Origin of the sequence: Alloalcanivorax marinus, assembly GCF_016785095.1 — a bacterium.
Classification (GTDB): Bacteria; Pseudomonadota; Gammaproteobacteria; order Pseudomonadales; family Alcanivoracaceae; genus Alloalcanivorax; species Alloalcanivorax marinus_A.
The window spans coordinates 284,604-341,298 of record NZ_JAEKJB010000009.1 but is presented as its reverse complement, the minus strand read 5'-3'; the positions used below and the strand labels follow the sequence as shown (position 1 = coordinate 341,298).

The 56,695-nt window shown below is 61.3% G+C and carries 53 protein-coding genes (2 of these 53 only partly in view); 33 read left to right on the top strand and 20 right to left on the bottom strand.

Annotated features, from left to right (window positions below; genetic code table 11):
* The 7 genes from JF515_RS13265 to JF515_RS13235 all read left to right on the top strand — a co-directional run.
* Positions 1-1,392 carry the 3' portion of a UvrD-helicase domain-containing protein gene (locus JF515_RS13265; protein WP_203104911.1) on the top strand. It extends 396 nt beyond the left edge of the window, so the window shows 1,392 of its 1,788 coding nt (coding positions 397-1,788); its start codon lies beyond the left edge, outside the window; the stop codon is at positions 1,390-1,392.
* Between the two features lie 1,065 nt (positions 1,393-2,457).
* Positions 2,458-5,235, top strand: a complete 2,778-nt coding sequence (locus tag JF515_RS13260; protein WP_203104910.1) for an AAA domain-containing protein — start codon at positions 2,458-2,460, stop codon at positions 5,233-5,235.
* A 28-nt stretch (positions 5,236-5,263) separates the two neighbouring features.
* Positions 5,264-5,905 (top strand): HNH endonuclease, encoded by a 642-nt coding sequence (locus JF515_RS13255; protein ID WP_203104909.1) that lies wholly within the window; start codon positions 5,264-5,266, stop codon positions 5,903-5,905.
* A 221-nt stretch (positions 5,906-6,126) separates the two neighbouring features.
* Complete coding sequence (gene rhuM / locus JF515_RS13250) at positions 6,127-7,119, top strand: RhuM family protein (protein WP_203104908.1); 993 nt, start codon at positions 6,127-6,129, stop codon at positions 7,117-7,119.
* A 43-nt stretch (positions 7,120-7,162) separates the two neighbouring features.
* A complete protein-coding gene (locus JF515_RS13245) occupies positions 7,163-7,678 on the top strand; it encodes a TetR/AcrR family transcriptional regulator (protein ID WP_203104907.1) in 516 nt (171 codons plus the stop codon).
* A gap of 874 nt (positions 7,679-8,552) precedes the next feature.
* Positions 8,553-9,305, top strand: coding sequence for a hypothetical protein (locus tag JF515_RS13240; protein ID WP_203104906.1), 753 nt, complete (start codon positions 8,553-8,555; stop codon positions 9,303-9,305).
* An 87-nt stretch (positions 9,306-9,392) separates the two neighbouring features.
* On the top strand, positions 9,393-10,313 hold the full coding sequence (locus JF515_RS13235; protein WP_203104905.1) for an RES family NAD+ phosphorylase: 921 nt from the start codon (positions 9,393-9,395) through the stop codon (positions 10,311-10,313).
* A gap of 392 nt (positions 10,314-10,705) precedes the next feature.
* Here the strand turns inward: JF515_RS13235 and JF515_RS13230 are convergent, their stop codons facing one another.
* Positions 10,706-12,094 carry a Fic family protein gene (locus tag JF515_RS13230; RefSeq protein WP_203104904.1) on the bottom strand — a complete coding sequence of 463 codons (1,389 nt, stop codon included), beginning with the start codon at positions 12,092-12,094 and terminating at the stop codon, positions 10,706-10,708.
* Between JF515_RS13230 and JF515_RS13225 the strand changes: the two genes are divergently transcribed.
* From JF515_RS13225 to JF515_RS13205, 5 genes are all read left to right on the top strand, one after another.
* A complete protein-coding gene (locus tag JF515_RS13225) occupies positions 12,093-12,398 on the top strand; it encodes a hypothetical protein (protein WP_203104903.1) in 306 nt (101 codons plus the stop codon). The two genes, JF515_RS13230 and JF515_RS13225, sit on opposite strands and share 2 nt — an antisense overlap.
* Positions 12,399-12,605: 207 nt before the next feature.
* Positions 12,606-13,157, top strand: coding sequence for a hypothetical protein (locus tag JF515_RS13220; RefSeq protein WP_203104902.1), 552 nt, complete (start codon positions 12,606-12,608; stop codon positions 13,155-13,157).
* Positions 13,158-13,304: 147 nt separating this feature from the next.
* Positions 13,305-17,138, top strand: coding sequence for an anti-phage defense-associated sirtuin Dsr1 (dsr1, locus tag JF515_RS13215; RefSeq protein ID WP_203104901.1), 3,834 nt, complete (start codon positions 13,305-13,307; stop codon positions 17,136-17,138).
* A 122-nt stretch (positions 17,139-17,260) separates the two neighbouring features.
* Complete coding sequence (locus JF515_RS13210) at positions 17,261-18,079, top strand: hypothetical protein (protein ID WP_203104900.1); 819 nt, start codon at positions 17,261-17,263, stop codon at positions 18,077-18,079.
* Positions 18,080-18,155: 76 nt separating this feature from the next.
* On the top strand, positions 18,156-18,785 hold the full coding sequence (locus JF515_RS13205) for a hypothetical protein (protein ID WP_203104899.1): 630 nt from the start codon (positions 18,156-18,158) through the stop codon (positions 18,783-18,785).
* A gap of 308 nt (positions 18,786-19,093) precedes the next feature.
* Here the strand turns inward: JF515_RS13205 and JF515_RS13200 are convergent, their stop codons facing one another.
* Positions 19,094-19,318 (bottom strand): hypothetical protein, encoded by a 225-nt coding sequence (locus tag JF515_RS13200; RefSeq protein WP_203104898.1) that lies wholly within the window; start codon positions 19,316-19,318, stop codon positions 19,094-19,096.
* Positions 19,319-19,428: 110 nt separating this feature from the next.
* Between JF515_RS13200 and JF515_RS13195 the strand changes: the two genes are divergently transcribed.
* On the top strand, positions 19,429-19,680 hold the full coding sequence (locus JF515_RS13195; protein ID WP_203104897.1) for an alpha-hydroxy-acid oxidizing protein: 252 nt from the start codon (positions 19,429-19,431) through the stop codon (positions 19,678-19,680).
* 189 nt (positions 19,681-19,869) lie between these two features.
* Here JF515_RS13195 and JF515_RS13190 read toward each other — a convergent pair whose 3' ends face one another.
* The gene (locus JF515_RS13190) at positions 19,870-20,613 is read right to left on the bottom strand and encodes a LexA family transcriptional regulator (RefSeq protein WP_203104896.1); all 744 of its coding nucleotides are present in this window, start codon (positions 20,611-20,613) and stop codon (positions 19,870-19,872) included.
* A gap of 128 nt (positions 20,614-20,741) precedes the next feature.
* Here JF515_RS13190 and JF515_RS19625 point away from each other — a divergent pair, with 128 nt between their 5' ends.
* The gene (locus JF515_RS19625) at positions 20,742-20,873 is read left to right on the top strand and encodes a helix-turn-helix domain-containing protein (RefSeq protein WP_203105001.1); all 132 of its coding nucleotides are present in this window, start codon (positions 20,742-20,744) and stop codon (positions 20,871-20,873) included.
* Between the two features lie 65 nt (positions 20,874-20,938).
* Complete coding sequence (lldD, locus tag JF515_RS13180; RefSeq protein ID WP_203104895.1) at positions 20,939-22,081, top strand: FMN-dependent L-lactate dehydrogenase LldD; 1,143 nt, start codon at positions 20,939-20,941, stop codon at positions 22,079-22,081.
* An 18-nt stretch (positions 22,082-22,099) separates the two neighbouring features.
* Here lldD and JF515_RS13175 read toward each other — a convergent pair whose 3' ends face one another.
* The 4 genes from JF515_RS13175 to JF515_RS13160 all read right to left on the bottom strand — a co-directional run bounded on the left by JF515_RS13175 (position 22,100) and on the right by JF515_RS13160 (position 26,125).
* Positions 22,100-23,362: a type II toxin-antitoxin system HipA family toxin gene (locus tag JF515_RS13175; protein ID WP_203104894.1), complete on the bottom strand. Its 1,263-nt coding sequence runs from the start codon at positions 23,360-23,362 to the stop codon at positions 22,100-22,102.
* Positions 23,352-23,717, bottom strand: a complete 366-nt coding sequence (locus JF515_RS13170; protein WP_203104893.1) for a helix-turn-helix domain-containing protein — start codon at positions 23,715-23,717, stop codon at positions 23,352-23,354. The genes JF515_RS13175 and JF515_RS13170 overlap by 11 nt, the downstream gene beginning before the upstream one ends.
* Positions 23,718-23,870: 153 nt before the next feature.
* Positions 23,871-25,502: a sel1 repeat family protein gene (locus JF515_RS13165; protein ID WP_203104892.1), complete on the bottom strand. Its 1,632-nt coding sequence runs from the start codon at positions 25,500-25,502 to the stop codon at positions 23,871-23,873.
* 200 nt (positions 25,503-25,702) lie between these two features.
* Positions 25,703-26,125 (bottom strand): putative quinol monooxygenase, encoded by a 423-nt coding sequence (locus tag JF515_RS13160; protein WP_203104891.1) that lies wholly within the window; start codon positions 26,123-26,125, stop codon positions 25,703-25,705.
* 131 nt (positions 26,126-26,256) lie between these two features.
* Between JF515_RS13160 and JF515_RS13155 the strand changes: the two genes are divergently transcribed.
* On the top strand, positions 26,257-27,153 hold the full coding sequence (locus JF515_RS13155; protein WP_203104890.1) for an AraC family transcriptional regulator: 897 nt from the start codon (positions 26,257-26,259) through the stop codon (positions 27,151-27,153).
* A 7-nt stretch (positions 27,154-27,160) separates the two neighbouring features.
* Here the strand turns inward: JF515_RS13155 and JF515_RS13150 are convergent, their stop codons facing one another.
* Positions 27,161-28,342, bottom strand: a complete 1,182-nt coding sequence (locus JF515_RS13150; RefSeq protein ID WP_203104889.1) for an MFS transporter — start codon at positions 28,340-28,342, stop codon at positions 27,161-27,163.
* Between the two features lie 149 nt (positions 28,343-28,491).
* On the opposite strand from JF515_RS13150, the gene JF515_RS13145 reads away from it, so the two are divergent.
* The 4 genes from JF515_RS13145 (at position 28,492) to JF515_RS13130 (ending at position 31,447) form a co-directional block, all read left to right on the top strand.
* A complete protein-coding gene (locus JF515_RS13145) occupies positions 28,492-28,938 on the top strand; it encodes an Lrp/AsnC family transcriptional regulator (RefSeq protein ID WP_238401054.1) in 447 nt (148 codons plus the stop codon).
* A 387-nt stretch (positions 28,939-29,325) separates the two neighbouring features.
* On the top strand, positions 29,326-30,168 hold the full coding sequence (locus JF515_RS13140; protein ID WP_203104887.1) for a type IV toxin-antitoxin system AbiEi family antitoxin domain-containing protein: 843 nt from the start codon (positions 29,326-29,328) through the stop codon (positions 30,166-30,168).
* Positions 30,152-30,703 carry a nucleotidyl transferase AbiEii/AbiGii toxin family protein gene (locus tag JF515_RS13135; RefSeq protein ID WP_203104886.1) on the top strand — a complete coding sequence of 184 codons (552 nt, stop codon included), beginning with the start codon at positions 30,152-30,154 and terminating at the stop codon, positions 30,701-30,703. Before JF515_RS13140 ends, JF515_RS13135 begins: the two co-directional genes overlap by 17 nt.
* An 81-nt stretch (positions 30,704-30,784) precedes the next feature.
* Complete coding sequence (locus JF515_RS13130; protein ID WP_203104885.1) at positions 30,785-31,447, top strand: hypothetical protein; 663 nt, start codon at positions 30,785-30,787, stop codon at positions 31,445-31,447.
* Here the strand turns inward: JF515_RS13130 and JF515_RS13125 are convergent.
* Positions 31,444-32,397, bottom strand: coding sequence for an AraC family transcriptional regulator (locus tag JF515_RS13125; protein WP_338015221.1), 954 nt, complete (start codon positions 32,395-32,397; stop codon positions 31,444-31,446). The genes JF515_RS13130 and JF515_RS13125 overlap by 4 nt on opposite strands.
* A gap of 124 nt (positions 32,398-32,521) precedes the next feature.
* On the opposite strand from JF515_RS13125, the gene JF515_RS13120 reads away from it, so the two are divergent.
* Complete coding sequence (locus tag JF515_RS13120) at positions 32,522-33,355, top strand: oxidoreductase (protein WP_203104884.1); 834 nt, start codon at positions 32,522-32,524, stop codon at positions 33,353-33,355.
* A 23-nt stretch (positions 33,356-33,378) separates the two neighbouring features.
* Here the strand turns inward: JF515_RS13120 and JF515_RS13115 are convergent, their stop codons facing one another.
* The 5 genes from JF515_RS13115 to JF515_RS13095 form a co-directional block, all read right to left on the bottom strand.
* Positions 33,379-34,245 carry a PA4780 family RIO1-like protein kinase gene (locus JF515_RS13115; RefSeq protein ID WP_203104883.1) on the bottom strand — a complete coding sequence of 289 codons (867 nt, stop codon included), beginning with the start codon at positions 34,243-34,245 and terminating at the stop codon, positions 33,379-33,381.
* Positions 34,246-34,295: 50 nt separating this feature from the next.
* Positions 34,296-36,479, bottom strand: coding sequence for a TRAP transporter permease (locus JF515_RS13110; RefSeq protein WP_203104882.1), 2,184 nt, complete (start codon positions 36,477-36,479; stop codon positions 34,296-34,298).
* Between the two features lie 52 nt (positions 36,480-36,531).
* Positions 36,532-37,044, bottom strand: a complete 513-nt coding sequence (locus tag JF515_RS13105) for a DUF1850 domain-containing protein (RefSeq protein WP_203104881.1) — start codon at positions 37,042-37,044, stop codon at positions 36,532-36,534.
* 9 nt (positions 37,045-37,053) lie between these two features.
* On the bottom strand, positions 37,054-38,115 hold the full coding sequence (locus JF515_RS13100; RefSeq protein WP_203104880.1) for a TAXI family TRAP transporter solute-binding subunit: 1,062 nt from the start codon (positions 38,113-38,115) through the stop codon (positions 37,054-37,056).
* Between the two features lie 160 nt (positions 38,116-38,275).
* Positions 38,276-38,905: a TetR family transcriptional regulator gene (locus JF515_RS13095; RefSeq protein WP_203104879.1), complete on the bottom strand. Its 630-nt coding sequence runs from the start codon at positions 38,903-38,905 to the stop codon at positions 38,276-38,278.
* Positions 38,906-38,995: 90 nt separating this feature from the next.
* Between JF515_RS13095 and JF515_RS13090 the strand changes: the two genes are divergently transcribed.
* From JF515_RS13090 to JF515_RS13065, 6 genes are all read left to right on the top strand, one after another.
* Positions 38,996-39,649, top strand: a complete 654-nt coding sequence (locus JF515_RS13090) for an O-methyltransferase (RefSeq protein ID WP_203104878.1) — start codon at positions 38,996-38,998, stop codon at positions 39,647-39,649.
* Between the two features lie 27 nt (positions 39,650-39,676).
* Complete coding sequence (locus JF515_RS13085) at positions 39,677-40,540, top strand: SDR family oxidoreductase (protein ID WP_203104877.1); 864 nt, start codon at positions 39,677-39,679, stop codon at positions 40,538-40,540.
* A 243-nt stretch (positions 40,541-40,783) separates the two neighbouring features.
* The gene (locus JF515_RS13080; protein WP_203104876.1) at positions 40,784-41,176 is read left to right on the top strand and encodes a VOC family protein; all 393 of its coding nucleotides are present in this window, start codon (positions 40,784-40,786) and stop codon (positions 41,174-41,176) included.
* 136 nt (positions 41,177-41,312) lie between these two features.
* Positions 41,313-43,013 (top strand): molecular chaperone HscC, encoded by a 1,701-nt coding sequence (locus JF515_RS13075; RefSeq protein ID WP_238401052.1) that lies wholly within the window; start codon positions 41,313-41,315, stop codon positions 43,011-43,013.
* On the top strand, positions 43,013-44,218 hold the full coding sequence (locus JF515_RS13070) for an RDD family protein (protein ID WP_203104875.1): 1,206 nt from the start codon (positions 43,013-43,015) through the stop codon (positions 44,216-44,218). Before JF515_RS13075 ends, JF515_RS13070 begins: the two co-directional genes overlap by 1 nt.
* A gap of 56 nt (positions 44,219-44,274) precedes the next feature.
* Positions 44,275-46,098 carry a hypothetical protein gene (locus tag JF515_RS13065; RefSeq protein ID WP_203104874.1) on the top strand — a complete coding sequence of 608 codons (1,824 nt, stop codon included), beginning with the start codon at positions 44,275-44,277 and terminating at the stop codon, positions 46,096-46,098.
* Positions 46,099-46,129: 31 nt separating this feature from the next.
* Here JF515_RS13065 and JF515_RS13060 read toward each other — a convergent pair whose 3' ends face one another.
* A complete protein-coding gene (locus tag JF515_RS13060; RefSeq protein ID WP_238401051.1) occupies positions 46,130-47,197 on the bottom strand; it encodes an MBL fold metallo-hydrolase in 1,068 nt (355 codons plus the stop codon).
* 122 nt (positions 47,198-47,319) lie between these two features.
* Between JF515_RS13060 and JF515_RS13055 the strand changes: the two genes are divergently transcribed.
* Both JF515_RS13055 and JF515_RS13050 read left to right on the top strand, forming a co-directional pair.
* Entirely contained in the window at positions 47,320-47,937 is a 618-nt protein-coding gene (locus JF515_RS13055; RefSeq protein WP_203104873.1) for a TetR/AcrR family transcriptional regulator, read from the top strand.
* An 83-nt stretch (positions 47,938-48,020) separates the two neighbouring features.
* Positions 48,021-48,716 (top strand): class I SAM-dependent methyltransferase, encoded by a 696-nt coding sequence (locus JF515_RS13050; protein WP_203104872.1) that lies wholly within the window; start codon positions 48,021-48,023, stop codon positions 48,714-48,716.
* A gap of 16 nt (positions 48,717-48,732) precedes the next feature.
* On the opposite strand, the gene JF515_RS13045 is transcribed toward JF515_RS13050, so the two are convergent.
* On the bottom strand, positions 48,733-49,344 hold the full coding sequence (locus JF515_RS13045; RefSeq protein WP_203104871.1) for an NAD(P)-dependent oxidoreductase: 612 nt from the start codon (positions 49,342-49,344) through the stop codon (positions 48,733-48,735).
* A gap of 156 nt (positions 49,345-49,500) precedes the next feature.
* Between JF515_RS13045 and JF515_RS13040 the strand changes: the two genes are divergently transcribed.
* On the top strand, positions 49,501-49,899 hold the full coding sequence (locus JF515_RS13040) for a winged helix-turn-helix transcriptional regulator (protein WP_203104870.1): 399 nt from the start codon (positions 49,501-49,503) through the stop codon (positions 49,897-49,899).
* Between the two features lie 15 nt (positions 49,900-49,914).
* Here the strand turns inward: JF515_RS13040 and JF515_RS13035 are convergent, their stop codons facing one another.
* The gene (locus JF515_RS13035) at positions 49,915-51,201 is read right to left on the bottom strand and encodes an FAD-dependent oxidoreductase (protein WP_338015220.1); all 1,287 of its coding nucleotides are present in this window, start codon (positions 51,199-51,201) and stop codon (positions 49,915-49,917) included.
* 131 nt (positions 51,202-51,332) lie between these two features.
* Here JF515_RS13035 and JF515_RS13030 point away from each other — a divergent pair, with 131 nt between their 5' ends.
* The gene (locus JF515_RS13030) at positions 51,333-51,800 is read left to right on the top strand and encodes a MarR family winged helix-turn-helix transcriptional regulator (RefSeq protein WP_203104868.1); all 468 of its coding nucleotides are present in this window, start codon (positions 51,333-51,335) and stop codon (positions 51,798-51,800) included.
* Here JF515_RS13030 and JF515_RS13025 read toward each other — a convergent pair whose 3' ends face one another.
* Positions 51,801-52,241 carry a PaaI family thioesterase gene (locus JF515_RS13025; protein ID WP_203104867.1) on the bottom strand — a complete coding sequence of 147 codons (441 nt, stop codon included), beginning with the start codon at positions 52,239-52,241 and terminating at the stop codon, positions 51,801-51,803.
* Positions 52,242-52,400: 159 nt separating this feature from the next.
* On the opposite strand from JF515_RS13025, the gene JF515_RS19420 reads away from it, so the two are divergent.
* Positions 52,401-53,060: a hypothetical protein gene (locus JF515_RS19420; protein ID WP_238401050.1), complete on the top strand. Its 660-nt coding sequence runs from the start codon at positions 52,401-52,403 to the stop codon at positions 53,058-53,060.
* Positions 53,015-53,170, top strand: a complete 156-nt coding sequence (locus JF515_RS13020; protein ID WP_338015219.1) for a DUF1413 domain-containing protein — start codon at positions 53,015-53,017, stop codon at positions 53,168-53,170. Before JF515_RS19420 ends, JF515_RS13020 begins: the two co-directional genes overlap by 46 nt.
* Positions 53,171-53,381: 211 nt before the next feature.
* Here JF515_RS13020 and JF515_RS13015 read toward each other — a convergent pair whose 3' ends face one another.
* Entirely contained in the window at positions 53,382-55,787 is a 2,406-nt protein-coding gene (locus tag JF515_RS13015; RefSeq protein ID WP_238401049.1) for a TonB-dependent receptor domain-containing protein, read from the bottom strand.
* Positions 55,788-55,833: 46 nt separating this feature from the next.
* Positions 55,834-56,695 carry the 3' portion of a FecR domain-containing protein gene (locus tag JF515_RS13010; RefSeq protein WP_203104865.1) on the bottom strand. The gene runs 77 nt beyond the window's last position, so 862 of the gene's 939 nt are visible here — the last part of the coding sequence; its start codon lies beyond the right edge, outside the window; its stop codon occupies positions 55,834-55,836.

Below are 56,695 nucleotides of genomic sequence, written 5' to 3'. Positions count from 1 at the left end.
CGCGCCTACAGAAGAGTCATCGGGGGCCCTGATAACCCGCAGAGATGGGACTTCAGGATGGGTAATTATCGCAGAGCATTCCTAAACCGAAGTAGTGCCCAGTGGCGTGAGCGTGACCCCGAATTGGCGTTGCTCGTTGAAGCCTTTGAGGACGAGTTGAGGGCTATGGGGCTCATCGACTTTGACGACATGCCCCTTCTGGCAGTACAAGCGCTGCGCGCCAATGAATGGCTTCAGCGCGCCCTTCTTGCAAAGTACCCGGTCCTGGTCGTCGACGAGTATCAAGATTTGGGCCGCGCGTTGCACCGCATGGTCTTGGGGCTCTGCTTTGGTGCCGGGATGCGTCTGTTCGCTGTTGGTGACCCGGATCAGTCTATCTACGGATTCACTGGGGCACGTCCGGATCTGCTTCAGCAGCTTTCACAACGCGACGATGTTGAGACTGTCCACCTGCGTCTGAACTATCGTTGCGGATCTCGGATCGTGACTGCCTCGCACTATGCTCTCGGTGAAGACCGCAACTATGCAGCTGCCGAGGGAGCGGATGAAGGGGCGATACATTTCCATCCCCGAACAGGCAGCCGCCACCACCAGGCAGATAATCTCTTTTCTTCGCTGCTTCCCGAAATCAGGGAACGCATGCCCGATTTGCGGCTCGCCGATATCGCCATTTTGTACCCGACGGCAGCTATAGGCGATGCGCTGGCGAGCGCCGCGCAGAACCACGACCTAGCGGTGATAAGGACAGATGGGAATTCTCTTTACCCTCGATCGAGCCGCCTGATGCGCTGGTTGGAACAATGCGCCGAGTGGTGCTGCGAAGGTTGGCGCACTGGTGCGCCGCAGCTCAGCACTCTCATGAATGACGGGCTGCGCATTTTTTCAGAAGCCTTGACCACGGATGATAAGGTTCTTTCATTTCAGCGGCGGTTGCTAAAGGTACTGTGGGAACGACGGGATAGTGCCGTTCTGCTCCATCGGTGGCTTGTTGAAGTGCGACGGGAGTCAATTGCGGACTATCTTGAGAGATGCCGAACAATGAAGGACGAGCGCGAAACCCTTGGTGCCTTTATCGGACGTACCGAGCCCGATGGCGATTGCGCAGAGATGACCTTGGGGCAGTTTGCAGGAAGGGGCGAGGGAGAGAACTATATTCGCCTTTCAACGCTTCATAGTGCGAAGGGGCGTGAGTTCGAGGTTGTTATCATGTTCGGTATGAACGATGGGGTTATCCCGTGGCATAACCAAAGTGAAAAGCGGCTCTTGGAGTGGCGGAGGCTATTCTATGTGGGTTTTACGCGTGCGAAAAAGGAACTGCATATGATGTACACAGCCAATATTCCATCGCTGTTTGTGAAGGAAGTCGAGGAGCGGCTGAACGCTTATGAATAGTCCAAAGGCAAAGGCGCCCAAGAATGTCTGACCTTGTACCTGAGTATGGTGCCTAAGCTGTGAACAAAGGAATTTTGCCGAGAGCGGAGAGCATGAGGAAAGGTGATGTGCTATCCAAAAAGAGCGATGAAGTGGGCGTTATTCCTCCCGAGGAGGCGTGGTGGAGGTTAACTATTGGCAGTATTACCTCTCGTTCGAGGAAGATATTGATCGAATTTTCCGGTATATAGAGCCCTCTGAACACAATTTTTCAGTTTATTCTGTAGAGCTTACACGCTTATACTTGGCTATATGCTCCGAGATTGATGTACTTCTAAAAGCTTACTGCAAGCTGCTCGACGCAAGCTCTAATCCATCAAAGATCAATGAGTACGCTGAAGTAGCTGTTTCCTCAAATAAGAGGCTTTGTTCCGAAACTGTCAAGCTTCAGAGGTCTGGGATCTCGATGACGCCATTTTCGGGTTGGGAGCCAAGGTCCGCGCCAGTTTGGTGGAAAAAGCATAATGGTGTAAAGCACAACCGGGGCGCAAATTTCAAAGACGCCAATTTGGTAAATGTCCTGAACGCTCTGTCGGCATTGTATTTGTTAAACCTATACTATTATAACGAACGAAACTCAGTCGGTTTGAATGATCTAGGGTTTTCCGAGTCTCTGGAGAAAACGGCAGTATCTTTAGAATCACGTTTAGATGTTCTTAGGCTTGACAGTGTGTTTCTCGATATTTTTCAGAATTAATAAAATAAGCTGCGGCGATGGTCTTCCCGTCGCGGCGGAGCCTTCATTACAAAGATGGCGTGCTTTTAGCCCAGACGTTGTGTGCCATTGGTTTATAGGAGTTGCCGTGAACTGACTACGAACAGCGTTTCGGGCGCTGCGCCTGTTCGATCCTCAAGGTGAGACCTATCGGCATATCGGCGGCAATCACGACTATACTGGCCGGTGGTGGAATTGGACAAGGTGCTGCCGAAACTGGCTTGGTCGCCGGTCTTTTGTTGAACTTTAGGAACGATGGCTATCAGCCGATAAGTGTTTATCGGAGACGGCGGGGTACGGAATAAGAATCCATGGTTTCAATCTACGTCGGTGAACAAGACAAAACCAAGCAAATCAGTGACTGGCGTATACGCTGGAGCGAGAAATATAACTCGCTCCAACTGACGTGTTACTTCCCTTCAAAAAAGACTTTCACTCGCCCTCTTAGCGAGTGCCGGGTGGTGCCCACCCGTGAGCTAGGCTGTGCGCTTCTGAGAAAATCCGGCAGCTCGGTGGTCCGCCCCATTGAAAAGGCCACCATTTACGGTGATCGATATGCGGTCGTGTACTATCCGGGTACCGAAAGGCCCTACGTCCACAATGCCGATGAGGTGGCCTTCGTCCCGCCGACCGAGATGAAGGAATCGCCGGTCTTCGAGTATCTCACCGAGGTGGCGAGCGCCAGGCAGGATCGAGCGAGTTCTCAGACGCAGCGCGACATGGCGGCCAATATCGTCCGTCAGCTGGAGAAGCTTCCCGCCTGTGCGGACACCGCCTTGCACGCCTACTGCACCGGACATAATGCCGCCCAGGAGCCGGGTGAGGGGCTCATCTTTCCCTTCGGCCTTAACGAAAGCCAGCTGACGGCGGTGGAGCGGGCGTTTAGCGCGCAGATCAGCATGGTTGAAGGGCCGCCCGGCACGGGCAAGACGCAAACCATCCTGAACATTCTTGCCAATATCCTGCTTCGTGGTAAGACGGTGGCGGTGCTATCGAATAACAACTCGGCGGTCAGTAACGTCTATGAGAAGCTGGAAAAATGTGGCTTGGACCACCTGGTCGCCAAGGTGGGCAGCAAAGAGAATCGAGAAGCTTTCTTCAGCGAGCTCCCTCCCTGGCCAATCGCTGAACCTCAGCCCGAGCCAGCGCCGACTCTGGATAACATTCAGACGGTGCTCTCTACCCTGAAGCAACATCTCCACGACCAGAACCGAGCGGCGCAGCTTCAGGCGGAGATTGACGAGATAAAGATTGAGCGCGGCCACTTACAGCAATGCATGCAAGAGAACGGGATTGAGCCGGCCACCTCACTGGGGAAGTACGGTTTGTCGCCACGCCAGACCACGGATCTTATGGCTTACCTCTCTTACCTGGGAGACGCACCGGTCCGGCTAAAAGACCGTATGGTACTGCTGTTCAAGTTCAGGATTTTCCGTGTCCGACCCTTCGCCGAGGACGTTCGCCTGTCGGCTTTTCATGCCCTCCAGATGCACTACTACGATCAATCGCTACGGGAGAGGCAGGCCGAATGGGAGGCCTGCCGGAAGTCACTGGCGCGCGCTCGGTTCACAGATTTGCTGGACGCTTTGACGACCCAGTCGATGCGCTACCTCAAACATCACCTGAGCGAGAGAGCGCCGAAGCAGCAGGCCTTCGACGCGCGAACCTACCGAAAGCAGTTCGACGCCTTCGTCCGCCGTTTCCCGATCCTCGGCAGCAGCACACACTCCATTATCAATTCCATCGCGGAAGGCGCCATCCTCGACTACGTGATCATTGACGAGGCCTCCCAGCAGGACATCATCCCCGGCATACTGGCACTGGGCTGCGCGAAGAACCTGATCGTCGTCGGCGACAGTCGCCAACTGGCCCACATCCCCACGGAATCGGGCATTCAAGCTCCGGCGGATGAATACGACTGCGAGCGCCACAGCCTGCTGGATTCGTGCATAGACGTGTTCAAGGACTCACTGCCCAGAACCTTGCTGAAGGAGCATTACCGCTGCCACCCGCGCATCATCCAGTTCTGCAACCAGCAGTTCTACGACAACGCCCTGGTGCCGATGACGGAGGATAGAGGGGAAATGCCTCTGCGCCTGGTGATCACCGCCAAGGGCAACCACGCTCGACGCAATACCAATCACAGAGAGGTGGAATCCCTACGGAAGGTGCTGGACGACGAGGCACCGTCCGGCGGTGCTTGGGTGGATAAAGAGGGGCGGGGCTTCATCGCGCCGTTCCGCGCCCAGGTCAGGCTCTCGGAAAATCACCTGCCCGCTGACTTTGTCAGGGACACCGTCCATAAGTTTCAGGGACGTGAATGCGACGAGATCGTCTTTTCCACCGTGCTGGACAAGAAGCAATCCAGCCAGCGGCGGCTGGAGTTCGTCGATGACCCCCGCATGGTCAACGTGGCGGTGTCCAGGGCCAAGAACCGGTTCACTCTGGTGACCGGAGAGGACGTCTTCACCGCGAACAACGCCCACATCGCCGCCTTGGTGCGCTACATCGAATACTACGGCCAGGACGAGCATGTGAGTAGAGCGCCGGTGGTATCGGCATTCGATCTCCTGTACCAAGAGTACGACGAATCCCTGGCGCGCCTTAACGACAAGTTGCGGCCAGAGGATTCTCAACATAAGTCCGAGCAGATCGTGGCGCATCTGCTCCGCGAAGCACTATCCGATACTCGGTACCATGGGCTCATGTACCACGACCAGGTCTTGCTGAGTCAGGTGGCGTCATCGGCTAACCTCGAGTTGACGGCGCGTGAGAAAGAGTTCATGGCCAACGGCGCCAGCTGCGATTTCGTGCTGTACTTCAAGGTAGGGAAGCGCCCTTTCGGCGTGATCGAAGTCGACGGCGGCTCGCACGACGAACCGGATCAGGCCGAGCGGGACGCGGTTAAGGACAGCATTCTACAAAAGAGCAAACTCCCCATCCTCCGCCTGCGTACCGTTGAAAGTGGCATCGAAGGGAAGATCAAGCGCTTTTTAGCAACATCACTAGGGGTAAGCACCAAGGATGAAGCGTCTCTACCGGCTGGCTGGCAGGTGTCCGATTTCGATCGCGTTATAGATAGGCCGTAATGTAAAGACATGACGTGGACCTCAGCCCATGAAACGACGATGCTTTTTGCCTCCTATCCCCGAGTTCTCCATCGCTGCGGACCTCCTGTCGCTAGCGGCGGACCACTTGCTCTCCGGGGATCTGGAATCGTGCCAGAAATGTCTGATCCAGGCTGATCTGCGACCACTAAGGGAGTTTGCATACCTCCTTGCCGGCCCCATTAACCCGGTAATACACCGCCAAAAGAGTAACCCGTCATTTACTCCCGTACCCAAGAAAGATCGGCCGCGCATGCCAAATGCGGCTCAGAGTAAAGCCATTTTCTCAAGAGATGGTTACCGCTGCAGGTTTTGTGGATCGCGTGTGATTGTAAAGGGCGCACACCGAATATTCGCCAAGTTTTGTCCGCAAGAGGCCCGCGATGGCACCACGAACGAGGACAAGCATTTCGGACTTACAACATTGGCGGCCTCAATCGACCATCTATTGCCCTATAGTCGGGGCGGCACGAATGACGATCGCAACTTGGTAACGGCATGTGGGCCTTGTCAGTTTGGCCGAAATCAATGGACGCTTGAAGAAGTAGAGATAGAAGATCCCTGGAAGTATCCAGCTGTCATTGATGAATGGGACGGACTGACGCGATTAATGGTGATGAAGGGCAAGGCGCCTGTTGACCCCAACGTGTAAGCAATGAGGGTCGAGTCTTGCCTTTTCATACCCCGCTGGCGCGAGAAGGCTCGGCGCAAAGCCGGGCCACACGCTCACTGAAGGCGCTCCCGAACAATCGATAGCCACCCGTCCTCCACCGATACGGACACCGGGGCATCAATGGCGAACCCGGCCTGTTGTACCTTCGTGTAGCGTACTGTCAATATGGTCAGTGCCGATGATTGAGGCAAGGAGGTTGTGTGAGCGACATCGTTATTTTTGAGGAGGGCGCCGGGCCGGTGGAGGTTCGGCTGGAGGGCGAGACCGTCTGGCTCAGCCAGAAGCAGATGGCGGAGCTGTTTGATAAGAACGTTCGGACCATTAACGAACACGTGAAGAACATCTTCAAAGAGGGTGAGCTGGTCGAGGATTCAGTTATCCGGAAATTCCGGATAACTGCCGCCGACGGGAAATCCTACAACACGGCTCACTACAACCTCGATGTCATCATTTCCGTGGGCTACCGCGTCAAATCCCAGCGTGGCGTGCGCTTTCGCCAATGGGCCACCCGCGTTCTCCGCGAACATCTGACCCAGGGCTACAGCCTCAACGAGCACCGTCTGGCCCGGCAGGGCCTCGCCGAGCTGGAGCAGGCCGTGGAGCTGCTCGGCCAGACCCTGACCCGACAAGAGCTGGTCTCCGACATCGGTCAGGAGGTGGTCGGTCTGATTCTCGGCTATGCGCGCACCTGGCGCTTGCTCCAGGACTACGACGAAGGCGCGCTGGGCGTGCCGCCCGGGGCCCGCCCGGCCCGCGGTGTGCTGGGCGTGGATGAAGCCCGCCGTGCCCTGGATGCGCTGGCCGGCGAACTGCGCGAAAGGGGCGAGGCCAGCGACCTTTTCGCCCGGGACCGGGAAGATGGCCTGGCCTCTATCCTCGGGAATCTGGAACAAAGCATGTTCGGCGAGCCCCTCTACGGCACCCGCGAGGAACGCGCCGCGCACCTGTTGTATTTCGTGATCAAGAACCACCCCTTCTCGGACGGCAACAAGCGTTCCGGCGCTTTCCTGTTCCTGCTCTACCTGCGCCAGGAAGGCATGCGCCTGACCTTGAACGAGCAGGGCCTGACTGCCCTGACGCTGTTGATCGCCGAAAGCGACCCGAAGGCCAAGGATCTGATGGCTCGGCTCGTCATGAACCTGATTGCGGATGACAGCAATGTGGCCAGCAAGGATGAGACGAGTACCGAATGAAGGAAGTCCCGCTCAGGGCCAAGCTCACGCTTGGAGCGGTCTCATGGCAAAAAAAGCGACGCCCGGCACCGGTAAAGCCCCGGCCAACACCCTCACCCGGGGCCACAAAAAGAAAGCCCGCACCCAGCGGCAACTGCTCGACGCCGCCCTGCGCATCTACGCCCACGCCGGCGTCGGCGGCCTGGCCCTCAACACCCCCGCCGAAGAAGCCGGCGTCTCCAACGGCACCGTCTACAACGACTTCCGCTCCCGCGAACAAGTGCTCGAAGCCGTCGGCCTGGAACTCGCTGTCCAGCTCTCCGAACAGATCCTCACCGTCAGCGAAGCCGTCGACAGCGGCGCCGAACGCCTCATCACCGTGGTCCACTACGCCCACGAAGAAATGGCCATGAGCATGGTCATCTCCGCCTCCCTGGGCGCCATGAATCTGCTCGTGGAAGACGGCGAGGTGGAGCACGCCGACCGTATTGCGGCGGAGATGGTGCTGCAGGCGTTGGGGGTGTCGCCGGAGAAGGCTAAGGGGATTGCTGGGTTGGCGTTGCCGGGGGAGGGGGGGTAGCCCGCTTTGCCGGAGCGAAGGTGTTTGAGCTTCGATTTATCTCGTTTGGCTAATTAGTAAGGGCTTACTTAAAAGGCTGTTGGCGCTTGGGCGTTGACGGCCTTTTTGTTTTGGGCGCAGAGGATTGGCCGAGATGCCGAGAAGGGGTTGTTTGAAGCGTTTGTCAGTGGGTGGCTTTTCTGCTTTTATTTTGTGTCAGGGGAAATCAAGAAAAGAGATATGACGCTGGCGCGTTCATTGGATATGCGAGTTGGCGTACTAATACCTGTTAGCTTTGGGGTGATGTAATGCCGCTAGTTTGGTCAAAACCATATAAAATCAGTCAGCTTCTCCAGAACTGCCATAGCGAGGATCAGGACTGGCCACCACATGACAAAGGTGTATATCTCATTACCTTGCGTGACTGGAGGTCAGAGCCGTCACTCCGGAGTGGTCCTCTTTATATTGGCGGCAATACCGGGATGTCAGAAAGGTTTTGTACTCGGGTTGGCGATCTCATCGCAGATATTTATGGTTTCTTTGATGGAAATACAGGACACCATAGTGGCGGCCAGTCACTCTATTGGTGGTGTCAGGAAAATAAGGTTCACCCTGGTGATCTCCGTCTTGCTTGGGCTACTCGCGAATCTTGGTGCTCTCGATGCGCTGAAATCGAACTGGCATCTTTATTCGTCAATGAGTGGGCGAATCGTGCATCGGTCGGCTTGCTGAATAAGAATCGCCCCCCAGCTTGTGTCGAGCATGGATTAAGATGCCCATGAATTGAGCGCAACCTTAAGCTAAGCAATGCAGGCACGGCGACACCCTTTCCATTGCGCCTTCGGCTCTATGCCAAGGGCGCGTATGCTGCAACAGTTATGCATAAGGGGGAAGTTTGAGCACGTTTGGAGATTGGGAATTTCTGCTGGATGGTAACGCTCATGAACTAAGGCAGAGGGCCTCAGAAAAGGGCACCTTCTACTTCAATATCTATGGTGGCGTTGACGATTGGCTAGATTGTCCAAATGATGACTTCAGAATGACCACGCTCTATTGCGAGGGCGAAGATGACCCCAAAGTCATTTGGAAAATAGGGCACGAGCTAGTTAGCTTGTTCAACGGCGCATCTGTCCTCTTTAAGAAAGACTACCGGAAGGTTTCTATCCATAAACTCGCGCACAAGGGTGTGTCGGTTGCCTATGAACCGCCTTCCAGTATCTCTGCCTTACTAGGCGTGCCGCCTGGCGTTACTAGGCAGCAAATTGTGGATGAGTTCAATAACGGGAAAGTGTCCAGCGTAAAATTTCCCCTTATCCACTTGGCCACCGAGAACAAAGATATTTACTTTATCTTGAAGTACCTTGACATGCCCCCGGGCTGGGTTACCTATTACAAGCTGATGGAAGCCGTAGAGACTTTCGCAAAGGGGAAGAGCGTTGATCTTGAAACGGTCACGAATCAAAGGAAGGCATTCACTAATACATCAAACAATTTTTCGTTGTCTGGGCTTGATTCGCGGCATGGTTTCAAGGAATTAACGAAAAAGAACAACACTGCAGCTATGTCACTTGATGAGGGGCACGAGTTTGTTACCAAGATGGCAAAAACTTACATCAAGAAGGCCCATCTCAGTGCGCCATATGCATAGCAAATCCTTGCCCCCGAAATTTGAACAGCTGCCCATTTTGCTGTCGCAAGAACAGCCGCGCGTGCTGCGGTCGCTAGGCATGGCTTTATGACTTTAGACGACTGTGAAGAGATATTCCAGCAGGCTCTATCAAGCGAGTCTGAAGCAGCGTTTTGCTATGCAGTTGATCCGTTGTTCAACGAGTATGAAGTCCTTTCCCTCCAGTTAGGTCGTGGCAGCATGTTCTGGCGCGCGAGAATTGTAGAGAGTGAAATATACCCGAACATTTCTGATCTTCACTACCCGCCAGCTCGGTTCGCTAGGCAGGGAAGACTGAATGATCTTGGCTCGCCGTGTTTGTACGTCGCCACAAAAGAGGAGACGGCGCTCGTTGAAGTGGGTGCAAGGGGAGGCCAGTTGGTTCAGCTAGCAGGGTTTCGAATTAAGCGCGACTCTCCAATTCGGATGGCCGTCATAGGCGAATACGCGAATACGCAGAAGAATGGATACATGCATTTTGTCGGTAGTGACCCCGATATGACTATCGCAAAGATTCTCAACTCTATGCCTCGCCAAGAGGCCTTGAAGAAGATCTACATTGACAAGTTTTTCGCAAACGTCCTCGCCGATCCGGACGCCACCAATAACGGATACCTGTTCAGCCGAGCGCTGGGGAAAGCGATCTATTCGAGGATCAGTGCTGAGGCTATTGTCTTTCCGAGCGTAAAGGACCGCGGGGGATTCAATATCGCTGTCCAAGCAGAACCATCCGAAAAAAGTTTCCACAACGTCAGCTGTCTCGTAGTCCGAATAGGAAAGCCACGTAAGTATGGTTTAATTGAATTTGCGATAGTAAAATCCGCCGAGCGACTGGACGACGACTGGAACTTTGTGTGGCGGGAGGAGGGCAATCCAGCAGTGATTGGCATGTACAATATGAGTAAAGAGGAATTTGATATGGTGTCTTGCGATCCAGACGAGAAGAATAATCTTCTGAATATGCTGAACGCGCACACCAAGCGACGGTAGCCCGTGCCTAACAAATCAAAGCCTACACTGTGGCCCCCCCCTTTAGGGGGCAAGGGCTCATGCTTTGCGATTTCTGGGCCATGTAAAAGGGTGGCTGGGAGGCTAAAAACGACAACGGTACCGCCTCGAATATTTCCTGCAAGCAGGCGCTATACTTTGTGGGTTTCCCGGTCATTACGTCCCGAATTTCGAATGCAAAAATAGTATTCCCCCAGCGGTGTCGTGGGTGAATTCTGTTCGGGCTCGGGCGTCGCCAAGGCGATCCTTGTGCTCCGAGCCAAGACGGAGGGTAGTTACCCCGAAATCTTGAAAGGTGCGTTGCGACCAGTGGATTACGGCGTCATGCCTCGCCGTTCGCAAAATGCGGGTATAGATAATGCTCATGGATTCAGCTACCAGACAGCCTGCCAGGCTGAAAATTGCGAGGGCTTTATCCGGTAGCGCGCAAAGTTGCCGGCGTGCAGGCTCAGGACCTCATTTTCGACCACTTCCCGGAACCGCTGCCGGTCCTCTTGCGGAATATTCTGTTCCGCCCATTGGACAATACGGTTGAACGCCGCTCTCTTGCTCAGGCGCTCAAGCACAATATTCTGGACGACGTCTTGCAATGCCGAGCGATACTTTAACCGGAACGGGTCGGGTTCGCCGAGCGATTGTCTGACGGCGGTATAATGCGCCGCCGACCGCTCATAGGCCCATATGAAGACGTCCTTGAGCAGGTCGATCCGGTTCAGTTCATACACGCCGAGCATGGCTTCGGTATAGATATCAGCGGGTACCTCCGTGAAGGAGAGCGGGATCAGATTGGCTTTGATGAACGGTATATTCGCCGCCAGCCGGGAAACGCGCTTGTTTACGTCATCGAACGGCTGCAAATACGGCAACTGAACCATGATAAAGAACGCTTGCTCGAAGGGATCGTCGATGGCGCTGGCCGTCGCCAGGATCTTATCAAAATAGTCTTCAATCAGGGCCGGTACTTCGAGGGGGTGAAACACGGACTTCTCAATGCCGACCGCGATTCGGCGCAAGCGGCCTGTTGCTTCCGGGTCGGCCAGCAGGTTGTTGGCCAGCAGCGCATGAAGGTTCAGGATCGTATAGCGATTGAAGCCGATCTCCTCCGCCGAACCCACAAGAAATTCGATGGCGTCCTTGTGGTTCAGGATCATTTGCGACTCGACGTGCGCCTTACCCGCCGCCTCTTCCCCGAAGGTGATCAATCGCTTCGTATCAAGCAGAGAGTAGGTGTTCCCCTCCAGGCGGCTGGAGTTCCACGAAAGGTCGATCAGCAGGCGGTTCAGAATCTGCTTCGCATAGGTGCCCGCCGGCCGGGGCCCCGAGGGCGGCGTGCCGATTTCCCTAAGATGCGCGCGCTCGGCGGATGAAAGATAGCCCGTATGGTTGGGCCGGTACTGGTCAAGGAAGCTGTGTTGATATCCCGCCGGCTTGCGTGACCGAAGCGGTTTGCGCAAGGCGTTCTGGATCTCAGCGGCCTGGCGGGAGACGGGTATATCGCCCGCCGTTTCTTCGTGTGAGGGTTCCCGAACGCTGTGGCCGTTCCTCTGCCCGGTATCCGCGGGCAGGTATCGGACCCACCGCTTTTCCCCGGTCTTGATGAGCCGGCCCGCATCCACCAGGTGTTTTAAACGGTACTGGAGCGTGCGCCGGGGCAATGATTGCTCAAGGGCGTCCAGGACGGCTTGAAGGCCGACACCCTCAGGGTGGGCGGAGACCACCGCCTCAATGTCCTGTAGCTCTTTTTCAGGTATAGGTTTCGCCATGGTTGGTATGTTGCGCATTGGGGTTTATGCGCAATTAAAGCACGCATATGCGCAGCCATCAATGCTATGCGCAGCTAATGTTGCGCATAGGCGATTGGCGAAAGGCCGCGAGTCTGCCGCAGGTGACGACGAACTTGAAGGCTTCTTTATGGAAACAACCACCGTTGGGATGAAGCCCAAAGGCTTATCTATGCAGTCCGGCATGCTGAGTGTCAGCGCCCGTGTCAACTCCTGGCGTGCGATGCACTTGCGCCAATGGGCCGTTCTCGTCCTCTGTGAACACTTCCCCAAAGTTGCCGCCTGAAAGGCAGCCGGCAGGCAAGCGGCGGTAGGCTTTTGGGTTTGGGGAAGAGAGTTGGTCAAGATATCGGGAGGAAGCCTGCTAGTTAAGTTTGTAAGTGGCTGACTTTTCTGTTTTTATTTTACGTCAGGGGAATTCAAAAAAATGATATGACACAGGCGCGTTCACTGGATATTCGCGCCGTCGTCCTAATGCCTGTTAGACACCTAAATGAAAGATATCGACGGTATTCACGAAGTTCTGGAGGCTCTGCAGCCACACTGGGCGGACATTGAGGCTGACTTTGAGAGGCATAACCAAAGGTTTCTTCAGCTCGCTTCGGTCGATCACGACGCGATTGGTCGTGTGCTCAGAGCCCACCTAATCATCGAATCGTTTCTCAATACGTTCCTAGAAGTACAGCTCCACATCGAAAACATTCACACGGTAAAGCTGTCGTTTTTTCAGAAGGCGAAGCTGCTTCCAATACAAGGGTCAAGTGCTGCCGCCGTTCGCCCTGGGATACTTCAAGTTAACGCTGTTCGGAACAAATTTGGCCATCGCCTAGATCATCAAATTGAGCAGCATGAAATTAGCGCCGTATTCGAAATCCTTCATGCCGCACGCCCTGGTGTTAAGTTTTCCGGGCCAGTAGAGGCAATCGAAGCATTCTCGCCTGTCGCATGTGCATTTCTGGCTGTGCCGCCTCCAAATTTGCAAAAGCTTTTCATTGAAGCATTCTCAAATTTACGTTCACATGATCCTTATGAAGACGGTGCCTAACAACACGTTGCAGGTGACATTTGACCCGCTGCCCAATTTTGCTGCTGCAAAAGCAGGAGTCGCCTCAAATGCACCTGAACGTGGGCGTTAGATCCATTGAGCCCCATTTTCTCGAATGAACATACGCATTGGGTAGGAAATATAGGAATGCAATTCATCACGGACGGCCCTGACATTCCGGATGCGCTCTTGCAGGCCCACGAGGAAGGCCGCGTGGTGTTCTTCTGCGGTGCAGGAATTTCCTATCCGGCCGGCTTACCGAGTTTCAAAGGACTTGTAGAGAAAATCTACCGGCTGAGCGGGACGGCACTTTCGGATATTGAACGAGAGGCCTTCGAGCGAGGGCAGTTCGATGCCACACTTGATCTGCTCGAACGGCGCCTGCCGGGCCAGCGTCTGGCTGTCCGTCGCGCTCTGGCAAATGCCTTGAAGCCGAAACTCCGCCGCAAGAGGGCTACCGATACACAAGCGGCATTGTTGCATCTGGCGCGCAGCCGAGAGGGTGCGATACGTCTGGTTACCACTAACTTTGATCGTATCTTTCATGTGGCGGCCAAGCGCACGGGGCAAGCGTTCCAAGAGTACGCCGCTCCGATGCTACCAATCCCCAAAAACAGCCGTTGGAACGGGCTGGTTTATCTGCACGGCCTGTTATCCGAAAAGATGGAAGACACAGCCCTGAACCGTCTAGTTGTCACCAGCGGTGATTTTGGCTTGGCCTACCTCACAGAGCGCTGGGCGGCACGCTTTGTAAGTGAGTTGTTCCGCAATTACGTGGTCTGTTTCGTGGGTTACAGCATCAACGATCCGGTACTTCGCTACATGATGGATGCGCTGGCAGCCGACCGGATGCTTGGCGAAGTTACACCGCAGGCCTGGGCGCTGGGCGATTGCGAATCGGGGCAGGAGCAACGCAAGACCATCGAGTGGGAAGCCAAGGGCGTCACGCCCATCCTTTATAACGTACCCGCTGACAGTTACGACCACTCAGCGCTGCACCAGACTTTGCACGTATGGGCAGACACCTACCGCGACGGTGTGCAAGGAAAAGAGGCTATCATCGTCAAGCACGCCTTGGCCCGGCCACAGGACAGCACGCGGCAGGACGATTTTGTCGGGCGGATGCTGTGGGCCTTATCGGATAAATCGGGCTTGCCGGCTAAACGTTTCGCCGAATTCAATCCCACCCCTTCACTTGACTGGCTGTTGGAACCCTTCTCAGATGAGCGTTTCGGGCACGGCGATCTGGTCCGCTTTGGCGTGCCGCCTCGCGATGAAGGGGACGCTAAGCTGCGCTTCAGCCTGATTCGTCGTCCGGCCTCCTATGACCGCGCCCCATCCATGCTACTGGCCTCCGGTGGAATCACTGGTAGCCAATTGGATGACGTGATGTTCCATCTGGCCCGATGGCTGGTGCGTCACCTGGATGACCCGAGACTGGTCATCTGGATTGCGGACCGTGGTGGGTGGTTGCATGAACGTTGGTCCTGGTTAATCGAACATGAGCTGGATCGTTTTGCTTCATTAGAGCGTGATGGCAAGACCTCCGAGCTGAATGAGATCCGCTTGCATGCATCCAAGGCCATCCCTGGCCCCCTGATGCACACCTTGTGGCGCCTACTGCTTAGTGGCCGGGTGAAATCCCCATGGCACGACCCCGATCTGTATCGCTGGAATGGTCGGCTGAAGCGGGATGGGCTGACCACCACGCTGCGTCTGGAGTTGCGGGAGTTGCTTGCACCCAAGGTGGTCTTGAAGAAGCCGTTTCGCTGGGGTGACGACGACTCGAATAGCACCGACGAGCCTGCGCGGATCAAACAATTGGTGGATTGGGAACTCGTGCTGGCCGCTGATCACGTGCATTCTGCTTTGCGCGACTTAGCCGACGAGCACTGGACATCGGCCCTACCGCTCCTGCTGGAGGATTTTCAGCAGCTATTGCGTGATGCACTGGATCTGTTACGCGAGTTGGGTGAGGCCGACGACCACAGCGACCGGTCGCACTGGGATCTCCCCTCCATTACGCCACATTGGCAGAACCGGGGCTTCCGAGACTGGGTGAGCCTGATCGAATTGCTGCGCGATGCTTGGTTGGCGGTTCGCGCGAACGACAGCGTGCGCGCGACACGAATCGCACAGAGCTGGTTCGAATTGCCGTACCCCACCTTCAAACGCCTGGCCCTGTTTGCCGCCAGTCAGGATGGTTGCATCCCGCCCGAGCAGTGGGTCGATTGGCTGTTAACCGATGGGGCGTGGTGGCTGTGGTCCACAGATACGGGGCGGGAGGTGTTCAGACTGTTCGTTCTACAGGCGCGGCAGTTGGCAGAGGGCGCTCAAGAGCGTTTGGAGGCAGCCATCTTGGCGGGTCCACCACGCGATATGTATAGGGATGATCTGGAGCCGGATCGATGGCAAGACTTGGTGGCCCGCTCTATCTGGCTGCATCTGGCCAAGCTGAACACATCGGGCCTCGCTCTGGGAGCAAATGCAGCGGCACGCTTGGCCGAAATTTCCAATGTCTACCCGCAATGGCTGTTGGCAACCAACGAGCGTGACGAGTTCTCGCACTGGATGAGTGGCACTGGCGACCCGGATTACGAGGACAGCCGAGACGTCGACATTGCTCCCCGCAAGCGGCAGGAACTGGTGCAATGGCTCACAAAGCCGACGCCCGAACGGCGACCTTTCTACGAAGATACGTGGCGTGACGTTTGCCGCACGCGTTTCTTTCACAGTCTGTCCGCGTTGTGTGATCTGGCACAGGATGGCGTGTGGCCCGCTGGCCGATGGCGCGAGGCTTTGCAGGCCTGGGCCGAAGAAGGAACGGTGTTGCGCTCATGGCGATATGCAGCACCGCTGGTTCAGACCATGCCCGATGTCGTACTTCAGGAGATTGCTCACGGTGTAACGTGGTGGATGGAAGCTGCATCCAAATCGATCAACCGCCACGAGGACATTCTGCTGGAGTTGTGCCGTCGCGTGCTTTCGCTGCCGCTGGAAGCTGACTCAGGTTCCCGCATCATCCGTAATGGTGTCGAAACCTACGACCCCGTCGGTTCTGCAATCAACCACCCCATTGGGCATGTCACTCAGGCCTTGATCAATCTTTGGTTCAAGAAGAACCCGAATGACAACGATCTGCTTCCAGTCGACCTCAAACCCATTTTCACCACACTGTGCGACGTTCAAGAGGACCGATTTCGCCACGGCAGGGTACTGCTGGGTTCGCGGCTAATTGCATTTTTCCGCGTAGACCGTCCGTGGACCGAGCAATACCTGTTGCCGCTTTTCAGTTGGAGTAATCCGGCCGAAGCAAAAGCAGTGTGGGAAGGCTTCCTATGGTCTCCTCGTTTGTATCAGCCCTTGCTGATTGCTTTCAAGCCAGAGTTCCTGGAGAGCGCAAGCCGCTACGCCGATCTTGGCGAGCATCGGCAGCAATTCTCGGCGTTCCTAACCTATGTAGCATTGGGGCCGACTGAGGAATACGCCGCAGATGAGTTCCGATCCGCGATTGGTGAGCTTCCACAAGAAGGCCTAGAGGAATCCGCGCAGGCGCTCTCTCAGGCGCTTGAAGGTGCAGCCGATCAGCGTGAGGACTACTGGAAAAACCGTGTCCAGCCGTTCTGGCAACAGATCTGGCCAAAGTCCCGCGACTTGGCCACCCCGCGAATAGCCGAGTCCTTGACCCGGTTGGCAATTGCTGCCCGAGGCGAGTTTCCGGCGGCCTTGGCTGCGGTGCAGGACTGGCTGCAACCCATTGAACACCTTCACTATGTCGTTCATCTACTTGCCGAATCTGGTCTGTGTAAACGATTCCCAACGGAGGCACTGTTGCTGTTGAATTCAGTGATTGGCGACCAACAGTTGGCGCCCCGGGAGTTGGGGGGATGCTTGGACGACATCGTGCAGGCTGATCCACAGTTTGGGCAAGATGCTCGATACCAGAGACTAAGTGAATACTTTCGAAGGCGCGGCGTGTGAAAGTTGCGCCACGCGATCAGTGGGGTCTAACAAGGCAAATGCACGCTGACGGCAAAAAGCGCCACTTCGCTCTGCTTTTTGCCGCCGGTGATTTTCCACGTTAGCGGTTCGGTAGTGTTCATATGAAACGATATAGAATTTTCTCATTTGATTTTGATTCAAGGGCTCACAGCTTGGAGCCTGTGCAAGATCAGTGGGATGAGAAAGTAAAAGAACTGCATATGCAAAACAGAGAAAAGACTATCAAGGAGCTTGCAGAACAGTTTGGGAATTGGAATATCGAGCTGAAAGTTAAGAACTTTAAGGATTTGAAATTTAAACCGTTCTCCGTGGCAGCTTTCCATAATAAGTTTTTAGATCAGATCAGGAATTCATTTGTGGCGGGTGGTTATTATCCGGCTCTAACAGGGGCCTGTGCTCTAGGGGAAAGGATTCTTAACCATATGGTATTGCTGCTTCGAAACTATCACAAAGCATCGCCAGAATATAAGAATCTATATCGCAAACAATCATTTGATTATTGGCCCGTAGCGATAGATGCGCTGGAATCTTGGGGTGAATTGTTGCCAGAAGCTGCCGAAAAATTCAGGGATCTCAATGGCAAGCGTAATCACGCTATTCATTTTAACCCTGAAACTGATCGCAATGATCGAGAATTGGCATTGCTGGCTATTCACTCAGTTCAAGATATTGTAAGTGCTCAATTTTCTGCTTTTGGAACACAGCCATGGTACTTCTGTGTTCCAGGCGAGATGTACATAAAAAAGGAATGGGAAGATCGCCCTTTAATTAAACATATTTTCATACCAAATGCGGCGCTCGTTGGCCCCAAGCATAGAGTCGAAAGCATGATTCCTGAAATAGTTATAAATGATCGCTTTGAATATGAAGATCGAGAGATTTCCGATGAGGAATACATCGAGTTGCGCCAGCGCCGCTAACAACGCCCTGCTGTCGGACAAATTTTCCGCTGCGCTCCAAATTTTCCGCAGTGCGCGGCTCTAAGCGTATAGAACTATGAATCTTGAGAGCACGTTAAAAGTTTCACTTTGGATGGCAGGAGTTGCCACAATCTTAGTTGTGGGAACCTATTTCTATAACTTTCATGGTCCGTTATCTGACTCGCCTCAGGATTGGGCAAGTTTTGGCGGGTATATCGGTGGCCTTTTAGGCCCCTTTTATGCGTTCCTGGCATTCATCGGACTTCTGGAGACACTACGACAGTCCCGCCTGCAACGGGAGTTGGAAGGTTTAATAAATACCATCTACCAATTCGAGAGAGATCTTAACTACTGTGCAGGTTTGACTGTTACGTGTGATAGCCCTTGGATTTGGGGTAATGGTTTTGATGCTGCATCAGATATCAAGGAGTTGCCTCTTCGGACGCTGCTGGAGAGCGATAGCGTAGACTGGGAACAACACTTAGAAGAATTGCGAGATGGTTTGGTCTTTCGCATGCAAGCTGATGGAGCGCTGTTTCAAGACCGCGATATCTGGTTGAAGGCGAAACTGGCAGCAGAAGGCCTATTTAATCATTTAGAACTTTATCGGTCGAAGGGCGGGGAGCAGGCGGTGTGTGAGTATTATTATAAGGCATACGAAATACCAAAAAACCGGCTCGAGGCATCTGATTGGCCGAGAGCTTAGCAGTCGTCTGCGCAATGACTATTTTTACGCCGCTTGGCTGCTAAAAGTCGGCGGCGTGAGACACCCGTTATGACAAGGTATGTAGTGATGGTTATCACCTGAAGGTCGCCTTGCGCCAGTTCGCTCGGTCTCGTTGTAACTGCTAGCGATTTAGCAGAGCTGATTTGATTTCTTCTGCTCCCTACCGATAACACACCGCCGCAAGCAGTTCCGAATCAACCCAAACGCCCCAATAGCGGCTCCCGCGATAATGCCCGATCTCAATGTTCGGCTTGCGCTTTTTTATGATGCTTTCTCTGTCTGCTTGGTTAGCCATTGGTCTCATCCAGAAAGGCACAGGCCCACTGTTCCGCGTGACTGCGGCCCAATAAAGCGAGTCTTTTGGCATCCCTAATCGTTCTGTCTTCCGGGGCGGAAGCATCCAGCCGTTCGGCCAGTGCCGAGAAAAGCGCCTCCAAATAGTTAAACTGCTCAACGGCAAGGCAAGCGATATCGCAAGTCTCGCGCCGCTCCACATCGTACGGCTTGGTCATCTCCGCCTCCTTCTATTACTCCCCTTAAATCGACCCATCCAGTAGAGCGCAGACCAGGAATTACGGTCTACAGACGATAAGTAGCACTTTCCCGCTTTGTTGAGACAACCATGATCATCTCCTCCACCCATGATTACCGCCTCGCCGCCCAACGCCGCCTGCCGCCGTTCCTGTTCCACTACATTGACGGGGGCGCGTACGACGAGCACACACATTGCGCGCAATGTTGCGGATCTGCGCGATCTGGCGTTGCGGCAGCGTGTGTTGAAGGAAGTGGGGAGGTGAATCTGTCAGCGCGGCTGTTCGGCGAGCCGCTGGGCCTGCCGGTGGCGCTGGAGCCGGTGGGGCTCACCGGGATGTAAGCGCGGCGGGGGAGGTGCAGCCGGCGATAACGCGGTCTGTCTGGGCCACCGGACCCACCTGAAGGATTACGTCGGCTGTCTGCGCGAGAACTTTGATCCGTCCACCGGCTGATGGGGTCTGGGGTGGGTCCGCGAGTATTGACAGGGCGCATGCAACACTGCTGTCGCCCCTTGGCATTCAAGGGCCGCTTATGACCGCCGTGTGATTACTTGGGTTACCACCACTCCAAGAATTTCAATCTTCCTTTTGTCAGCAGGGATTGGGTCTAGCGGCATGAGCGGGTGGATTGAAAACAGTGCCCCCTGCGGCACCCCGGGTTCGCGAACGAAGCGCCGTAGGCCGGCTTCATTCTCTTTGCCGTGGAAGCGAAATATAATGTCATCGCCGTTCTCTACTTTTTCAAAGGTTGTGATGCCAGCGTCAAAAATTAATATTGATTCAGCTGGATAAGTTGAATTTTGGGGATGCGTAGCAGGGTATCGTGTTGCCCGATATTGATCGAAATCGGTTTTTACTACGGGTACGAAATCTCGGATGTTGAAATTTTGACCCCCTGTGCTCGAGCTAGGAGAATATCTTGGTAGATGAAAATTGGTGCCTGCTTGGAGGCTCCGCCAGTCTTCGATGAAGATTTGACTGACCTTTTCGGGTAAACCAATATCCTTTGCTTTTTGATATTGACTAGCAAGATGGTTTTGCGTTTCTTCTGTTTGACCCGTCGCTAACCACAAAGGGTCAAGCCGAAGCTCGGTCGCAAGGCGCTGGAGGGTGTTGCCTTGCGGGAACATCCTCCCGTTCTCGTACATGGAGATTGTTCGCTTGTCGACTCCAATTGACTCTGCTAGCTCTTGCTGAGTTAGCTTCTTCTCCTTCCTTGCGTCACGGACGCGTGTTGCGAACTCGGCGTTCAGACCGTCAATTATGTGAACCATGGTTGTCCCCTAGTGTGAAGATCATGAAAATCATAATGTGATGAGGGTAACAGGAAGAATATGATCTATATGATCAGGCGTCAATGCTCAGATGCGCCTTGTGGGCGGAGGAAGCCTTCCTCACCTAGATCGGGATTCATCGTACCTACATCGGTGCGGTGGAACGTGGCGAGCGCAATGTCTCCTTGGCGAACATCCTGCGTATCGCCAGGGCGTTGAACGTCTCCGCCGCCCAATTGTTCAATGAGGCCGGCCTTTAGTTCGTACCGGTTTCAAAGACTTCCTCCCCGAGCTGCCCGGTTCACAACCCCACCAGGAGACAACCATGATCATCTCCTCCACCCACGATTACCGCCTCGCCGCCAAGCGCCGCCTGCCGCCGTTCCTGTTCCACTACATCGACGGGGGCGCGTACGACGAGCACACCCTGGCGCGCAATGTGGCGGATCTGCGCGATTTGGCGTTGCGGCAGCGGGTGTTGAAGGAGGTGGGGGAGGTGGATCTGTCGGCGCGGTTGTTCGGCGAGGATGTAAGCCTGCCGGTGGCGCTGGCGCCGGTGGGGCTCACCGGGATGTACGCGCGGCGGGGCGAGGTGCAGGCAGCGCGGGCGGCGGCGTCGCGGGGCGTGCCGTTTACGTTGTCATCGGTGTCGGTGTGTCCCATCGAGGAGGTGCAGCCGGCGATGACGCGGCCGATGTGGTTTCAGCTGTATGTGCTGCGCGATCGCGGGTTCATGAAGAACGCACTGGAGCGGGCCTGGGCGGCGGGGGTGCGGACCCTGGTATTCACGGTGGATATGCCGGTGCCGGGGGCGCGCTATCGCGATCGGCATTCGGGGATGTCCGGGCCCTTCGCGGCTTGGCGGCGGGTGCTGCAGGCGGTGATGCACCCGCGCTGGGCGTGGGACGTGGGGCTGCACGGGCGGCCGCACGATCTGGGCAATGTGTCGGCCTATCTGGGCCACCGCATCCACCTGGAGGATTACATCGGCTGGCTGGGCGAGAACTTCGATCCGTCCATCGGCTGGCGGGATCTGGAATGGATTCGGGAGTATTGGAAAGGCTCGATGGTGCTCAAGGGCATTCTCGACCCGGAGGACGCCCGCGAGGCGGTGCGGTTCGGCGCGGACGGCATCGTGGTCTCCAACCACGGCGGGCGCCAGCTTGATGGCGTGCTGTCCTCGGCCCGGGCCCTGCCGGCCATCTCCGACGCCGTGCAGGGCGACCTGACGATCCTGGCGGATTCCGGCGTCCGCTCCGGCCTGGACGTGGTGCGCCTGCTCGCCCAGGGCGCGGACGGCGTGCTGCTGGGCCGCGCCTTCGTCTACGCCCTGGCCGCCGCCGGCGAGCAGGGCGTGGCCCATGTGCTGGACCTGATCGCCAGCGAGATGAAGGTGGCGATGACGCTCACCGGGGCGCGGGCGGTTGGGGAGATTTCGAGGGAGAGTCTGGTGCAAGCCGGCGATTGAATTCTGGTGCCGTGGCCCCTAATCCAAAATCGACGGCGACAAAACCGTCGCCTTCGCCAGATACTCGATATCCCCGGCTTCCATTCCCGCCGCTGAAAACAGCGCCTTCCAGTGTTTCTCCACCACCTGCTTCATGGCGTCGACGCATTCGGCGGCTTCCCGTTCGCTCAGACCAAACCGCTCCGCCTGGCTGAGGGCGTTGTGGAGCGTGGCCGCGCGGCCCTGGTGGCCGACGGTCATGGCCAGGTCCGCGGAGTAGCCCAGCCGGGGCTGGGGGCAGATGTCGTAGCCGGGGGTGAGGTCGAGGGCGGTGCCGTCCCAGAAGCAGGCGTGGTTGCGGGCGTGGTCGTCGGTGTTGCCGATCAGGATGTTGAAGACCATGCGCCGGAACAGCTCCGGGCCGTCCCGTTCGAAGTCCCGGGCGTATTGGCGCAGCACGTCGGCCAGTTCCAGGTAGCTGGCTTCGCCGTTGCGGACGGCGTATTCGTCCAGGTCCAGCAGGGTCATGGCGCTGAGCATGTGGCGGCGGGTCGGGTGGCCGGTTGCGTTGGTGTCGCGGTCGAAGCGGCGGACCAGCAGTACGTCCTTGCCGGAGACTTCCAGGACGCGGGTGTCCGCCACGTTCAGGCCGGCTTTGGCGGCGAGCCGCATGGCGCCGCTTTCCGCGGCGATCATGTTGAGGGTGTCCCGGCTGGAGCTGAATTTGGCGACCAGCCAGGACTTGCCGCGCCGGAACAGCACCTTGGGGCGGGCGCCGCCGATGCTGGTGCCGTGGTTCAGGGCGGCGTCCAGGTCGTCATCCAGTTCCTGGCCGCGTTCCATCCGTTCCGCCGCTTCCAGGGCGTCCGCCAGTGGGCGGATCGGCTTGGCGCGGGGCGCGTAGGCGTCCGGTCGGTCGGTGGCGTCCAGGGCGCCAATGCGGTCGGCGCCGGCGCCGAGCAGGTAATCAATCTCTCCGAGCTCGCCTTCGAGGCGGTAAGGGGCCTCGCCGGTGGGATCGAGGGTTTTCGCGATTTCCCGCTGGATGATGCGCCGGCCCCAGGCGTCCGGCGCCGCGTCGCGCACGGCGCCGCTGAGCTCGTGGTCGAGGACGTAGGGCTCACCGGTGAGCTCGCCCAGGGGGCGGCCGGGGATCGAGAGCGGGATGGCATCCGGCCGGGCCAGGTAGCTTTTGCCGTAGCGGAACACGTATTCGGCGCCGTCCCAGGCGACCACGCCGCACACCACCGGTTCCGCCTGCCCCGGTGGAAAGAGCCAGAGGTAGGCGCGATCAGAAATCATTGTCGACGTCCTGGGGCCGGAACCGGCGCCGGCTGGTGGGGCGGCGCGCGCCGGCGCGGTTCTCGGCGACCCGGTAATACCCTTTTGGGGTGGGCTGGCCCGGTTGGGGCAGGGTCGCCAGCAGGGGCAGGTCAAGCAGCCACAGGGCCGCCACCACCAGGCCGACGTCGACCTTCGGGTCGCCTTTTTCCAGGGCGCTCACGTGCCGCCGGTCCACCTTGCCCAGGCGCGCGCCCAGGTCGGTCTGGGACCAGCCGCGCGCCTTGCGGGCCTCGGCGATCAGGGCGCCGGTGTCGCGCAGGGCATCGAGAATCTGGGCCTTTTGATAAACGGGAGAATCGACTGTCCGGGGCATTTGATCACTAAAACGTACAAATTGGCGTTAAATGTACGTTATGGCGTTCCTTGTGATTCGTCAAGGTCGCCTTTATGCCTTGTGTACTTATTAATGTACATAAGGCGTCATTTTGTACTTTTTAGTGATCAATAAGACAAGGGCTGCCCCGGCTCAGGTGGCCCACAGCTCCGGCGATTCCACTTCCATCCGCAGGCGGGTGTTGCTGAAGGTGCGTTTCAGCAGGCCGCCGAGGCCGGGTTTGGGAATCTCGGCCATCAGCCGCTGGACTTCGTTGAGCAGCGGGTCGGGCAGTTCGAGCCGGCCTTCGGCGGTTTCCTGGAGCAGCCAGCCGCCGTGTTCCCGGGCGGCGTCCCAGTGGCCCTGGGCGCTGAGCAGGGTCATGTGCAGCACGGAGAGATAGGGGTCGAACACCTGGGGCAGCACGCTGCTGCTGACCTTGAGGGCGGCGAGCGGGTCGGCGGCGCCGAACCAGCCTTCGTCCAGGCCCCGGGCCAGGGCGTATTTGCAGGCGGCGAAGTCGGCGGGCACGTCGATCAGCACCGCCCGGGCTTCGGCCTGTTCGCCCCGGGCCAGGTGGGCGCGGGCCAGGGGCAGGGCGCCGTAGCCGTTGCCTTCCTCGATGGCGGCGCGGCACAGGGCCAGGGCTTCTTCGGATTGCGGGTCGTCGGTCAGGCGCAGTTCGGCCAGGTTGAGCTTGCCGGTGGGGCCCCGCTCGGCGGCCAGGTGGAACCAGCGCTCCGCTGCCGCGCGGTCTCGTGGGAAGCCGCGATCGCCGCGCGCCAGGCGCCGCCCCAGAAAGTTGGCGGCATCGGTGCCTTTGGGGCTGGGGTTTTCCGCCAGCTTGGCGAATACGGCGGTGGCTTTTTCGATGTCGCCGGCCACCACCCAGGCCAGGCCCAGGTCGAACTGGTGGTCCGGTTCGTTGGGGGAGGCGTCGACGGCGGCCTGCCAGGCTTCCGCGACCTCCTGGGCGGAGACGCCGATGGCGGAGAGGATCTGTGCTTCCTGTACCAGCAGGTTGGCGCGCATGCGCCCCGGCGGGCAGTGTTCCAGGCCGGCGCGGGCGTGGCCGCGGGCGGTGACCAGGTCGCCGTCGATGGCGGCGGCCCGGTTGGCGCGCCACCACCAGTATTCGGCGGTCAGTGCCTGGTGCAGTTCCGGGGCGGTGATGGCCTGCTCGGCCAGCTTCAGCACTTCGCCCATGTGCGCGAGACTGCCGCCCCAGCGGGCTTCGCTGCGGGCCAGGGCGTTGGCCCAGGCGGGCAGCCAGTTCGGGTCCGCTTCCGTCACTTCCGCCATCAGCGCCTGGTGGTCTTCCTCGGTGAGCCCCATCACCGTGGCGGCCTGGCCGATGGCGGCCAGCGCCGGCCCCGGTTGAACACCGAGCTCCAGGGCGCGGCCCAGCGGTGCCCGGGCCCGGGTCATGTACATGCCCACCTGCTCCCATTCGGCCTCGGTGAGCATGTCGGCGGTTTCCTCGCCCCGGGCGGCGAGGCCGGCATAGGTATCCGCCAGGCCACGGACCAGCCAGCTCCAGGGGTTGTGGGGCTCGGCCTCGACCCAGGCCTCGATCGCCTCGCGATCGGCGCGGGTCATGGCGTACAGGCTGCCTTCCAGCTGCGCCACGGTATGCAGGGACGGCGTGTTGCGGTAGTCCCTGGCGGTGCGCTCCAGGCGTTCCGTGAGCGCGCTCCACTGGTGGTCCTCGGTGGCGGCGGTGATGGCGGCGTAGGAGCCGGGGATGTACATGTCGGTGATGGTCAGGATCGGGTGCTCGGACATGAAAAAACTCGCGGCGGGTCGGGTTAATCGCTCGGGTGGTCGTTCAAGGGTTTGAATTTTGTGGGATGGGAGCAAGAACGCAACCCGTGGTGATGCGCGGATGCACGTTGAATGAGATGTGCGTCTCAGGATGCCGCGTCGGGGACGGCGCCTCGACGTTCGCGCTGGGCGGGCGGGGCCGACGGACCCCGCCGAGGCGGTCAGCGCCGGGCGAATATTTCCTTGCTCATTAATACATCCAGGCGGTGCACGTGGGCCGGGCGGGCCAGGATGGCGTTCATTCGTTGCAGGTCGCGGAAGATGTCGCCGCCGCCGCCCTCTACATGGGCCTGGCGACCGGCCCGGTCGGGAAACACTTCGAAGATGCCGAACACCCGTTGCGAGTACCGCACCGCGTACCAGGGGCCGGTGGCCGGCTCTTCGCGGACGCAGCCGAGGATGTCTTCCAGCATGCGCAGCACCTCCTGCTCCTTGCCGGGCAGGGCCTCGATATGAATGTAGAAGGCTTTGCGGCCTTCCTGGCCGTCCTCACCGGAGACTTCCACGCCCCGGTGCGGGCGGGCGAGGTCGGTGACGGCGGGTTCCGGCGTGGGGCCGGGTTGGCGTGGGGTCTTGTCGGTCATGGTTCACCTCCTTTGCTGAGGCTTCCACGGTAGCGGTGGCACGCCGCCCGGCGGTGCCTGAAGCGCGCTATGGTTTGCCTGATTGTGCCGATCAGGCTGTACCGGACTTGGCGGCTGGATAACAATGGGCCATGTCCGATGCTCTGTGCCAGGCGGTGCGCCGCTACACCCGATTGCAGGCCAATACGGCGGGGATCGCCACCACGCCGGTGCCCGGGCTGTTTCTGGTGTCGGCCGAGCGCCCCGGCGCGCTGGAGCACGCCATCAGCAAGCCGCTGGTGTGCCTGGTGCTGCAAGGCAGCAAGCGGGTCACCATCGGCCCGCGCACCGTCACCTTCGCCGCCGGCGATTCCATGATCGTCACCGCCAATGTGCCCACCGTCAGCGGTATCCGCGAAGCCAGCGCCGCCCGCCCGTATCTGGCGGTGGCCTTGGATCTGGACCCGACGGTGATCGCCGAGCTGGATATGACCCTGGGTGCTCACGAGGCGTCGAAGGAGCCGGCCTTTGATGACGCCGAGGTTCAGCTCCGGGACGCGGTGTGGCGTCTGGTGCGGTTGCTGGAACAGCCGCGCTCGCTGGCGGTGCTGGGCCCGTCCCTGGTCCGTGAGATCCATTACTGGCTGTTGCTGGGCCGGCAGGGGCCGGCGATTCGTCATCTTGGCCTGCCAGAGAGCCGGGTGCGCCGCATCGGCCGGGCCGTGGCCCTGCTGCGCCGGGACTACGCCCGGCTCCTGACCGTCGAGCAGCTGGCCAACGCGGCCGGCATGAGCCGCTCCGCCTTTCACCGGCATTTTCGCGCGGTGACCTCCCTCTCACCGCTGCAATTCCAGAAGCAGCTGCGCCTGATCGAGGCGCGCCGCCTGCTGATCTCGGAGGGCAAAAGCGCTAGCCGCGCCGCCTTCGAGGTGGGCTATGCCAGCGTGTCCCAGTTCACCCGGGAATACGCGCGCCTCCATGGCCGCCCGCCGGTGCGGGATCGCAACGCGGTGGCGGAGCAGGGCGCGGCCACTGCAGGTTCAAGATAATCGGGCTTCAGAGCGATTCTGGTTTCACCGCCGAGGAGCCTTCCTGCCCGGCGCTGGCCCAGGCGATAACCGCCAGGCCCAGCGCCACCAGCGAGAGCACGGCGCCGGCCCAGTTCGGCGAGGCCAGGCCAAAGCCGGCGGCGATGGTGGCGCCGCCCAGCCAGGCGCCTAGAGCGTTGCCCAGGTTGAACATGCCGATGTTCACCGAGGCGGCCATGGTGGGCGCGCCCGCCCGGTTGGCTCGGTCCATCACCAGCTTCTGGATTGGGGAGACCGTGGCGAAGCCGAAGGCGGCCATCAGGAATACGGAAGCCGATGCCAGGATGCCGTTCTCCACGCCAAGCCAGAACACCAGCAGCACCGCCGCCTGCGCCGCCAGGGTCACGAACAGGGTCCCGAGCAGGGACCGGTCGGCGAAGCGGCCGCCGACCCAGTTGCCCACGGCCAGGCCGAGCCCGAACAGGATCATCAGCCGTGCGACACCGCCTTCCGAGAACCCCGCTTCCTGAATCATCATCGGCGCGATGTAGGTGATGGAGGTAAAGAAGGCAGCGGGGCCGAATACGGTGATGCCCATGGACAGCAGCACCTGCGGGTCCACGAACGCGCGCAGCTCGGTCTTCAGCGCGATGGCCTTGCCCGCTTCGATGCGCGGCACCAGCAGCGCGACACTGACCACGGTGACCAGGCCGATGCCGGCGATCAGCCAGAACACCAGCCGCCAGTCGTAGACCTGGGCGAGCCAGGTGCCGGCCGGCACCCCGACCAGGTTCGCCATGGTCAGGCCCGAGAACATAAAGGCGATGGCGCTGGCCTGCCGCTCACGGGCGACCAGGGAGGCGGCGATGATGGAGCCGACGCCAAAGAAGGTACCGTGGTTGAACGCGGTCAGAATACGACCCGCCAGCGCGATTGGCAGCGTCGGCGCCAGTGCGGTGATCACGTTGCCCAGCGTGAAAATCAGCGCCAGCCCGATGAGCAGGGTTTTGCGGGGCACTTTGGCGCCGAGGACGGTCAGAATTGGGGCGCCCACGAACACCCCCAGGGCGTAGGTGGTGGCCATCAAACCGGCCGAGGGAATGTCGACGCCGAAATCCGTGGCGATTTGAGGCAGGATGCCGGCGACGACGAATTCGGTCAGGCCAATGCCGAAAGCGCCGATGGCCAGCGCGAAGAGGGCGGCGGGCATGGGAGGGTCTCCAGATAAAGAGGTTTTCATTCGAAGATGATTCGGTTAAAAGGAGTCTATTCGAGATAAAATTCGGAGATAAACCGGAAATGCCCGTCCCAGGTAAAGAAAAAGATGCTGTTCGGCAGGTTCGCCATCATCCGGCTGATTTGGACGCGATTGACCGAAAAATATTAGGGGCGCTGGCCGAGGATGCCTCGCGCAGCTACGCGGAACTCAGCAAGATCGTGAACCTGTCCGCCCCCGCCGTGCACGATCGGGTAAAGCGGCTCAAGCGCGATGGCGTTATCAAGGGCACCGTGGCCGTGCTCGACGGCTGCAAACTGGGCCGGACCTTGCTGACGTTTCTGGTGGTCGATACCAGTAACTACAGCGCCACGCGCAAACTGCTTACCTTCGCCGACCGGCCGGAAGTGGAAGAGCTGCATACCGTCGCCGGCGACGGCTGTGTGCTGGTGAAGGTACGCGCTGATGACACCGAATCCCTGGAAAGCTTTCTGATGGAGATCCAGAGCCTGGAAGGGGTGCGGTCGGTGCGCAGCTACATCGCGCTGTCCACCTTCCTGGAGAGGGGCCCATCCCCGGGCCCGGGCTGAGTTTATACAAAAACCAAAACGCTTTTGTTCTTCGCCTGCGCCTGATCGAACCGCACCTCCACGACCGCCCGCCGGTGCGGGATCGCAACGCGGTGGCGGAGCAGGGCGAGGCCACCGCGGGCTCAAGATAATCGGGTTTGGGGCGGCTGGCAGGGCTGGAAGGCGTGCTGATGCCAGCCCCGATTTGCGTTTGCACCCGGCGATATCGCTGACAGGGATTGTCTCTCCTCACTGACCCCTTTTTCCGTTTTTGCCCACTGTTGCCTGCCGCGCTCCAGAGCGATCCTGTGGCTTGGTCGCTAAGCGACGTTTTGGTTTGCATCCAGGCGATAAAGCTCGCCTAAAGTGAGTAAATTCATCCTTTAATAAACTAAGTTGTAGTTGGCAATGGTTTCCTTTGGCGCTATTTTACTCACTATGAGTGAGCAAAAGATAAGTCACATAAACCGGCTCTTGTCCGGCCTGGATGACACCACCCTGGTATCCAGTCGCTGGCTGCGAGCCCACGGTTATTCCACCAGCCTGGTGGCGCGCTACGTGGCCAGCGGTTGGTTGGAGTCCCCGGTGCGTGGCGTTTACCTGCGTAAAGGCGGACGGCTGGAATGGCCGTCGGTGGTGCGTAGCCTGCAAAGTCGTGAGGGCCTGTCGCTGTATGTGGGGGGGCGCTTCGCGCTGGCCCTACAGGGGTATGAGCATTATCTGCGCCTGGGAGAGGCTCCCGTGGTGACCCTGTATGGTCCGGATCGGCCGCCGGGGTGGGTGGCGAAGTTACCGCTTGAAGCGCGTTTCGAGTTCTGCGGCGGTGCGCCTTTTGATCTGGCGTTGCCAGGTCTTACAGCTAATACGTCTGACAGAGAGTTATTGGCTCAAGGGCTGGGCCGGCTGGCCGAGCTGGACGGCATCGTTTGCTCTTCACCGGAACGGGCGATGCTGGAGCTGTGTGATCGGCCGCCGGGGGCGGCGCTGGTGTATGAGGTGGATGCCCTGATGCAGGGAATGGCGACCCTGCGACCGGCGCGGGTGGGGCTGCTGTTGCGTCACTGTCGCAGTGTGAAAGCCAAACGGCTGTTTCTCGCTCTGGCGGAACGGCATCGGCATGCCTGGTTGGCCCATGTCTCCATGGAAGGTGTCGATCTGGGCTCCGGCAAGCGGTCGCTGGTATCAGGAGGGCGTCTGCATCCGACTTACCAGATAACGTTGCCGGGAGACCTGGATGAGCACCTGGGATAGCCGCTACAGGGATCGGGTGCAGCTGCTGGTCGATTTCGCTGATCTGTACGCCGGCAAACTGGCGGCCGCGCTGTCTCGGCAACACCCTCGTGATCTCTTCGATGTCGGCTTGCTACTGGACGATGAGCGGGCGGACCTATCGCTCTGGCGCACTTTTCTGGTCTACCTGACCTGCAACCCTAAGCCGGCCTGGGAGATATTGCAGCCCAGTGAACCCAGGGATTTCCACACCATATTCGACTCCCACTTTCAGGGCATGACCGCCGAGCCGGTCAGCGCGGATCAACTGCTGGACGGTCGGGCGCGATTGCTAAGATGGGTCACGGGTTGGCTGGATGAGCCCTCGCGCGCCTTCCTGTGGTCGGTGGAGGATGAACGACCTGATTTTGCACTGATCGGCTTACCCCAGGCTCGGGAGCTGCCAGGTGTGCGCCGCAAGCTGCATAATCTTGTCCGGCGGTCCGAGGCAAAGCGGGATGCGGATAAAGAACATCTGGAACAGTCGCTTAACCGAATCGCCAGGCAGGCTGAGTGACCGCCCGGATTGCAGATATCGTAGTGTGACTACGATAAGTATGGAAAAACTAAAAATTTCTTTCGGAATGGGGGAGAGAGGATGGAAGAGTTCACCAGGGTTATGGCGGAAGGCCTGCAAAAGGGCAATCTGCTGCTTGTCATCGTCTTACTGGTGGTGATCGTTCTACTGAATGCGCATAAGTTTCACCCCATCCTTGTTGAACGAAAAAAGCATCGTTTAAAAGCGGTGGAAGCCGCTTTGAATTCGGAATGGGTGCAAGGCCAGGAAAGGGTATGCCTTCAGCAACAGGCCGCCACGGAGCATTTCCATGCCGCCACCGGGATCATGTTGGAGAAGGCGCCGCGTGAAGCCTTGCTGCGGATCTACGAGCGAAGTGCCGGGCGTCTTTCTTTCGTACATTTCAAGCGAGCCATGCCTTTTGTTCGCTATGAAAAGGGCGAGTTCGAGGTACGGCTGGGACGGTTTGATCGGTGGATGATGTGGGCCGGCATTGGCACTGGGCTGGTTTTTGTTCCGTTATCCATGGGGGTCTTGGTTTGGGTGCTCTATGCGTTGCTGGCGTGGCACAGCGAACCGCTCGGTTCGTGGAAAGTCTGGGTGTTCTTGAATTTGGGCGGTTGGGCGTCGGTGTTGTCGTCCCGCTCAGCCTATTCCGCGAATCGCGTTCGCCGGGAAATACAACGCCAAGCCAGTGAAACAAACATCCCCGATGACGCAACCAATCCGCTCGCCAACCCCTAATGCGAAGACACAAACTCCGCGCCCTCATGGGCCGGCGGTAGCGCGAAGCTGTCGCGCAGGCGTTTGGCTTCCCGGGCCGGGGGCAGCCCGAACAGGCGCTTGAACTCCCGGTTGAATTGCGAGGGGCTTTCGTAGCCCACGGCCAGGCTGGCGGCGCTGGCGGTGATGCCCTGGCGCACCATCAGCAGCCGCGCCTGGTGCAGCCGGGTGGATTTCACGTATTGCATGGGCGCCATGCCGGTGATGGCTTTGAAGTGGCCGTGGAAGCTGGGCACGCTCATGCCCGCGTCGCGGGCCAGTTCAGAGAGGTTGAGCGGCTGCGCGTGGCAGGTGTGGATGCGCCGCAGCGCGTCCCGAATCTGCGCGAACCGGCCTTGCAGGGTCAGCGCCGCCCTAAGGGTCTGGCCCTGGGGGCCGGTGAGCACGCGAAAGTACAGTTCCCGCACCAGCGCCGGGCCGAGCACGGCGGCTTCCAGGGGATCGTTCAGGGCTTGCAGAAAGCGGTGTAATGAGTCGGTGAGCGCCGGGTCCAGGGGGCTGGACATCATGCTTTGCGGGGCGGCGGTGGGCGCTGGGGCGCCCTGGTGGTCGATCTGGATCATCACGTCCGCCGCCACTTGAAAATCCAGATGCATGTACACCGCCAGCAGGGGCTGTTCCGGGGAGGCATCGGTTTCCATCACGAAGGGCACCGGCACGGAGACCGCCAGGTAGTGGCGGGCGTCGTAGCAATAGACCTGGTCCCGAAAATAGCCGCGCTTGCGGCCCTGGCCGACGATCACGATGCCGGGGTCGTAGAGCACCGGGGTTCGCGCCAGGGGGCGGTCAGAGCGCAGCACGCGCACGTCCGGCAGCGCGGTCAGGTTGTAACCCTCCTCGGGGGCGAGGGCGGCGAGCAGTTCCACCAGGGTCGGGCGGTGGGCGGTGGCCGGGGTGCTGGAGGGATTCACGGTGGCTCGGTGACGCGGCTGAGGTATTTATAAGAATAGGCAATAAAAAGAGAAGATGGGAGCGTTTCCGGGTGGCGCCCGGAGAATAGTATGCACTCTTCCGTGACGGTTGGAGTGTATCGAAATGGCGGTTTCCAAAACCCTGTTGATTACCGGTGTGAGTAGCGGCTTTGGCCGGGCGCTGGCGGAGCAGGCCCTGGCCGAGGGCCACCGGGTGGTGGGCACGGTGCGCACTGCCGAGGCAAAGCGGGCCTTCGAGGCGCTCGACGCCAGCCGCGCCTTCGGGCGCCTGCTTGATGTGACCGACTTCGAGACCATCGAGGGCGTGATCGCCGAGGTGGAAGAGAGTGTCGGCGAGATCGACGTGCTGGTGAACAACGCCGGTTACGGTCAAGAAGGCGTGCTGGAGGAGTCGCCGCTGGACGCCATGCGCCGGCAGTTCGACGTTAACGTGTTCGGGGCGGTGGCCATGACCAGGGCGGTGCTGCCCTACATGCGCCGCCGCCGCCGCGGGCACATCCTCAACATCACGTCCATGGGCGGCTATATCACTATGCCCGGCATCGCCTATTACTGTGGCAGCAAGTTCGCCCTGGAAGGGATTTCCGAAGTGCTTGGCAAGGAGGTGGCGCCGTTCGGTATGTTCGTGACGGCGGTGGCACCGGGTTCCTTCCGCACCGATTGGGCCGGCCGTTCCATGGTCCGCACACCCCGGTCGATCACCGATTACGACGCCCTGTTCGATCCGATCCGCGAAGCGCGGCAAGCAAAAAGCGGCCAGCAGCTTGGCGACCCGGTGAAGGCGGCGCGCGCCATGCTGGCGGTGATCGACAGCGAGGCACCGCCGGCCCATCTGCTGCTGGGCAGTGACGCGCTGGGTCTGGTACGCGATAAGCTCACCGCGCTGGCCGCCGAGATCGATCAATGGGAGGCGCTGAGCCGGTCCACGGATGGGTAGCTCCGTGGCGGACAGGCCGCCGGTCAGTGGGCGGCGCCTTCGTCCTCGTCCGGCCGGGCGCGGCGGAGGCGTTCCTGTTCTTCCTCGAAGGCGGCTTTGATTTCGGCGAGCACGTCTTCCACGTTGGCGGCCTGGCCGGCGTCCTGGAATTCGCCGGTGAGGGGCGTGTCCGGGTGCAGCTCGCCGGCTTCGTAGAGCGCCCAGATTTCCTCGCCGTAGCGGCTGTCGAGCAGGGCCGGGGCGAATTGGCCGTAATAGCGGGTCATGTTGTGGACGTCGCGCAGCAGGAAGGCTTTGGCGTGGTTGTTGGCGGCGGCGTTGACCGCCTGGGGCAGGTCGATGATCACCGGGCCGTAGGCGTCGAGCAGCACGTTGAATTCGGACAGGTCGCCGTGGACCAGGCCGGCGCACAGCATGCGTACCACGTAGCGCATCATCTGGGCGTGGTCTTCCAGGGCCTGCTCCTCGGAGGGCACCACATCGCAGAGCCGGGGCGCCACATCGCCCTGGTCGTCGGTGATCAGCTCCATGAGCAGCACGCCTTCCAGCATGTCGTAGGGGCGCGGCACGCGCACGTCGGCGGCGGCCAGGCGACGCAGGGCGTCCACCTCGGCGGTCTGCCAGATCTTTTCCTGCTGGTCGCGGCCGAAGCGGGAGCCCTTCTCCATGGCGCGGGCGCGGCGGGTGCTGCGCACCTTGCGCCCTTCCTGGTAGTGCACCGCCTGTTTGAAGCCGCGCTTGGCGGCTTCTTTGTAGACCTTGGCGCATTGCACCTTGTCACCGCAGCGCACCACGTAGATGTCGGCTTCCTTGCCGCTCATCAGGCGGCTGATCACTTCGTCCACCAGGCCGTCGTCGACCAGGGGCTGTAGGCGTTTCGGGGTTTTCATGCCGCCCTTATACGCTATTCGCCGGGCCCCGGCATCCCTGGGCGGGCCCCTCAAACCGGATCGGTGATCTCCTCCTTTTGCTTTGCTAGCAAAAACAGCACCACCGCCGCCACGGCGCCGAAGGCGTCGCTCCACAGGCCCGGATAAATCAGCGCCAGGGCGCCGGCCAGGGCGAGCAGGCGCCAGGGTGGGCTGAGGGGCCTTCGCAGGTAGCCTTCCACGGCCACCGCCAGGAGCAGCACGCCGATCACGCTGGTGACGATGACCCAGAGGGTGTTGGCCAGGGTGGCGTCGATCATCAGCATGCTGTGGGCGAACACGAACATGTAGGGCACCAGGAAGCCGGCGATGGCCAGTTTCATGGCCTGGAAGCCGGTGGCGTTGGGCGAGCCGCCGCTGATGCCGGCGGCGGCGTAGGCGGCCAGGGCCACCGGCGGTGTCAGGTTGGCGAAGATGCCGAAGTAGAACACGAACATGTGGGCCACGAAGATCGCGGTGTCGTTGCTGCCGGCCAGTTCGCGGAACAGGGGCAGGTTGAGCAGGATCGGCGCGGCCATGGTGCTGGTGATGATGTAGGTGGGGATGCTGGGCAGCCCCATGCCGAGCACGATGGAGGCGACCATGGTGAGCAGCAGGGTGACCAGCAGCTGAAGGGTCGGGAACGGGATCGAGCGGCCCAGCTGTACCACGGCGTCGGCGGCGTCCAGGGCGATGCCGGTGAGGGTGGCGACGCCCACCACGATGCCCACGGCGCCGCAGGCCAGGGCCACCGGGATCGAGTTGCGCACGCCGTTGGTCATGGCATCGCGGCAGTCCGCCAGGTCGATCTTTTCCGCTTCCAGGCCGAGCCGGGCGCGCAGGGCGTTGATCACCACCGGCAGGGCGATCACCGCGAACAGGCTCCAGCGGCTCAGCGGCATGGTGGGCATGGCGTGGCCCAGGGCCAGGGCGCGCAGTTGCGGCTCGAAAATCAGCAGCGCCAGCAGCACGCTCAGGCCGATGGTGACCTTGCGGGTGCCGCAGATCAGCACGGTGGCGGCGATGGACCAGAAGGCGGCGAAGAAGGGCGCGCGGCCTTCGAACAGCAGCCACAGCAGCACCGCCATGGGCACCAACAGGTGGCCGCGCTTGAGCAGGACTTCACGGATCGGCGTGAGTTGCGAGCGGGGAATGCCTTCCAGGCCGTTGCGCATGGCACGCAGGTGCACCTGGAACAGCACGCCCAGATAAAATAGCAGCGCCGGGATGATGCCGGCCAGAATCACCTGGGTGTAAGGCACGGACAACACCTCCGCCATGATGAAGGCGGCGGCGCCCATGATCGGCGGCAGGATCTGCCCGCCGACGCTGGCCGAGGCTTCCACGGCGCCGGCGAAGTTGGGCTTGTAGCCGGTGCGCTTCATCAACGGAATGGTGAAGGCGCCGGTGGTGACCACGTTGGCGATGGCGGAGCCATTGATGGAACCGAGCAGGCCGCTGGCCAGCACCGCCACCTTGGCGGGGCCGCCCCGGGTGTGGCCGGCCACCGCCAGGGCCAGGTCGTTGAACAACTGGCCCAGGCCGGATTTCACCAGAAAGGCGCCGAACAGAATAAACAGGATGATGTAGCTGGCGGACACGGCGATGGCGGTGCCGAGCAGGCCCTCGGTGATGAACACCAGGTGCGACATGATTTGCCGCCCGGTGGCCAGCAGAATGTTCTCGTTGAGCTGCGGGTAGAACGACAGCTTGGCGTAGAAGCCATAGATCAGAAACAGGGTCGCCAGCAGGGTCAGGCCCCAGCCGGTGACCCGGCGGGTGGCGTCCAGCACCATCAGGATCGCCACGGCGCCGACGATCATGTCGGTGGTGTTGATGCGTCCGCCGGAAGCGATCACCCGGTCCGCCACCACCAGCATGTAGGTGCCGATACCGAAAGCCATGGCGGCCAATAACAGATCGAGCCAGGGCACCCGGTCGCGCACGCCTTTCTTGGTGATCGGGTAAAGAATAAAGGTCAGCGCCAGCAGCGTGTAAAGGTGGATGCTGCGCTGGGCCACGTCCACCAGCGGCCCGGAGAACGAGGTGTAAAGATGGAAGGCCGCCAACAATACGCACACGGTAGTGACGAACACCACCGCCCAGCGCGGCAGAGCGTCGCGGACCACGCTCTCGCGGTCGTACTTTTCCAGGGCTTCCTTGACCGCCGGATCGGTATCGTCCGGCGTCGGCCCCGATGTGGGTGGCTGGCTCATGCGCCTCTCCAGAATAATCGAGCACGTTGGTGTCGCGCGGCGGTGCCAGCGGTCAGCGGAACGATGATTTGTCCAAGGCCCGTGCCAAGGCGGGCAGCGCGGTTAACAGCGTCGCGTCGCGGGTGCTGAACGTCAGCACCGGCGACGTGCCGGGGGCGCTCAGCACCAGTGTCCACCGGTGATAACCCAGGCGATAGTTCTCGGCGGCGGCGGCCTGGACATTGAGCGGATCGACGGGGCGTTCAATGCCGCTCATAACCACCCAGCCGTCTTCCAGCCGGGTTTCCGTTCCCACCCGGTCGGGCACGCCGGCGCCAAAGGTCTTGAAGCGGGTTTCCACCAGCATCAGGCTGCCGTCCGGCTGAACCTGAAAACGTTCCCGCCAGTCTTCCTTTTCAACCGAGTGGGTCCATTGCAGCACGAAGCCGGTGCCGGCGGGGCCGGGCAGGGCGTAGCGGGTTTGCTCGCCCTCCCGTACCACCAGCCACGGCAGCGGCACCAGCGTGACCGTGGCGCCCACGGCCACGATCAAAGCGAGCCACGGCCATCGGCGGGACTTGCCCATTCCCGGTCTTTAGCCGCCGTTGCCGTCGCCTTCGCGGTCATCGTAGTACGCCTTGGCGCCCGGGTGCAGCGGCACCACCAGGTTCTGGTCCATGCTGGCCGGGTCGATGTCCTTGAGTGCCCCCACGGATACCTTGTCGGAACCCAGATAGTCGTCAAAGCGCTTGGTCAGTTCCTGGGCCACCGCCTTCTCCATGGACGCCGGCACGATCAGAATATTTCGGATCGCCACGGTGGTGACCGCGTTATCCAGCCCGTAGCGCTCGGGCTTGCCGGCGGGGATGGTGTAGGTCTCATAGTAGGGGTAGGCCTCCAGCAGTTTGTCCGACACTTCGCCTTCCACCGGCACGAAAGTCACGTCGCTGGTCTGCATCAGGCCGGTGATGCTGGAGTTGGGCACGCCGGAGGTGAAGAAAGCCGCGTCCAGGTTGCCGTTGCTCATCTCGGTGACGCTGTCCGCGTAGCCGGTGTGGCTGACCCGGGCCAGATCGTCATAGGTGAGCCCGGCGGATTCCAGTACCTTCTGGGCGCTCTGTTCCACGCCGGAGCCGACCTTGCCCACGCCGACGCGCTTGCCTTTCAGGTCCGCCACGCCCTGGATGCCGCTGTCCGCGGTGGCCACGATCTGCACCACGTTCGGGTACAGCCCGGCCAGGGTGGCGATGTCCGCCTTGGCGCCCTCGAACTGGTTCTCGCCGTTGATGGCGTCATAGGCCACGTCGCTCATGACGATGGCGATCTGGTTCAGGCCGTCCTGGATGTTCTGGATGTTCTGCACCGACGCGCCGGTGGACACCACCTGCACCCGGCCGACCTGGTCGCTGGCTTCGAACACCGGCTTCAGGGCGCCACCGATGGGGTAGTAGGAGCCGGAGGTACCGCCGGTGCCGAAGATCAGATCCACTTCCTGCTGGCCGGCGTCGGCCTGGGAGGTTTCGGTGGTGGCGCTGCCGGCCATATTGTCGGTGTCCGCGTCCTTCTTGGCGGCGTCGTTGCCGTTATCACTGCAGCCGGTCAGCGCGGCGCCGGACAAGCCCAGCACGGCGGCCAGTATCAGAGTGCGAGTTAGCATGGGTCTCTCCTGATATTCGTGGTTGTTTATTCCTGTTATCGAGACTGCCCACAGCTTACGAGCGGTGATGGCCTGATACTACGCCAGGAAAGGGGCTTAAGACCAAAGTCGAACAACGCCCGCCTGGCCACCGCCCTGCCGGGGTGTCAGCGCTCCAGCCTCAACCGCGATTCAACCGCTCCACATAACCGCACAACATATCCGCCATGCCGTTCGCGTAGCGCTCGATTTCCTCCTTGCCGCGTGGCTTACCGGAGAACGACTTGCCCACGCTGGTCAGGGTGGAGGCGATCAGATCGCTGGCCAGGTCCTGCTCGGGTTCGTCCAGGTCCGGTAGCAGCTCTAGTATGAAGTCGTCGAACAGCCGGTCGGCCTCTTGGCGCGCCTCCTTGGCTTCCGGGGCGTCCCGGTAGAGTGGCGCGGCGTCCGCCAGGGCCTGGCGCACCCGGGCTTCGGCGCATTCGGAAGCGATGAAGCCGTGCACCAGTTGCCGCAACCGGCTCAGCGGTGGCCCGGGTTGGGAGAGGATGCCCTCCAGCATGCGAGCGGAGTCCCGCCACTCATCCGCCTGCAGCCGGAACAGAATCGCCGCCTTGTTGGGGAAGTACTGATACAGCGAGCCCACGCTCACGCCGGCTCGTTCGGCCACCCGAGCGGTGGTGAAACGGGCGGCGCCTTCCCGCTCCAAAACCTGAACCGCCGCCTCCAGAACCGACCGCAGAAGCTGTTCCGCGCGGGCCTGTTTGGGCTCCTTTCTCGTGGAAATAGGGGGGCTGGGGCGCTCGGCCATGGGCGGTTCCTGAATGCGAATATAAAAACTGACGGATTGCTCATATATTTTTTAGCACCACTCATCAGCCCCCTTCAACAGGAGAGCACAATGACTGCTTTAACCTCCGCGCCGCTGGCCAACCTGATCAGCCGCTTGTTCGCCGAGACGGACGCCGCCACCAGCCCCGCGCTGCAATCCTTCACCGACGAAGAACGTGCCACGCTCAACAGCAGCAAGACGCAATACCGCGAACTGTATGGCCGGCTTAAGGATCTCTGGCTGCCGGTGTCGCCGGACACCGGGCGCTTGCTCTACATGCTCGCCCGCTCCTTGCAGGCCCGGCATATCGTTGAGTTCGGCATGTCGTTCGGGCTGTCCACGCTGCATCTGGGTGCCGCCCTGCGCGACGGAGGCGGTGGCCGGGTGATCTCCACGGAGTTCGAACCATCCAAGGTCCAGCGGGCCCGGGCCCATGTGAGCGAAGCGGGCCTGGAAGACCTGATCGAGATTCGTGAGGGCGACGCGCTGGAGACGTTGTCCCGGGACCTGCCGGAGCAGATCGATCTGCTGGTGCTCGACGGCGCCAAGGCGCTGTACGCGGACATCCTTGACCTGGTGGAAGCACGGCTGCGCCCCGGCGCCTGGATCGTCGCCGACGACGCGGACAAGAGCCCGGAGTACATCGAGCGCATTCATAACGACGCGGCTTATCTGTCCGTGCCGTTCGCCGAGGACATCGAACTCAGCATGAAACTGGCCTGATCCAGGGCCCGTTTCCGGAGAATCCCCATGAAGATTTTTTTGACCGGTGCCACCGGCTGGGTGGGCTCCGCCATCCTGGGTGACCTGCTGGCCCACGGCCACCGGGTGGCCGGGTTGGTGAGGAGCGAGGAAAAGGCCCATGCCCTGATCGGCAAAGGCGCCGAACCCGTGATCGGCACCCTGGACGACGCCCGCATTCTGGCCGCGGCGGCCAGTGACGCCGACGCGGTGGTACACACCGCCTTCCACCATGATTTTTCCCGCTTCGCGGAGAGCGCCGCCCAGGACGCCCGGGCCATCGAATGGATGGGTGCGGCGCTGGTGGGCACGGACACGCCCCTGCTGGTGACCAACGGCCTTTCCGGTTTGCCCCGTGGCGCCAACGAAAACGACCGGCCGGATCCGGCCTCGCCGCGCCGTTCCGAAGCGGCGGCCCGGGTCGTGCGGGAGCGTGGCGTCCGGGTGGCCACGGTACGGCTGGCCTGCTCGGTGCACGGCGCGGGCGACCACGCCTTCGTGCCGGCGCTCATCGCCCTGGCCAAGCGCACCGGCGTCTCCGCCTGGATCGGCGACGGCGCCAACTGCTGGTCCGGCGTGCACCGACTCGACGCCGCCCGGGTCTACCGCCTGGCCCTGGAGGCGGGCCTGCCGGCCACCGTTTATCACGCCATCGCCGACCCGGCCGTGCCGTTTCGGGACATCGCCCGCAAGATCGCCGACCGGCTTGGCGTGCCCGGCGAAGCCCGCCCCGCGGAGCATTTCGGTGGCTTCGCACGAATGGCCGGCGCCGACCTGGCCGCCTCGTCGGCCCTCACCCGCGCCGCGCTGAACTGGACACCGGTGGGCCCGAGCCTCATGCAGGACCTGGATGAGCCGGGTTACTACGTCTGAAGAAAAAGCCTTCGTGACCGCCCGGAAGCGGGACGCGGAGACCCAGAGCGCCGGCTATCAGATCATCGAAGCGGACAAAGTGAGAAACAGGAGGCGCTGCCCTCCGTTGAGCCCGTGTTTCCGGTGGTTCTGGTTGCCTCGGCCGCCGCGATGTTGTGATGGCGGGCGGACTGATCGGCGTTCCGTTATAGTCTCTGGCAAATGACAAACGCCGGCGGTTCGCCGGCACCAAAGGAGAGCAGTATGTTCAACCACGTGATGATCGGTTCCAACGATATCGAGCGGTCCAAGCGTTTCTACGACGCGGTGCTTGGGGTGTTTGGCGCCCGCGAGGCGATCCGCAATGAATCCCCGTCCGGGCATATGCGCCTGTTCTATATTCATGACGGCAGCACCTTCGCCGTGAGTCAGCCGATCAACAATGAATCGGCCACCGGCGCCAACGGCGGCACCATCGGTTTCAAGTGCGAATCACCGGAGCAGGTAAAGGAATTCCACGATGTGGCCGTGGCCCATGGTGGCAAGTCCGTGGAAGATCCGCCGGGGCTGCGCGAGAGCGCCATGGGCGCCATGCACCTGAGCTATGTGCTGGACCCGGACGGCAACAAGCTGTGCGGCATCCACCGGGTCCGGTGACGCTAAGGCGGTCATGCCCCCGGAAGGGAATGCACGGGCCGCCTGCTGACCGGTGTGAACTCTTTCCCGGATGCAAACGGTGTTTTCCTGCATGCTTTGATCGCCGCCACGGGAGGTAGGACGGTCGATAACAAGTATGCAAGGAGAAAGCGTGGCCATCATCGGCATTGATCTGGGTACCACCAATAGCGCCTGCGGGGTCTGGAAACCGCAAGGCGTTGAACTGATTCCGAATCGCCTGGGCGAAGTGCTCACCCCTTCCGTGGTCGGGCTGGACGATAGCGGAGAGATCATCGTCGGGCGCACTGCCCGGCAGCGGCTGATCCACCACAGTGACAAAACGGTGGCGGCGTTCAAACGGCTGATGGGTACCGGGCACCGGGTTGGGTTGGGAACCCAGCTTTTCACCGCCACCGAGCTGTCTTCACTGGTCCTGCGCTCGCTTAAGGAGGACGCGGAGGCCCACCTCGGCGAGCCGGTGGAGGAGGCGGTGATCAGCGTTCCCGCCTATTTCAACGACAACCAGCGTCAGGCAACCAAACAGGCCGCGGAGCTGGCCGGCCTGACGGTACGCCGCCTGATCAACGAGCCCACCGCGGCGGCCATGGCCTATGGCCTGCACCAGAACCAGGAGGGGCTGTTCCTGATCCTGGATTTGGGGGGCGGCACCTTTGATGTTTCCTTGCTGGAGTTTTTTGAAGGCGTGATGGAAGTCCATGCCAGCGCCGGCGACAACTTTCTCGGTGGCGAGGACTTCGTCGAGGCGATGATCAATGACGTACTGGCGTCACGGGATATACCCCGCGACAGCTTGCCGGCGTCAGTGCTCCAGAACCTTTACCTGCAGATGGAAGGCGCCAAACGCAAGCTGGGTACGCCACAAACCCTGACGCTGGACCTGAATGGCCAGTCGTTTACCCATGAGGTGACACCGGAATGGTTCGCCCGGATCGCCACGCCCTTGCTCCTGCGGGCCAAGCATCCCATTGAGCGCACGCTGCGGGACGCGGATCTGCACCCGGGCAAGGTGGATGAAGTGGTGTTGGTGGGCGGCTCCACCCGCTTGGCGTCGTTCCGCTCCATGGTGGGGAAAATGTTTGGCCGTTTGCCTTCCTGCCACCTGGACCCGGACACCGTGGTCGCGCTGGGAGCCACCATCCAGGCCGGGTTGCTTGCCCGTGGCGAGGGATTGGATGACGTGGTATTGACCGATGTTTGCCCTTACACCCTGGGCACCGGCATTATCAATGAAGATAACCCCTCCCTGGGTGACTACTTTCTACCGATTATCGAGCGCAATAGCGTGGTGCCGATCAGCGTGGAGCGCCGTTTGTCCACCGCCAGTGACGGACAAACCCGGATCACCGTGAAAGTGTATCAGGGGGAAAACCGGCTGGTGGAGAAGAATGTCCAGTTGGGCGAGATGGAGGTCCAGGTTCCCAAGGGAGCCCGTGGTCAGGAAAGTGTCACGGTTCGCTACAGCTATGATATGAACGGCTTGCTGGAAGTGGATGTGACCGTCACTTCGACCGGAAAGACCTACCACAAGCTGATCGAGCACAGCCCTGGCGGTCTCAGCGAAGAAGAGAAGGCGCATTCCCGGGAACGCCTGGCGTCGTTGAAGTTTCACCCCCGTGACGGTGAGGAGAATCGTGCCTTGCTGGCCCGTGCGGATCGGCTTTTTGAATCCAATCTCGGAGAGCGGCGGGAACGCATCGCCGATTTGATGGGCGACTTCGAGCAGGTGTTGGATCGGCAAAACCCCCTGGATATCGCCCGTGCCCAAAAGACATTCCGGGAGGCGCTCGACTTTCTGGAAAGCGAGAGCTGGTTCTGATGGACCCCTGGCGGATTTTGCAGCTCGAAGCCACCGACGATACCCGCGCCATCAAGCGGGCCTATGCACGGTTGCTGAAAACCACCCGGCCTGATGAGAGCCCGGAAGCGTTTCAGGCCCTGCACGCCGCCTACAAGGCGGCGCTGAAAGACGCGGAGACGGCCACTGGCGCCGAACCCGGCGGGGGGCGCACGTCGCCGGAGCCACGGTTCGAATCCGAGGCGCACGAACGGGCCGTCACGGAGCCTGTTCCGCCCGAGCGGGTTGATCCGCCACCGCCTTCTCGCGATCTGGATCACGCCCGGCTGGCTGATAGCGAGTTCGAACGCTTACTGGCGCGTTGCCGGGAACTGCTGGATGCCGGGGCGGCGCGGGATGCAGGCGCCGAGCGGGTGACCGCCTGGCAATTTCTCGCCGAAAGCCCTTGGATGCTGGATAGCGCTTTCCAGCACCGTCTGGGCGATTCACTGCTTCAGCTTTTTCTGGAACGCCAAGACAGCGCGCCACCGGATGAGCCGCTTCTGCATTACCTGAACCAGCTTTTCGACTGGCAGGGAGATCGCGGGGCGCTGTCCGGGCGGCTGGGCCGTGAGAGATTGGACCTGCTGTTGGCTCCGCTGGACAGCACGCCAAGCGATGATTCCGACCTGATCCGTGGGTTGCGTGGCGGGGAGAAGGTGGTGCGGGAGGTGCGCCGCGAGGAGACCGGCGAAACGCCTTCCGCGGAACCCGAAGAGCCCTATTTCACCGTCATGGGCCTGCGACTGACGGCAATGATTCTGGATTGGATTCTGATTGGCTCGCTGGTCGCCATGCCGGCCTGGATCGTGGTTGTCATCAACAGCAGCATCAATGATACCGATCAGAATACCTTTCAGTGGGTCTTAAGCATCTTCCTCGGCTTGGTTATCCCAATCTATTTGGTGATGGCGGTGGTCATGGAGGGCGGCGGCCGCTGGCAGGCCACGCCAGGCAAACGCATGTTGGGTTTGAAGGTCACGGACCGTAACTTTCAGCCGTTGTCCTTTGGTCATAATCTGTGGCGTGTGGTGTGCTTCGTTTTAATCCACTCCTTTGCGGCGCACTTTGTCGTGGTGATCAATATCTTCCTGCGTGGCAATCTGGTACATGATCGAATAAGCCGGAGCTATTTGATCAATCAGGCCCGTAGTGAGCGGGAGTACAAGGAACGTCAGGGGCGATAGTATTCCTCGCTCGGGTGTGGTTGGTAAGAGACATTAACTGGTTTGGAAATTCTTATATGGAAATAGTGCGGCGAGCCTCCTTCGGGCTGTTGTGGGTGATGGTTTTTCTGATCGGGTGCGCGGAGAGAACCTCGGAAGAGAAACTTCAGGCGCTGGAGGAAAAACAGAAGGAGTACCAGGCACGTATCGACGGCATCAGCGATGAAGAGGCGCGGCGCACACTGACTCATCTGAACGACATGGTCTTCTGGGTCGAGCGCTCGGAGCTGGAGCAAAAAGTGCCCCCCGAGCAAGTGGAATACGAGCCATCGGCGTTCACGATCCTGGACGACTATGAGAATCCACGGGATATGGCGGAACAATGGGCCGCCGGCCTGCTGCTGGTCAGTGACCTGCGTTATCGCCCGGCGGAAACCCGCGTGCTGCCACCTTTTGAATATCCCTTCGAGAGCCGACTGGAATGGCAATCGGTAACGTTGAAAGACGGAACGGCGTTGTCGGTGGTGGAGCGTGATCCTTTCGCCGACCAGACGGGTCTGGCCCCGATGGTACTGTGGAACAGCGCCTTTGAGCGCTTGGAAACGCAGCTGGAACGACATCGTAACCTGCCGATCGGGCAGGTTCCCCCGAAGCCCGCACCAGTGGTTCGGGCGCGGGGAAAGCTCACGCTCAAAATGCCTGAGGCGCTACCGACGCTGGCGTTCACCGCCGCCGAGGTGGGTGAGACAAAGGCGGTGGCGGACTGGCGCTTTACCCTCAAGGAGATTGACGGGCATCAAGCGCGGCTGATCGTCGGTTTGCCGAAGGACTTTGATCAGGAAAGCGTTGACGCGGTGCTGGATTCGATGGTGGCGGAAGCCAGTGACGAGAGCGGCCGCTTCCTGTCGCGCAGTGGTAGTTCCCAGGGGCCGGAGGGCAGCGAAGGCAGCATGCTGGAGGTGCTCGAAACGCTGATCGAGACGGCCGAGGCCGGCGAGCTGGATGACGAAGACATGCTGGAGCGCGTGGTTCGGGAACAGCGTAATCTGCTCGATGAGGATCATCCGGAACTTTACTACGAGGTCGCGTTCCGCGGCACGCCGAGTCGCATCCAGTTGCGCATACCCGGTCTGGCCAAGGAAAGTGTGCTCACCGTGCCTCTGGATATGGCGCCGGTGCAGTTCGAGGTGCCGGATAATCTCAATGAGCCTAAGCCGTTTGGCGTGACGGCCCGGGTTTACGATCATGATGCCTCCGACTGGTTGCTGAACCAGCCGCTGGAAGCCAGGCCGGATGAGCTGGCGTCGTTGATCACGCCCACATTCGTGGCGGGCGAGGATATCGGCACGCCCGGCTTTGAGGTTACCGACAAGGTTTACTTCCATTTTCCCGACCGGATGAGTAATCGTCTGGTTTCCACCTTCGAACGCTTTGATGAAGTGAATGCTCTGGCGCTCCTGGATGAGAGTGGGAAGGTGCTCTATGAGTATGATCCGGATGATCGCGATGCGCCCTTGAAGTTCACGGTTGATCGCGTTGAGTATCAGCCTGGCCGATTCGATGGTCCGCCAGCCACACTACGCGGCGAAATCGATATCACCCTGTATACCAATATCAATGTGAGCGACTATTCGATCGACGCCTTGCCGGAGGGTTATGAGATGCATGGGCCGGTGTTGTTCGGTCCATCGGCGGCGGACAATCAGGTTCCGGACCTGGTGCTGGCGTATGATGCGCAAGAGAACTATCTGAAAAAAATCACCACCGTGCGTCATGGATTCGACGAAGGCTGGTCCCGTCGCGCCTACCACTTTTACGGCACGCCCGCGGGTTTCGTGTTTGTTTCACGCGGAACGGGCCAGAAAGTGCCTTATGCGTTCCAGGTCTCTCTTCAGGAGTAAGTGTCTCGTGGTTGGCGAGCCCGCGCGTGGATTACGCCGGGCGCCACCAGGGCGTGCCGGGCGCCGGTGCGTGCAGGTCGAGCCGCTCGCCCATCATCGGCGTGGTGATCGACACCTCGTGCTCGGCGGCGAGCGCGGTGATCCGCTCGAACGGCTGGTGCCAGGGGTGCAGGGCGAGGTTGAAGGTGCCGTTGTGGATCGGCAGCATCCAGCGGCCGCGCAGGTCCAGGTGCGCCTGCAGGGATTGCTCGGGCAGCATGTGCACGTAGGTCCAGCGCTCGTTGTAGGCGCCGGTTTCCACCAGGGTCAGGTCGAACGGGCCGTAAGCGTCACCAATCGCCTTGAAGCCATCGAAATAGCCACTGTCGCCGCTGAAGAACACCCGCAGATCGGCGGCCTCGATCACCCAGGACGCCCACAGGCTCTGATTACCGTCGCGCAGGCCGCGCCCGGAGAAGTGCTGGGCGGGCGTGGCGGTGAGGTGCAGACCCTCGATCTCGGTGGACTGCCACCAGTCCAGTTGCTCCACCTTCGCCGCCGCCACGCCCCAACGGACCAATTGATCACCGACGCCCAGCGGTGCCACGAAATGCTCGGCCTTCTCCGCCAACCGGAGGATGGCGGTCCGGTCCAGATGATCGTAATGGTTGTGTGACAGAATCACGCCGGTGATGGGCGGCAACTCCTCAATGTCGATTGGTGGCTCATGGAAGCGTGCCGGACCGGCCCATTGCACCGGGGAAGCGCGTTTGCTGAACACCGGGTCGGTGAGCCAGTAGCGGTGGTTCAGCTTTAGCAGCACGGTGGAATGTCCAAGCCGGTAGAGGCTGCCCTCGGGCGCCGCTTCCAGTTGTGCCCGTGTCAGGGGAAGAACGGGAATCGCCCGGTCCGGCACCGTGTCGGCGGGCTTGTCGAACAGTGCCGTCCAGATCAGCTTCAAGGTGCCGCGCCACCCGAAAGACGGCGGGCGCGCGGCCTTATTGCGGAAGCGGCCTTCCCGGTGCTGCGGTGATTCCGCGAAGCCAGTGCTGTTCTGGCAGCCACGGCGGGGCCGGCAACGGTGCATCGCGCGACGCGGGCGGGCAGAGGAGGCGGTCATGGTAAGGCTTCCTGGTGAAAGAATGGGAAAAGGTAGACTGGGCAGTGTAGGTTTGCCTTTTGAAAAAGTAAACCGGAGAGTGTAAAGTTTTCGTCGCCTCATCGATTGCCCAGGTCCTGCCCATGTCCTCATCCCCGCAACGCCTCACCGACCGAAAGCGCGCGGCCATTTTGCGCGCGGCGGCGGCGGAATTCCGCCAGGCCGGTTTCGAGGCCACCAGCATGGATCGCATTGCCGCCGCCGCCGGTGTTTCCAAGCGCACGGTCTACAATCATTTTCCCGGTAAGGAAGCGCTGTTCGCCCGGATTCTTGAACAGCTTTGGGAGAGCAGCGTGGGCGGCGTGGCCCTGATTTACCGCGCGGACCAGCCTCTGGCCCCGCAATTGAAGCAATTGCTGCTGCAAAAGCTCCTGCTTCTCAGCGACCCGAATTTCATTGACCTGGCCCGCGTGGCCATGGCCGAGATCATCCACGCGCCGGAGCGGGCCCGGGAGATCGTCGGCCGTATGGACGAAAAGGAAGGCGGGCTGGTGCGGTGGATTCGCGCCGCTATCGCTGATGGGCGCCTGCAGGGTGTGGATGAGGATTTTGCCGGCCAGCAATTGCAGGGGCTGGTGAAGAGCTTCGCGCTCTGGCCGCAGATCATGATGGGGCAGGCGCCGCTCGGTGAAGCCGAACGCGAGCGCGTGGCGGAGTCCGCGGTGGCAATGTTTTTGGGGCACTACGGTCGCGGCGATTGATCATTGCCCGGTCCGAGGCGCTGCCGTTCCGGGTGGGTCGGGCGGGTACGATCTTCCGTTGCTTTTCACGAGGGAGTTACTCCATGGATCAGGACCAGATCAAAGCCCTGTTCGATCAACAGGCTGAAGGTTACGACACTCAGTGGGTGAAGACCGCGCCGATCCGTGAGTGCCTGCATTTTCTGCTGGATTCCCTGTTCACGGATTTGCCGGACGACGCGCGAATTCTGTGCGTGGGCGCGGGCACCGGGGCGGAGATCGCCCATCTGGCGTCTCGGCACCCCGGCTGGTATTTCGTGGCGGTGGAGCCTTCCGGAGCCATGCTTGAAGAGTGTCGGCACAAGGCGGAGCGGGGAGGCTTCGCGGACCGTTGCACCTTCCATGAAGGTTATGTGGAGTCATTGCCCGCCGACCAGCGGCACCACGCGGCCACCTGTTTTCTGGTTTCCCAGTTCATTCTCGACGAGGCCGAACGCATCCGCTTCTTCGCGGAGATCGCCCGGCGTTTGCAGCCGGGCGGGTTGTTGGCCAGTTCCGATCTGGCGTCGGACGTTGCGTCGCCGGAATATGCGGTGCTGCTACGGGCCTGGATGAGCATGATGTCGACGGCGGCGGTGTCGCCGGAGATGCTCGAGCGCATGCGCCACGCCTACGCCAACGATGTGGGCGTGCTGCCGCCGGAGAAGATCGCCGCCTTGATCGCCGCCGGCGGCTTCTCGTTACCGGTGCGTTTTTTCCAGGCCGGCCTGATCCACGCCTGGTGTTCCCGGCGCGATTGAACCGGCCCGCTGTCTTTCAATAGCCGACGGTGAAGCGCTGGCGCGCATGGCGGGGCGTTTCCAGCTCGTCCACCAGGGCGATGGCGAAGTCCTCGAAGGAAATGCTGGAGCCGCCGTCGTGGGTGAGCAGGCTGTCCTTGCCGAGCCGGAACCGGCCAGTGCGCTCGCCGGGAACGAACTCCGCCGACGGGGACAGGAAGGTCCAGTCCAGATCGTCGACACCCCGCAGGTAATCCAGGAACTCGCCGCCGGCGGCGGCTTCGGCGCGGTAGGCCTCGGGGAAATCCGGCTGGTCGATGAGTTTCTGGCCTGGCGCCACTTCCAGGCTGCCGGCGCCGCCCACCACCAGGTAGCGTTTCACGCCGGCGTCGCGGACGGCGCCGACCAGGGTTTCCACGTTGCTGACGGAAAAGTGTACCGAGCTGATGACCGCGTCGTGGCCTTTGAGCAGGGCGGCCAGGGACGCGCGGTCGTTAGCGTCGCCCGGGGTCGGCGTGACGCCGGGCAAAGTGGCGATGCGACCGGTGTCCCGGGCGATGGCGGTGACTTTATGCCCGCGGTCGGACAGTTCCTTGAGAATTCGTGAACCGGCGTTGCCGGAGGCGCCGATGAGTGCGACCTGTGCCATGGTGTGCTCCTGATGATGGATGGGCGGATTGCCAAAGGTCTAAAAACTGGACCATGGGAGGAATCTATGGGAGTTTTGGGTTCTCAACAAGAAGTCAGCGCCGCCTGACCCGGTCACACGAACCTGACCCGGGCTGGCCCGTCGCAGGAAAACACCATGACCGACAGCCCGAAGAAATCCGCCTCAAGCCTGTGTGAGCGACAGGCGCTGGCGCAGCCATGCCCGATCCGCGACGTGCTTGATCGCATCGGCGATCAGTGGAGCCTGTTGGTGCTGGATGCGCTGGCGCCGGGCCGTCGCCGCTTCAACGAAATGCTGCGCGAGATCGGCGATGTGTCCCGGCAGATGCTGTCGCGCACCCTGAAGCAGTTGGAGCAGGACGGTTTCATCACCCGCACCGCTTACCCGGAAGTGCCGCCCCGGGTGGAATACGCGCTTACCGATCTGGGCCGCTCGTTCCAGGCGCCCATGGGGGCGCTGGTGGCCTGGGCGGATGAGCATCACCGCGCCATCGTCGAGGCGCGCCAGCGCTACCTGGCCGGCGCCGGGGGCTGAGGGCGCGCGTCCGGCTCAGAACCGGTCCGCCCGATAGGGCGTCATATCCACGTCGGTGTTCTCGCCGTCCATCATCTGGCTGATCAATTTGCCGGTCACCGGCCCCAGGGTGAAGCCCTGGTGGCCGTGGCCGAAGGCCAGCCACAGGCCGGGCAGGCCGGGGGCGGGGCCGATGATCGGTTTCATGTCCGGTGTGCAGGGACGGGCGCCCAGCCAGGGCCGAGGGTCCCGGCGTTCACCCAGTGGGAACAGGCGGCGGGCGACGGCTTCGGCGGCGTCCAGTTGCCGGTAGTGGGGCGTGGCGTCCTGGCGCGCCAATTCGGCGCCGGTGGTCAGGCGGATGCCGGCGCGCATGGGGGCGAGCAGATAGCCGGTTTCCGCATCCATGATCCAATGGCGCAGACGGGCGCCGTCTTGCGCGTCATAGTGCATGTGGTAGCCGCGTTTGACGAACAGCGGCACCTGCAAGCCCTGCTGTCGCAGCCATTCGCCGGACCAGGGCCCCAGGGCCAGCACCACCTGGTCGGCGTGTAACGCCAGGCCGTCGACCACCGCCCGCCATTGCTCGCCGTCGCGGGACAGTGTTTCCAGGGCGCCCCGCACGAAACGGCCGCCTTGCCGTTGAAAGTGCTCGGCATAGGCGGCCACCAAAGCGCCCGGGTCGGTGGCGGTCCACGGCTGGGTGTAGTGCACGGCGCCGATCAGGGCGGAGTCCAGATCCGGCTCCAGCTCGGCGACGGCGGCCCGGTCCAGCACCCGGTGAGTGACGCCGTACTCGGTGGCGTCCTGTTTCGCTTCAAGCACCTGCTCACGCCAGGCCTGCTCGGTGCGAAACACCTTCAGGTAGCCATCCCGCCGGATCAGGTCGCCGGCGCCGGCGGCGTCGATCATCCCGGCGTGGGCGTCCAGGGCCCGGCTTATCAGGGCGGCGTATTCCGGGACGATGCGGGCATAGCGCCCGGGCGCCGAATTGCGCCAGTACTGAAACAGGGGCAGGGCGGCGCGGGCCATGCCGGTGGGCCGGTAGCGGATGTCGATTTCCCGGTTGGGCAGCACCCGCAGCAAGGTGCCCGCGTCCCGTGGAAAGCGGTAGGGCCGCACCGCCTCGCGCTGGATGATGCCAGCGTTGCCAAAGGAGGTTTCCCGGCCCGGTGCGTTGCGATCCACCAGGGTCACCCGGTGGCCGCGCCGGCGCAGATGCCAGGCCACGCTCACGCCGACCATGCCGGCGCCGAGTACGACAATATGGCGGGGCGGTTGTGGTTCGGGCCGGGGCTGGGCCATGGGGGCGGCCTCCTGCAAAACGCGTTGGTGTCGGCCCCCATCCTCCCACAGGAGGCGGGCTTTCGATATCGTCGTTGGAGAACGGGGCCGCCTTGTCAGTGTTTCCGGCGGCGGCCACAATGACGTCGGCAACGGGAGCGCGGAATTCCATGGTGATACACAACAAAAGCCGGTTACCCGGCGTGGCGCTGACGCCGCTGGACCCTCTGGACGCTGCCCTCGAGGCGCTTCATTTCGGCTTCCGGGGCCTGACCGTGGAAGCGGACCGTTACCTCGCCACCCTGGGCCTGTCCCGGGTGCACCACCGTATTCTTTATGTCATCGCCCGTGCCGAAAGCATCACCGTGGGCGAGTTGGCGGCGCTGCTGGGGATCAGCAAGCAGGCGTTGCACCGGCCGCTGACATTCCTGACGGAAAACGATTACGTGACCATGCGCCGCGACGCGGACAACCATCGTTTCAAACAGCTGGCCCTGACCCCGGCCGGTCGCCAGGTGGAGCAGGCGGCGAGTCAGCATGAGCGGGACGCGGTGGCCGCCGCGTTCGCCCGGGTGCCCGCCAAGAGCCGGGACGACTGGTACCGCATCATGGGGTCGTTGGCTTCGAAGCTGGAGTGATCAGCGCTCGTCCATGACCATCAGCGTCGCCGTGCCCTTGGCGTACAGGGTGCCGGCTTCGTCGCGGATCTCAGTATCGCAGATCGCCAGCCGCCGGGTGCGGTCCACCAGCCGGCCTTCCGCTTGATAGGTTTGGTTCTGGCGCATCGGACGCAGGTATTTCACGTTCAGATCCACGGTGGCGTAAGGCGTGTCGCCGGCCAGCGTGGAATAGAGCGCCAGCGCCGCGGCACCGTCCAGGCAAGTGGCGGCGAAGCCGCCGTGGACCGCGCCCAGCGGGTTGAGGTGGCGGTCGTCCGGAGTCACGTCCAGCACCACGTGGCCTTCGCTGGCACGGGCCATCCGCATGCCCATGGTGGCGCCGATGGAGGAGCCGTTGGAGCGGGTCTTCGCTAGCTGTTCGAGTATGTCCAGACCGGTGGCGTCAGGGGGGATCGTCATCGTCGTTGTCCTTGAGTGGAGGGCCGGTGAGTGGAAATCCTGGCATGCTCCGTTTTCTAAAGTCAATAATGTTGATGTGAGAACGTTTCGGCGGCATCGCCGGCGCCGGGCCGTTAACCTGTTCTTTCATTTCGCGGGTACGGCGCAAAGGAGCGTATTTTGAGAACATCATGGATCGTATTGCTGGCGACGCTGATTTCCCTGGGGACCTTGACCAGCCCGGCCCGGGCCGAGCGGGACTTCGCCGACCAGAGCGTGGAGGAACTCCGCGCCGGCATCACCGACAAGCACCCCAGTAGCTACATGGTGCTGGCGGCACGGCTGTTCGAGCAGGGCGACAAACGGGAAGCAGTGAAGTGGTTCTACATCGGGCAGATCCGCTACCGGGCCTGGTTGAAGGCGAACCCGGACCTGGAGCCCTCCGGCGACCCGGCGCTGTTCTCGTCCCTGATTGCCACCGTGGGTCGGCCGCTGAATGAGTACATCGGCGGCGACGTGGACGAGTGGGTGGCGACCATCGACGACGCCATCGCCTGGCACCAGGGTCATCCGGACGGTTTCCTGGGCAAGGATGACCATCGCCAGGTCTATGCATCCTTGATCGCGGGCCTCAAGGACATGCGCGACAACATCGCCGTCACAAGGACGGAATCCGCCAACCGCGCCGCGAGAACGGACTGGAGAATCGGTAGGTTCATATGGACAACGCACTGCAAAAACGGCTGGAAAAAGCGCTTAACAAGCGCTCGCCCGGCGAGTTTCATTTCCCCGAGGTGTACGGCGCCGGCTGGGATGACCTCTACATCGGCGACAAGGTGAAGCTGGGCAACACCTTCCTGCGTCTGGTGCGCCTGGGGCGTTTCCCGGGCATTGAGGACACCGGCAAGAAGAAAGGCGGCGGCCGGCTTTACCGCAAGGTGGCGGGCTGACCGGTACCGGCGCTATCAACCATCGCCGGCGGCTGAACTTCCGTTACCAGCCGGACGGCCCTTCCAACGGCGAGTTGCTGGCGGGGCTGGAAAGCGCCGGCCCGGACCAGCCTCACCCGGAGGAGCGTGAGGCGGTACTGGCCGACGAGGGCGGCGACTGGGCGTTGCCGGGCTTTCTGTAAGAGCCTTCTTGCAGGCGCCCGTCGAGCGGCTAGAAATCCAGGCCGTAGCCCAGGCTGATGACGCGGCCACGGCCCTTGAAGTACTGATTGTTCTGGGACGAGGCGGTCTGCGAGAAGTAGGTGAAATAGTCCTCGTTGAACAGGTTCTCGATGCCGGCGCTCAGCTCGCCCTTGGGCAGCCGGTACAGCAAGGACAGGTCCACCAGGTTGTAGCCCTCGAAATGCTGGTCCGGATTGTCGAACGACCGGCTGAAATAACGGGTGCCCTGCAGCCGGGTGCGCAGGCGCTCACTCCAGCTCGCCTGCCAGTGCAGGGAAAGCTGGTCCGGCGCCACATTGCGGCCGTCCAGCTTGCTGTCCACCTTGCCGTCCTGGTCGCTGTCGTATTCGCCGCGCACCCGGGCGTAGCTGGCGCCCAGGGTGTGTTGGTCCAGCACCCGCCACTCGGCGCTGGCTTCCCAGCCGTCGATCTCGGTTTTCTCCCGGCGTACCTCGGCGATGCCGTTGACGTTCTCCAGCCGTGAGCCCAGGTCCGAATCGGATTGGTAGTAGCTTAGCTCCACGCTGACCCGGTCGCGGTGGAAGCGCACGCCAATCTCGCGGTTGTCGGTGACCACCGGACGCAGATCCAGATAGTCGTCCAGGTTCTGGTTCGGCACGCTGATTTCACGGATCACCCGGCCCACGTCCGGCATGCCGAACCCTTCGGCATAGCTGCCGAACAGTTGCCAGCTGTCGGTCAGTTGATAGGTGAGACCGGCGTTGAGCAGGGTTTCGTCGAAGCTGGGGGAGCCGCCGTTGACGTCGGTGCCGCCGCCGTAGGACGCCAGGGTGGTGTAGTCATCCACGTCCAGGCGCGCGTATTCGTAGCGCACACCGGTTTGCAGGTTGAGCCGTTCGTTCACCCGCCACTGGGCCTGCAGGAACGGGGCGATGTTCTGGAAGCGGGTCTCCGGCACCCACTCCCGGTCGGTGAGAACCATCATCTGCCGGGTTTCATCCTGCAGCAGATCGACGCCGGTGGTTATACCCAGCAGGCCGTCGAGAAGGCCGGCCCGGTTGAGGGTGAATTTGGCGCCGACTTTGTCCGCTTCATTCTGCGATTGATCGAACAGGTTGCCGGTGGGGTCGATGGCCGGGTCCTGGAAGGTGGCGAACACGCCGCCGCCATAGCGGGCCCGGAAACGCTGGGTATAAAGCTGCGCGCGCACGTCGTTGCGGCCCAGGTCGCGGTGTTGATAGACCAGGCTGGTGGTCAGCACCTCGTTGCGCGGCGCCTTGCCTTCCGGGCGCCCGCGCCGGGAGGTGGTGGGCACACCGGTGGCGCGGTCGCCGTCCACCGTCTCGTAGTCGTAGTCCCCTTCCAGAAAGAAGCGGTTCACGGTGAATTGCAGGTTCTGGTTGTCGTCGAACCAGTAACCGATCTTGGCCATCAGATCGTGGCCCTGGGAATCCATGATGTCGCCCTGGCTGCGGTCCACCCCCACCGGTCGGTCATGGGCGTCATAGAACAGGCCGTGGGACTGATAGGACACGCCGGCCAGGTATTCCCAGTTGCCGCTGTTGCCTTGCAGGCGATAGTCGGTTTTGTAGCTCAGGCTGTCGGACGGGAACTTCGGGTCGGCGCTGAGGCGCACGCCGGCGTGTTGGTGCACGCCGTCGCCCTGGGGATGCCGGGTGACGAAGTTAATGATGCCGCCGGTGGCGCCCAGTCCGTGCTCGGCGCTGGCGCCGTGGATCACCTCGATACGGTCGAGCATGGAGAAATCGATGGTGTAGCCCTCCCGGCTGCTGTCGCGCAGCGGGTTGGACTGGGGCACGCCGTCGATCAGGATCAGTGGTTTGCGGCCGCGAAAGGTCTCGCCGTAATTGGTGAGCTTCTGACGGCTGGGCCCGTAGGAGGGAATCAGGCTGCTGAGCACCGACGACTGGTCGGTGGTCATGGCCAACTGCTCCTCGATCTGCTCGCGCTCGATCACGGTAATTTTTTGCGGTGTGCGGCCCAGCTCACTGGGGGCCCGGGTGGTGCTGACGGTCACCGGTGCCAGGGTGCCTGACACCGGCGCGGCGGGGGCGGTGATCAGGTAGCCGCCGTTGGCGCTGCGCGCCACCCGCAAGCCGCTGCCCGCCAGTACCCGCCGCAGGGCCTCATCGGTGGTGTGGATGCCGTCGACGCCGTCGCTGTGCAGACCTTCCAGTTGAACCGGATCGAACGTCAGGGTGATGCCGGCGACCCGCGCCAGTTGGTTGAGCGCGGTGGCCATGGGGCCGGGAGCGATCTGGAACGGGTGGCGGGCGTCGTTCACCTCCTGGTCGTGGTAGGGGCGGGCCTGGGCGGCGCCGGCCAGGGGCAGGCTCGCCAGGAGCAGGCAAAGCAGGGCCCGGCGGGGGGTGGAAAGAGTGTGGAACATGGTTTCCTCGACATTGCTCTTCAATGGACGTTTATCCAGTAGTCGAGTGAGCAGCCGAAAAGGGGCCAACTTATGCGGGTGGGGCGCCAACGGATACCCAGAAATCGGTGAACCGGCTGACGCGCAGATGGAAGACCTGTTCCAGCACCTCCAGCGCCAGCTCGGTATCGTCGGTCTGGAACACACCGGAAATACGCAGGTCGGCCACGTCCGGCTGGCAACGCAGCACCCCGGGCCGGTAGCGGGCGAGCTCCGCGATCACCTCGGCCAGCGGCCAGCTCTCCACCACCAGCTCGCCCTGGCGCCAGGCCAGCCGGTCGGCGGGCGCCGCGCCCACGGCAGTTACCGCCGTGTCGGAGAACAGGCCTTCCTGGCCCTGCACCAGCCGTTGCCCGGTGCCGGACAGTGGCGTCAGCGTCACCGCGTCCCGCGCCACCGTGACCCGGGTCGCCTGGTCCAGGCAACGCACCGCGAACTCAGTGCCCAGGGCACGTACCCGCCCCTGGGCGGTGCGCACCGAGAGGGTGCCGGGCCGGCGGTGGCCGGTGCGCACGAACAGCTCGCCCTGGTACAGGCGCAACTCCAGGTCAGTGCCGTCCGTGACCACGTCCAGGGCGGTGTCGGTATTCAGTATCACGGCGCTGCCGTCGGCCAGGGTCAGCGCTCGCCGTTCGCCCACGGCGGTGCGGTGCGCGGCCAGCCAGGGGCGCCACGGGGCTTCATTGGCCAGGTGCCAGCCCAGCGGCGCGGCCAGCCCCAGGCCGGCCAGGGATTTCAGCACGGTGCGCCGGTGCAGGCGCGGGCGCCGCAATACCGGCGCGGCCAGGTCCGCCGGCAGGCTGGTGAATTGCTGATTGAGTTGGCAGGCCGCCTCCCAGACCCGGCGGTGGGCTTCGCTGGTCTGGTACCAGCGCCGCAGGGCATCCTGCTCG

What these genes read in the sequence shown, in the direction of transcription:
- JF515_RS13260 (WP_203104910.1), top strand. Translation starts at nt 2,458, where the DNA reads ATGGTTTCAATCTACGTCGGTGAACAAGACAAAACCAAGCAAATCAGT.
- JF515_RS13255 (WP_203104909.1), top strand. Translation starts at nt 5,264, where the DNA reads ATGAAACGACGATGCTTTTTGCCTCCTATCCCCGAGTTCTCCATCGCT.
- JF515_RS13245 (WP_203104907.1), top strand. Translation starts at nt 7,163, where the DNA reads ATGGCAAAAAAAGCGACGCCCGGCACCGGTAAAGCCCCGGCCAACACC.
- JF515_RS13235 (WP_203104905.1), top strand. Translation starts at nt 9,393, where the DNA reads ATGACTTTAGACGACTGTGAAGAGATATTCCAGCAGGCTCTATCAAGC.
- JF515_RS13225 (WP_203104903.1), top strand. Translation starts at nt 12,093, where the DNA reads ATGGTTGGTATGTTGCGCATTGGGGTTTATGCGCAATTAAAGCACGCA.
- JF515_RS13230 (WP_203104904.1), bottom strand. Translation starts at nt 12,094, where the DNA reads ATGGCGAAACCTATACCTGAAAAAGAGCTACAGGACATTGAGGCGGTG.
- JF515_RS13220 (WP_203104902.1), top strand. Translation starts at nt 12,606, where the DNA reads ATGAAAGATATCGACGGTATTCACGAAGTTCTGGAGGCTCTGCAGCCA.
- dsr1 (WP_203104901.1), top strand. Translation starts at nt 13,305, where the DNA reads ATGCAATTCATCACGGACGGCCCTGACATTCCGGATGCGCTCTTGCAG.
- JF515_RS13210 (WP_203104900.1), top strand. Translation starts at nt 17,261, where the DNA reads ATGAAACGATATAGAATTTTCTCATTTGATTTTGATTCAAGGGCTCAC.
- JF515_RS13205 (WP_203104899.1), top strand. Translation starts at nt 18,156, where the DNA reads ATGAATCTTGAGAGCACGTTAAAAGTTTCACTTTGGATGGCAGGAGTT.
- JF515_RS13200 (WP_203104898.1), bottom strand. Translation starts at nt 19,318, where the DNA reads ATGACCAAGCCGTACGATGTGGAGCGGCGCGAGACTTGCGATATCGCT.
- JF515_RS13195 (WP_203104897.1), top strand. Translation starts at nt 19,429, where the DNA reads ATGATCATCTCCTCCACCCATGATTACCGCCTCGCCGCCCAACGCCGC.
- JF515_RS13190 (WP_203104896.1), bottom strand. Translation starts at nt 20,613, where the DNA reads ATGGTTCACATAATTGACGGTCTGAACGCCGAGTTCGCAACACGCGTC.
- lldD (WP_203104895.1), top strand. Translation starts at nt 20,939, where the DNA reads ATGATCATCTCCTCCACCCACGATTACCGCCTCGCCGCCAAGCGCCGC.
- JF515_RS13175 (WP_203104894.1), bottom strand. Translation starts at nt 23,362, where the DNA reads ATGATTTCTGATCGCGCCTACCTCTGGCTCTTTCCACCGGGGCAGGCG.
- JF515_RS13170 (WP_203104893.1), bottom strand. Translation starts at nt 23,717, where the DNA reads ATGCCCCGGACAGTCGATTCTCCCGTTTATCAAAAGGCCCAGATTCTC.
- JF515_RS13165 (WP_203104892.1), bottom strand. Translation starts at nt 25,502, where the DNA reads ATGTCCGAGCACCCGATCCTGACCATCACCGACATGTACATCCCCGGC.
- JF515_RS13160 (WP_203104891.1), bottom strand. Translation starts at nt 26,125, where the DNA reads ATGACCGACAAGACCCCACGCCAACCCGGCCCCACGCCGGAACCCGCC.
- JF515_RS13155 (WP_203104890.1), top strand. Translation starts at nt 26,257, where the DNA reads ATGTCCGATGCTCTGTGCCAGGCGGTGCGCCGCTACACCCGATTGCAG.
- JF515_RS13150 (WP_203104889.1), bottom strand. Translation starts at nt 28,342, where the DNA reads ATGCCCGCCGCCCTCTTCGCGCTGGCCATCGGCGCTTTCGGCATTGGC.
- JF515_RS13140 (WP_203104887.1), top strand. Translation starts at nt 29,326, where the DNA reads ATGGTTTCCTTTGGCGCTATTTTACTCACTATGAGTGAGCAAAAGATA.
- JF515_RS13135 (WP_203104886.1), top strand. Translation starts at nt 30,152, where the DNA reads ATGAGCACCTGGGATAGCCGCTACAGGGATCGGGTGCAGCTGCTGGTC.
- JF515_RS13130 (WP_203104885.1), top strand. Translation starts at nt 30,785, where the DNA reads ATGGAAGAGTTCACCAGGGTTATGGCGGAAGGCCTGCAAAAGGGCAAT.
- JF515_RS13120 (WP_203104884.1), top strand. Translation starts at nt 32,522, where the DNA reads ATGGCGGTTTCCAAAACCCTGTTGATTACCGGTGTGAGTAGCGGCTTT.
- JF515_RS13115 (WP_203104883.1), bottom strand. Translation starts at nt 34,245, where the DNA reads ATGAAAACCCCGAAACGCCTACAGCCCCTGGTCGACGACGGCCTGGTG.
- JF515_RS13110 (WP_203104882.1), bottom strand. Translation starts at nt 36,479, where the DNA reads ATGAGCCAGCCACCCACATCGGGGCCGACGCCGGACGATACCGATCCG.
- JF515_RS13105 (WP_203104881.1), bottom strand. Translation starts at nt 37,044, where the DNA reads ATGGGCAAGTCCCGCCGATGGCCGTGGCTCGCTTTGATCGTGGCCGTG.
- JF515_RS13100 (WP_203104880.1), bottom strand. Translation starts at nt 38,115, where the DNA reads ATGCTAACTCGCACTCTGATACTGGCCGCCGTGCTGGGCTTGTCCGGC.
- JF515_RS13095 (WP_203104879.1), bottom strand. Translation starts at nt 38,905, where the DNA reads ATGGCCGAGCGCCCCAGCCCCCCTATTTCCACGAGAAAGGAGCCCAAA.
- JF515_RS13090 (WP_203104878.1), top strand. Translation starts at nt 38,996, where the DNA reads ATGACTGCTTTAACCTCCGCGCCGCTGGCCAACCTGATCAGCCGCTTG.
- JF515_RS13085 (WP_203104877.1), top strand. Translation starts at nt 39,677, where the DNA reads ATGAAGATTTTTTTGACCGGTGCCACCGGCTGGGTGGGCTCCGCCATC.
- JF515_RS13080 (WP_203104876.1), top strand. Translation starts at nt 40,784, where the DNA reads ATGTTCAACCACGTGATGATCGGTTCCAACGATATCGAGCGGTCCAAG.
- JF515_RS13075 (WP_238401052.1), top strand. Translation starts at nt 41,313, where the DNA reads ATGCAAGGAGAAAGCGTGGCCATCATCGGCATTGATCTGGGTACCACC.
- JF515_RS13070 (WP_203104875.1), top strand. Translation starts at nt 43,013, where the DNA reads ATGGACCCCTGGCGGATTTTGCAGCTCGAAGCCACCGACGATACCCGC.
- JF515_RS13065 (WP_203104874.1), top strand. Translation starts at nt 44,275, where the DNA reads ATGGAAATAGTGCGGCGAGCCTCCTTCGGGCTGTTGTGGGTGATGGTT.
- JF515_RS13060 (WP_238401051.1), bottom strand. Translation starts at nt 47,197, where the DNA reads ATGACCGCCTCCTCTGCCCGCCCGCGTCGCGCGATGCACCGTTGCCGG.
- JF515_RS13055 (WP_203104873.1), top strand. Translation starts at nt 47,320, where the DNA reads ATGTCCTCATCCCCGCAACGCCTCACCGACCGAAAGCGCGCGGCCATT.
- JF515_RS13050 (WP_203104872.1), top strand. Translation starts at nt 48,021, where the DNA reads ATGGATCAGGACCAGATCAAAGCCCTGTTCGATCAACAGGCTGAAGGT.
- JF515_RS13045 (WP_203104871.1), bottom strand. Translation starts at nt 49,344, where the DNA reads ATGGCACAGGTCGCACTCATCGGCGCCTCCGGCAACGCCGGTTCACGA.
- JF515_RS13040 (WP_203104870.1), top strand. Translation starts at nt 49,501, where the DNA reads ATGACCGACAGCCCGAAGAAATCCGCCTCAAGCCTGTGTGAGCGACAG.
- JF515_RS13030 (WP_203104868.1), top strand. Translation starts at nt 51,333, where the DNA reads ATGGTGATACACAACAAAAGCCGGTTACCCGGCGTGGCGCTGACGCCG.
- JF515_RS13025 (WP_203104867.1), bottom strand. Translation starts at nt 52,241, where the DNA reads ATGACGATCCCCCCTGACGCCACCGGTCTGGACATACTCGAACAGCTA.